This is a genomic window from Rhizobium herbae (genome assembly GCF_017873135.1).
Taxonomy (GTDB): Bacteria; Pseudomonadota; Alphaproteobacteria; order Rhizobiales; family Rhizobiaceae; genus Pararhizobium; species Pararhizobium herbae.
Window position 1 is genome coordinate 286821 of sequence record NZ_JAGGJV010000007.1, and the last position, 55691, is coordinate 342511.

At 62.4% G+C, this 55691-nt stretch carries 55 protein-coding genes and 1 pseudogene (2 of these 56 cut by a window edge); 33 read left to right on the forward strand and 23 right to left on the reverse strand.

The window, feature by feature from the left end; all coding sequences use genetic code 11:
* A protein-coding gene (locus tag J2Z75_RS20160; RefSeq protein ID WP_209854556.1) for a phosphogluconate dehydrogenase C-terminal domain-containing protein crosses the window boundary here: on the reverse strand, window positions 1–365 show its beginning. 463 nt of this gene lie to the left of the window's left edge; 365 of the gene's 828 nt are visible here — the first part of the coding sequence; its start codon is at window positions 363–365; the stop codon falls past the left edge of the window.
* A gap of 187 nt (window positions 366–552) precedes the next feature.
* On the opposite strand from J2Z75_RS20160, the gene J2Z75_RS20165 reads away from it, so the two are divergent.
* The 3 genes from J2Z75_RS20165 (at window position 553) to J2Z75_RS20175 (ending at window position 1598) form a co-directional block, all read left to right on the forward strand.
* Window positions 553–777: a type II toxin-antitoxin system prevent-host-death family antitoxin gene (locus J2Z75_RS20165; protein WP_209854557.1), complete on the forward strand. Its 225-nt coding sequence runs from the start codon at window positions 553–555 to the stop codon at window positions 775–777.
* A gap of 115 nt (window positions 778–892) precedes the next feature.
* Window positions 893–1342: a GNAT family N-acetyltransferase gene (locus J2Z75_RS20170; protein ID WP_209854558.1), complete on the forward strand. Its 450-nt coding sequence runs from the start codon at window positions 893–895 to the stop codon at window positions 1340–1342.
* The gene (locus J2Z75_RS20175) at window positions 1314–1598 is read left to right on the forward strand and encodes a hypothetical protein (RefSeq protein WP_209854559.1); all 285 of its coding nucleotides are present in this window, start codon (window positions 1314–1316) and stop codon (window positions 1596–1598) included. Before J2Z75_RS20170 ends, J2Z75_RS20175 begins: the two co-directional genes overlap by 29 nt.
* On the opposite strand, the gene J2Z75_RS20180 is transcribed toward J2Z75_RS20175, so the two are convergent.
* A complete protein-coding gene (locus J2Z75_RS20180; protein ID WP_209854560.1) occupies window positions 1576–2919 on the reverse strand; it encodes a four-carbon acid sugar kinase family protein in 1344 nt (447 codons plus the stop codon). The two genes, J2Z75_RS20175 and J2Z75_RS20180, sit on opposite strands and share 23 nt — an antisense overlap.
* A 5-nt stretch (window positions 2920–2924) precedes the next feature.
* Complete coding sequence (gene oiaX / locus J2Z75_RS20185; protein ID WP_209854561.1) at window positions 2925–4178, reverse strand: 3-oxo-isoapionate-4-phosphate decarboxylase OiaX; 1254 nt, start codon at window positions 4176–4178, stop codon at window positions 2925–2927.
* A 208-nt stretch (window positions 4179–4386) separates the two neighbouring features.
* On the opposite strand from oiaX, the gene J2Z75_RS20190 reads away from it, so the two are divergent.
* Window positions 4387–5094, forward strand: coding sequence for a transcriptional regulator NanR (locus tag J2Z75_RS20190; RefSeq protein ID WP_209854644.1), 708 nt, complete (start codon window positions 4387–4389; stop codon window positions 5092–5094).
* Between the two features lie 17 nt (window positions 5095–5111).
* Here the strand turns inward: J2Z75_RS20190 and J2Z75_RS20195 are convergent, their stop codons facing one another.
* From J2Z75_RS20195 to J2Z75_RS20210, 4 genes are all read right to left on the reverse strand, one after another.
* The gene (locus J2Z75_RS20195) at window positions 5112–5564 is read right to left on the reverse strand and encodes a cupin domain-containing protein (protein WP_209854562.1); all 453 of its coding nucleotides are present in this window, start codon (window positions 5562–5564) and stop codon (window positions 5112–5114) included.
* Between the two features lie 75 nt (window positions 5565–5639).
* Window positions 5640–7019 carry an FAD-binding oxidoreductase gene (locus J2Z75_RS20200; RefSeq protein WP_209854563.1) on the reverse strand — a complete coding sequence of 460 codons (1380 nt, stop codon included), beginning with the start codon at window positions 7017–7019 and terminating at the stop codon, window positions 5640–5642.
* A gap of 16 nt (window positions 7020–7035) precedes the next feature.
* A complete protein-coding gene (locus J2Z75_RS20205) occupies window positions 7036–8193 on the reverse strand; it encodes an alpha-hydroxy acid oxidase (RefSeq protein WP_209854564.1) in 1158 nt (385 codons plus the stop codon).
* Between the two features lie 112 nt (window positions 8194–8305).
* Complete coding sequence (locus tag J2Z75_RS20210) at window positions 8306–9052, reverse strand: CPBP family intramembrane glutamic endopeptidase (protein ID WP_209854565.1); 747 nt, start codon at window positions 9050–9052, stop codon at window positions 8306–8308.
* A gap of 176 nt (window positions 9053–9228) precedes the next feature.
* Here J2Z75_RS20210 and J2Z75_RS20215 point away from each other — a divergent pair, with 176 nt between their 5' ends.
* Complete coding sequence (locus J2Z75_RS20215; protein WP_209854566.1) at window positions 9229–9663, forward strand: copper resistance protein; 435 nt, start codon at window positions 9229–9231, stop codon at window positions 9661–9663.
* Between the two features lie 77 nt (window positions 9664–9740).
* Here J2Z75_RS20215 and J2Z75_RS20220 read toward each other — a convergent pair whose 3' ends face one another.
* Together J2Z75_RS20220 and J2Z75_RS20225 are read right to left on the reverse strand one after the other, a co-directional pair.
* Window positions 9741–10658 carry a dimethylarginine dimethylaminohydrolase family protein gene (locus tag J2Z75_RS20220; RefSeq protein ID WP_234937460.1) on the reverse strand — a complete coding sequence of 306 codons (918 nt, stop codon included), beginning with the start codon at window positions 10656–10658 and terminating at the stop codon, window positions 9741–9743.
* Between the two features lie 2 nt (window positions 10659–10660).
* Window positions 10661–12247: a zinc-binding metallopeptidase family protein gene (locus tag J2Z75_RS20225; RefSeq protein WP_407692789.1), complete on the reverse strand. Its 1587-nt coding sequence runs from the start codon at window positions 12245–12247 to the stop codon at window positions 10661–10663.
* Between the two features lie 159 nt (window positions 12248–12406).
* Here J2Z75_RS20225 and J2Z75_RS20230 point away from each other — a divergent pair, with 159 nt between their 5' ends.
* The 6 genes from J2Z75_RS20230 to J2Z75_RS20255 all read left to right on the forward strand — a co-directional run bounded on the left by J2Z75_RS20230 (window position 12407) and on the right by J2Z75_RS20255 (window position 19168).
* Window positions 12407–13303 (forward strand): LysR substrate-binding domain-containing protein, encoded by an 897-nt coding sequence (locus tag J2Z75_RS20230; RefSeq protein ID WP_209854567.1) that lies wholly within the window; start codon window positions 12407–12409, stop codon window positions 13301–13303.
* Between the two features lie 118 nt (window positions 13304–13421).
* Complete coding sequence (locus tag J2Z75_RS20235) at window positions 13422–14495, forward strand: ABC transporter ATP-binding protein (protein WP_209854568.1); 1074 nt, start codon at window positions 13422–13424, stop codon at window positions 14493–14495.
* Between the two features lie 56 nt (window positions 14496–14551).
* A complete protein-coding gene (locus tag J2Z75_RS20240; RefSeq protein WP_209854569.1) occupies window positions 14552–15640 on the forward strand; it encodes an ABC transporter substrate-binding protein in 1089 nt (362 codons plus the stop codon).
* A gap of 199 nt (window positions 15641–15839) precedes the next feature.
* Complete coding sequence (locus J2Z75_RS20245; protein WP_209854570.1) at window positions 15840–16667, forward strand: ABC transporter permease; 828 nt, start codon at window positions 15840–15842, stop codon at window positions 16665–16667.
* Window positions 16668–16677: 10 nt separating this feature from the next.
* Complete coding sequence (locus J2Z75_RS20250) at window positions 16678–17478, forward strand: ABC transporter permease (protein ID WP_407692790.1); 801 nt, start codon at window positions 16678–16680, stop codon at window positions 17476–17478.
* Window positions 17479–17554: 76 nt separating this feature from the next.
* Entirely contained in the window at window positions 17555–19168 is a 1614-nt protein-coding gene (locus J2Z75_RS20255; RefSeq protein ID WP_209854572.1) for a 5-guanidino-2-oxopentanoate decarboxylase, read from the forward strand.
* A gap of 11 nt (window positions 19169–19179) precedes the next feature.
* On the opposite strand, the gene J2Z75_RS20260 is transcribed toward J2Z75_RS20255, so the two are convergent.
* Window positions 19180–20388 (reverse strand): MFS transporter, encoded by a 1209-nt coding sequence (locus tag J2Z75_RS20260; RefSeq protein ID WP_209854573.1) that lies wholly within the window; start codon window positions 20386–20388, stop codon window positions 19180–19182.
* 118 nt (window positions 20389–20506) lie between these two features.
* Between J2Z75_RS20260 and J2Z75_RS20265 the strand changes: the two genes are divergently transcribed.
* The 3 genes from J2Z75_RS20265 to J2Z75_RS20275 all read left to right on the forward strand — a co-directional run bounded on the left by J2Z75_RS20265 (window position 20507) and on the right by J2Z75_RS20275 (window position 21783).
* Window positions 20507–21073: a TetR/AcrR family transcriptional regulator gene (locus J2Z75_RS20265; protein ID WP_209854574.1), complete on the forward strand. Its 567-nt coding sequence runs from the start codon at window positions 20507–20509 to the stop codon at window positions 21071–21073.
* Between the two features lie 75 nt (window positions 21074–21148).
* Window positions 21149–21382 (forward strand): AbrB/MazE/SpoVT family DNA-binding domain-containing protein, encoded by a 234-nt coding sequence (locus J2Z75_RS20270; protein ID WP_209854575.1) that lies wholly within the window; start codon window positions 21149–21151, stop codon window positions 21380–21382.
* Window positions 21379–21783 carry a type II toxin-antitoxin system VapC family toxin gene (locus tag J2Z75_RS20275; protein WP_209854576.1) on the forward strand — a complete coding sequence of 135 codons (405 nt, stop codon included), beginning with the start codon at window positions 21379–21381 and terminating at the stop codon, window positions 21781–21783. Before J2Z75_RS20270 ends, J2Z75_RS20275 begins: the two co-directional genes overlap by 4 nt.
* A gap of 54 nt (window positions 21784–21837) precedes the next feature.
* Here J2Z75_RS20275 and J2Z75_RS20280 read toward each other — a convergent pair whose 3' ends face one another.
* The 3 genes from J2Z75_RS20280 to J2Z75_RS20290 all read right to left on the reverse strand — a co-directional run bounded on the left by J2Z75_RS20280 (window position 21838) and on the right by J2Z75_RS20290 (window position 27452).
* Complete coding sequence (locus J2Z75_RS20280; RefSeq protein ID WP_209854577.1) at window positions 21838–25011, reverse strand: efflux RND transporter permease subunit; 3174 nt, start codon at window positions 25009–25011, stop codon at window positions 21838–21840.
* Complete coding sequence (locus J2Z75_RS20285; protein ID WP_209854578.1) at window positions 25008–26159, reverse strand: efflux RND transporter periplasmic adaptor subunit; 1152 nt, start codon at window positions 26157–26159, stop codon at window positions 25008–25010. The genes J2Z75_RS20280 and J2Z75_RS20285 overlap by 4 nt, the downstream gene beginning before the upstream one ends.
* Before the next feature lie 552 nt (window positions 26160–26711).
* Window positions 26712–27452, reverse strand: a complete 741-nt coding sequence (locus J2Z75_RS20290) for an SDR family oxidoreductase (RefSeq protein ID WP_209854579.1) — start codon at window positions 27450–27452, stop codon at window positions 26712–26714.
* Between the two features lie 121 nt (window positions 27453–27573).
* Between J2Z75_RS20290 and J2Z75_RS20295 the strand changes: the two genes are divergently transcribed.
* The gene (locus J2Z75_RS20295; RefSeq protein ID WP_209854580.1) at window positions 27574–28473 is read left to right on the forward strand and encodes a LysR family transcriptional regulator; all 900 of its coding nucleotides are present in this window, start codon (window positions 27574–27576) and stop codon (window positions 28471–28473) included.
* A 180-nt stretch (window positions 28474–28653) separates the two neighbouring features.
* Complete coding sequence (locus J2Z75_RS20300) at window positions 28654–29871, forward strand: adenylate/guanylate cyclase domain-containing protein (RefSeq protein WP_209854581.1); 1218 nt, start codon at window positions 28654–28656, stop codon at window positions 29869–29871.
* Between the two features lie 12 nt (window positions 29872–29883).
* On the opposite strand, the gene J2Z75_RS20305 is transcribed toward J2Z75_RS20300, so the two are convergent.
* The 6 genes from J2Z75_RS20305 to J2Z75_RS20330 form a co-directional block, all read right to left on the reverse strand.
* On the reverse strand, window positions 29884–30954 hold the full coding sequence (locus J2Z75_RS20305; protein WP_209854582.1) for an ABC transporter ATP-binding protein: 1071 nt from the start codon (window positions 30952–30954) through the stop codon (window positions 29884–29886).
* Window positions 30955–30958: 4 nt separating this feature from the next.
* Window positions 30959–31792, reverse strand: coding sequence for a carbohydrate ABC transporter permease (locus J2Z75_RS20310; RefSeq protein ID WP_209854583.1), 834 nt, complete (start codon window positions 31790–31792; stop codon window positions 30959–30961).
* A 4-nt stretch (window positions 31793–31796) separates the two neighbouring features.
* A complete protein-coding gene (locus J2Z75_RS20315) occupies window positions 31797–32735 on the reverse strand; it encodes a carbohydrate ABC transporter permease (RefSeq protein WP_209854584.1) in 939 nt (312 codons plus the stop codon).
* A gap of 230 nt (window positions 32736–32965) precedes the next feature.
* Window positions 32966–34225: an ABC transporter substrate-binding protein gene (locus tag J2Z75_RS20320; RefSeq protein ID WP_209854585.1), complete on the reverse strand. Its 1260-nt coding sequence runs from the start codon at window positions 34223–34225 to the stop codon at window positions 32966–32968.
* Between the two features lie 41 nt (window positions 34226–34266).
* A complete protein-coding gene (locus J2Z75_RS20325; RefSeq protein ID WP_209854586.1) occupies window positions 34267–35439 on the reverse strand; it encodes a PLP-dependent transferase in 1173 nt (390 codons plus the stop codon).
* Window positions 35436–36155, reverse strand: a complete 720-nt coding sequence (locus J2Z75_RS20330) for a FadR/GntR family transcriptional regulator (protein WP_209854587.1) — start codon at window positions 36153–36155, stop codon at window positions 35436–35438. Before J2Z75_RS20330 ends, J2Z75_RS20325 begins: the two co-directional genes overlap by 4 nt.
* Window positions 36156–36385: 230 nt before the next feature.
* Here J2Z75_RS20330 and J2Z75_RS20335 point away from each other — a divergent pair, with 230 nt between their 5' ends.
* Both J2Z75_RS20335 and J2Z75_RS20340 read left to right on the forward strand, forming a co-directional pair.
* Complete coding sequence (locus J2Z75_RS20335) at window positions 36386–36823, forward strand: universal stress protein (RefSeq protein ID WP_209854588.1); 438 nt, start codon at window positions 36386–36388, stop codon at window positions 36821–36823.
* Between the two features lie 93 nt (window positions 36824–36916).
* A complete protein-coding gene (locus J2Z75_RS20340; protein ID WP_209854589.1) occupies window positions 36917–37570 on the forward strand; it encodes a phosphoribosyltransferase in 654 nt (217 codons plus the stop codon).
* Window positions 37571–37640: 70 nt separating this feature from the next.
* Here the strand turns inward: J2Z75_RS20340 and J2Z75_RS20345 are convergent, their stop codons facing one another.
* Window positions 37641–38384 carry a substrate-binding domain-containing protein gene (locus tag J2Z75_RS20345; protein WP_234937461.1) on the reverse strand — a complete coding sequence of 248 codons (744 nt, stop codon included), beginning with the start codon at window positions 38382–38384 and terminating at the stop codon, window positions 37641–37643.
* 44 nt (window positions 38385–38428) lie between these two features.
* Window positions 38429–38641: pseudogene (locus J2Z75_RS29720) on the reverse strand (helix-turn-helix domain-containing protein); the annotation flags it as partial.
* Window positions 38642–38734: 93 nt separating this feature from the next.
* On the opposite strand from J2Z75_RS29720, the gene J2Z75_RS20350 reads away from it, so the two are divergent.
* The 6 genes from J2Z75_RS20350 (at window position 38735) to J2Z75_RS20375 (ending at window position 45506) form a co-directional block, all read left to right on the forward strand.
* Window positions 38735–40372, forward strand: a complete 1638-nt coding sequence (locus J2Z75_RS20350; RefSeq protein ID WP_209854591.1) for a N,N-dimethylformamidase beta subunit family domain-containing protein — start codon at window positions 38735–38737, stop codon at window positions 40370–40372.
* Between the two features lie 21 nt (window positions 40373–40393).
* The gene (locus J2Z75_RS20355) at window positions 40394–41758 is read left to right on the forward strand and encodes an aminotransferase family protein (protein ID WP_209854592.1); all 1365 of its coding nucleotides are present in this window, start codon (window positions 40394–40396) and stop codon (window positions 41756–41758) included.
* 7 nt (window positions 41759–41765) lie between these two features.
* The gene (locus J2Z75_RS20360) at window positions 41766–42698 is read left to right on the forward strand and encodes a BKACE family enzyme (RefSeq protein ID WP_209854647.1); all 933 of its coding nucleotides are present in this window, start codon (window positions 41766–41768) and stop codon (window positions 42696–42698) included.
* A complete protein-coding gene (locus tag J2Z75_RS20365) occupies window positions 42698–43210 on the forward strand; it encodes a GNAT family N-acetyltransferase (RefSeq protein WP_209854593.1) in 513 nt (170 codons plus the stop codon). Before J2Z75_RS20360 ends, J2Z75_RS20365 begins: the two co-directional genes overlap by 1 nt.
* Window positions 43211–43219: 9 nt before the next feature.
* The gene (locus tag J2Z75_RS20370; RefSeq protein WP_209854648.1) at window positions 43220–44239 is read left to right on the forward strand and encodes a histone deacetylase family protein; all 1020 of its coding nucleotides are present in this window, start codon (window positions 43220–43222) and stop codon (window positions 44237–44239) included.
* A gap of 208 nt (window positions 44240–44447) precedes the next feature.
* Entirely contained in the window at window positions 44448–45506 is a 1059-nt protein-coding gene (locus J2Z75_RS20375; RefSeq protein ID WP_209854594.1) for a diguanylate cyclase domain-containing protein, read from the forward strand.
* 27 nt (window positions 45507–45533) lie between these two features.
* Here the strand turns inward: J2Z75_RS20375 and J2Z75_RS20380 are convergent, their stop codons facing one another.
* Window positions 45534–46466, reverse strand: a complete 933-nt coding sequence (locus J2Z75_RS20380; protein WP_209854595.1) for a DMT family transporter — start codon at window positions 46464–46466, stop codon at window positions 45534–45536.
* A 252-nt stretch (window positions 46467–46718) separates the two neighbouring features.
* Between J2Z75_RS20380 and J2Z75_RS20385 the strand changes: the two genes are divergently transcribed.
* Genes J2Z75_RS20385 through J2Z75_RS20395 form a run of 3 tightly spaced genes read left to right on the forward strand, consistent with a single transcriptional unit; the run spans window position 46719 to window position 50196 of the window.
* The gene (locus J2Z75_RS20385; RefSeq protein ID WP_407692793.1) at window positions 46719–47867 is read left to right on the forward strand and encodes a PspA/IM30 family protein; all 1149 of its coding nucleotides are present in this window, start codon (window positions 46719–46721) and stop codon (window positions 47865–47867) included.
* Window positions 47868–47872: 5 nt separating this feature from the next.
* Entirely contained in the window at window positions 47873–48520 is a 648-nt protein-coding gene (locus J2Z75_RS20390) for an OB-fold-containig protein (RefSeq protein ID WP_209854596.1), read from the forward strand.
* Window positions 48517–50196, forward strand: coding sequence for a flotillin family protein (locus J2Z75_RS20395; RefSeq protein WP_209854597.1), 1680 nt, complete (start codon window positions 48517–48519; stop codon window positions 50194–50196). Before J2Z75_RS20390 ends, J2Z75_RS20395 begins: the two co-directional genes overlap by 4 nt.
* A 127-nt stretch (window positions 50197–50323) precedes the next feature.
* Here J2Z75_RS20395 and J2Z75_RS20400 read toward each other — a convergent pair whose 3' ends face one another.
* Window positions 50324–51400: a D-TA family PLP-dependent enzyme gene (locus J2Z75_RS20400; protein ID WP_209854598.1), complete on the reverse strand. Its 1077-nt coding sequence runs from the start codon at window positions 51398–51400 to the stop codon at window positions 50324–50326.
* 190 nt (window positions 51401–51590) lie between these two features.
* Here J2Z75_RS20400 and J2Z75_RS20405 point away from each other — a divergent pair, with 190 nt between their 5' ends.
* From J2Z75_RS20405 to J2Z75_RS20430, 6 genes are all read left to right on the forward strand, one after another.
* A complete protein-coding gene (locus J2Z75_RS20405) occupies window positions 51591–52439 on the forward strand; it encodes a transporter substrate-binding domain-containing protein (protein WP_209854599.1) in 849 nt (282 codons plus the stop codon).
* Window positions 52440–52517: 78 nt separating this feature from the next.
* On the forward strand, window positions 52518–53180 hold the full coding sequence (locus J2Z75_RS20410; protein WP_209854600.1) for an amino acid ABC transporter permease: 663 nt from the start codon (window positions 52518–52520) through the stop codon (window positions 53178–53180).
* A 7-nt stretch (window positions 53181–53187) separates the two neighbouring features.
* Entirely contained in the window at window positions 53188–53850 is a 663-nt protein-coding gene (locus J2Z75_RS20415; RefSeq protein ID WP_209854650.1) for an amino acid ABC transporter permease, read from the forward strand.
* Between the two features lie 11 nt (window positions 53851–53861).
* Window positions 53862–54632, forward strand: a complete 771-nt coding sequence (locus J2Z75_RS20420) for an amino acid ABC transporter ATP-binding protein (protein ID WP_209854601.1) — start codon at window positions 53862–53864, stop codon at window positions 54630–54632.
* Between the two features lie 21 nt (window positions 54633–54653).
* Window positions 54654–55043 (forward strand): RidA family protein, encoded by a 390-nt coding sequence (locus tag J2Z75_RS20425; RefSeq protein WP_209854602.1) that lies wholly within the window; start codon window positions 54654–54656, stop codon window positions 55041–55043.
* 57 nt (window positions 55044–55100) lie between these two features.
* On the forward strand, window positions 55101–55691 hold the 5' portion of the coding sequence (locus J2Z75_RS20430) for an IclR family transcriptional regulator (RefSeq protein WP_209854603.1). The gene runs 210 nt beyond the window's last position; only the first 591 of its 801 coding nucleotides appear in the window; its start codon is at window positions 55101–55103; its stop codon lies off the right edge, out of view.

Here is a 55691-nt window from a genome sequence, read left to right on the forward strand (position 1 = left end):
TCGTTGAAGATCGGCGGATGGCAGGGATGGGTGACGAAATAGGTGAGGTCGGCACGAACGGGCAGATGACCGGCGAAAGGTGCGGCGGCATCGAGAGCCACGACCATGGTGCCTGCTGCGAGCTTGTCGACGATGCTGGCCGCGACCTTGCCGATGGCGGTATCCGGCACGGCGAGTACGACGACGTCAACGCCGGAGAGCGCCGTATCGACGTCGATGCAGGTGAGGCCGAGATCATTCTGAAGCCGCGCCTTGCCGGCGTCGCTCACTTCCACATGACGCACGTCGAAGCGCGAGCCCTTGAGGTTCTTGGCAAGCCGGTAGCCCATTTTGCCGCCGGCACCGAAGAGTGCGATTGAAGTCATGTTTCCTCACTGCGCGTTTGTTTTGCGAACGATCTATAGACAACTGGTATGATGAGTCAATCAGTATGTCATATTGTGAGCTGATTTTTTGACGGCGGGCAGCGGTTGTCCAATATTGACGTGCAGTGCTTTCAAATGTACGTATAATACGTATCTTACGTATATCGCGCGGAAGAAGAGATTTCCCATGAAACAATTCAGCTTTTCCGATCTCAATCGCGGATCCGGCGAGATACTGGATGCGGCCATGCGCGAGCCGGTATCACTGACCAAGCGCGGCAAGGAAAAACTTGTGATCATTCCGGCCGAGGATTATCACCGGCTTGTCGGCAGACAGCGCGCCTATCGGATCGAAGAGGCTCCTGACGACATCCATGCGGAACTGATGAGCGGTGTCGACGGCTTGCTGTGACGTTGCAAAAGTCGGGAAAACAAGTTTCGCTTTAATCGGGATTTTCGCGACAGTCGCCCTGGCCTTGAGCTAGAGCCTCAATGGTTTAATGTCCTTTATCACATGGGGGGTGCTCGTGCAGGCAACGATCCAGCTCGTCAGAGATCCGGGTTCACATGAACGGTCCGCCATTGCCGCGTCGCTGATTGAGTTCAACGCATCTCGTATCGGGCGTCCGACCGAAGATAAACTGCTGGTCTTAACTGTCACTGAGCCCGAAACGGGAAATATCATTGGTGGGCTTTGGGGCAGCACGATTCATGACCACCTGTATGTCGATCTACTGGTAGTGCCGGAAGCGCTTCGCCATGGTGGTATTGGCCGTCGTCTCATGGCGCTCGCTGAGCAAGAGGCGATAGATCGCGGCTGCCGAGGCGCGTGGCTCACGACTCATAGCTTCCAGGCGCGCGGGTTTTACGAACGGCTTGGGTATGAAGCCTTCGGGATCATGGATGATTTTCCACCGGGACACAGCTTCATTTTTCTGCGGAAGCGATTTGAAACGCCCGGAGACTTGGCGTCATGAACCAGCTGCCGTCATCGCCGCGCAGCACGCCCCTGCGATTGTTGCCGCCGCTGGTGACCATCTCTCGTATCGCTTCTTCGAATTCTTCACCGCCAATATTCGCAATCCCAATACCCGCAGGGCCTATGGGCGTTGGCCCACACTGCCCGAGGCCTGCGGCATCATCGCACTGATTGAGAGCTTGATCTCATCCCGCCGATTAGAGAAGCGCCGCTTGTGCGACGCTGACGGCTCTACCCCTGCAAACCATCCCTGATCTGCGCGAAATAGCCGTCCGAGCCGACCTGTCCGCCTTTGAGCGCGATCTGCAGGCCGTTGGTGGCGGCGTAGGTTCCGTGCGCGGTGCAGAGCGGAGAGCCGGGCGTCTGCGGCAGCGGCAGCAGCGTTGTCAGCGCCTGGACGTGAAGTTCCCGCAGCGCATGGCTGGAGGTGTCGCCGCCGGCGATGACGGCGCGGGTGAGGTTCTGTTCCTCGACAAGGCGGCGCAGGATGGTGCCGAGCAGGCGGCCGAGCCGGTGGCGGCTGCCGGGGATTTTGTCGATGTCGCCGCCGCGGTCGGCGGAGGGGCCGAGCGCCGTGTTGAGGACGACGCTATTGCCCTGCTTGAGGCTGTCGAGGCCCGTATGGACCGCTTTTTCCAGCGCGGCGGTGCTGTTTTCGCCGAGCAGTTCCAGCGGATCGAGATCGATGCCGGCAAAACCGTTCTGCGTCGCATGGCGGATCTGCCGTTCGGTGGTGGGCGAGACGCTGCCGGAGACGACGGCGATGCGGTCGGCCTTGCCCGGCAGGGGGAAGGTCTTCTTTCCCTCCGTCAGCCCGGCGGAATTCCAGGCGGTGAGCAGCGCATATTCGACACCGGACGAACCGGCAACGAACCAGCCGTTTTCGGGCTTCAGCCGCCAGAGCTGATGGCCGGCCCGGACCTGGCTTTCCGGGCTGTCGACATCGAACAGCACCATGCCGTCCACATCGGCGCAGAGGGCATCGATCCTGCGATCGGCGTCGACGGCTGAAAGCATGGAGAGATCGGCAAGCCGGGTCTCCAGCACCGTCTGCGCCTTCATGTGCAGGCGCAGGTCGGCCTCGGCCATCGGCGTGACCGGATGGCGGCTCATCACCGGGTGACGGTCGATGCGGTAGACCTCGCCCTGGTAGGCGGCGAAGAGATGGCCGAAGGCGGTGTAACGCTTCAGCTGCGGGGCGCCGACCAGAACGGGGACATAGGGCTGATCGAACAGCGCCTTGCCGATTTCGACGGCCTTGCCGATATTGCCGACCGTCGGGCTGGAATCGAAGGTCGAGCAGACCTTGTAGTGGCAGATTTTGGCGTTCAGGCCCTTCAACCAGCGGAAGGCAGGCATCAGATGCTCGTCCATCCAGTCCGGCGTCTCGCTGCGGCTGGTGCCGGCAAGGCCGATGGCGCGGCAGTGGCCGAAACGCGTCAGCAGGGCCTCATCCGGCACGTCCATGAACAGCACGGTTTCGACGCCGTTGGAGGCGAGCGCTTCCATGACATCGGTGGAACCGGTCAGGTCGTCGCCGTAATAGGAGAGAAGAAGATTGTCTCGCGCGGTCATGAACGTCACTCGCTGGCACTGCCGAATTTCTTGATGGAGGCGGCAAGCTCGGGATGGTCCCTGGCATAGGTTTCGAGCGGGATATCGGCAACCGCCGCTTGCCAGGCCTGCTGCACGGCGCGCACGCCGGCCGCCGGGCCGCCGGGGTGGCTGACGATGCCACCGCCGCAGAGATAGAGCAGATCGGTGGTGCGGCCGGTGCGGCGATAGGTTTCCGGCGCCTGCCCGCCCCACTGGCCGGAACCGGCGACGGGAAGCGCACAGTCGGCCTGGTCGAACAGCGGCGTGGTGACGGCCTTGAAGCTTTCGACAAAGCTGTCGTCCGGCTCCCAGTATTTGACGCCGATGCCGTTGATCTGGAACTGATCGACGCCCAGAAGCCGCCAGAACTGCTGCCAGACCTTGAAATCGAAGCCGATGCCGGGATGACGGGTGAGTACGTCCCAGCCGTTGCGATGGGCATGCAGGACGAGGCCGGAGCGTTTGCGCAGGAACGCCATGCCGCCCATGCCGATCGAATTGATGTTGACGACAGCGCAGTTGCCGCCGGCCTCAAGCACGAGATCGTGGTTGCGCATCATCTCGTCGGGATCGGTCGCCGAGATGCCGAAGGCATACATCACCTTCTTGCCGGTCTTCTGCTCGTGATCGAGGATCCTCGGCATGATGGCGGCGACGCGCTCCTTGAGCGGCGAATAGGCCGGGCTCATCAGCTTCTCGTCGTCCTTGATGAAATCGACGCCGGACCCGATCAGCTCGCCGACCAGCTCGGCGGTTTCATGCGGACGCAGGCCCAGCGCCGGCTTGACGATGGTGCCGATGATCGGCCGGTCATGAACGCCGGTGAGCCGGCGGCTGCCGGGCAGGCCGAATTGCGGGCCGGGATAGGCGCCGCGAAACGCCGGCGGCAGCTTGAGATCGACGACGCGCAGGCCGGTCATGCCGCGAATGGAAAAGATGCCGCCGACCGCGATGGTCATCAGGGCGGAGAGATCGGTACCGATGGCATCGAGCGGAAAGGCGATATCGGCATCGGCGCGGCGGATCGGGCCATGGCCGGCCGGCGCTTCGGGCCAGCTCGGGCGTTCCGCATCGGCAAGCGGCCGGATGGCGAGTACACGGGCGGCAACGCGGGCCTTGAGTTCCGGCGTTTCGCCGGGGACGGGCACGAAGGTGCCGGTCGACTGGTCGCTGGCGATCTTTTCCGCCATCGCTTCGACGCTGCCGGTCGTTTCGATTCTGTAGGTGACGACGATCATGAATGAAATTCCTCCCGCATCGCCGGTTCGATCCGAGTTCCGGCTGGTACGTTTTCGCCAACTGGTATAATGAGTATATCAATTTCGCAAGAGGGCGCTTGCATCAGCAACGATGAATGTGGACTGTGCCCGGCGGAAGCTTGCACGTCCATTTCCTTCACAGGCGGAGCGGTGCATAACGATGGCGACGATGAACCAGCGAGAAACCATGGGCCAGCAGACCGAACAGATCGTCCGCCGCAAATTGTCCGACGAGGTTTTCGCGCGGCTGAAGGCGATGATCACGTCGGGCGAATTGCAGCCCGGCGACGAGATGCCGTCCGAGCGGGAGCTGATGGAGCGCTTCGGCGTGGGGCGACCGGCGATCCGCGAGGCGATGCAGGCTTTGGCCGGCATGGGGCTGGTGGTGATCTCGCATGGCGAGCGGGCCAAGGTTCTGGAACTGACGGCACAATCGATCTTCAAGCAGATGGACATGACGGCGAAGATCATGCTGGCCAAATCGTCGGACACGCTGGAGCACCTGAAAAGCGCCCGCATCTTCTTCGAGCGCGGCATGGCCCGCGAGGCGGCGCTGAAGGGTGAGGCCAACGATATCGCAAGCTTGCGCGAGGTCCTTGAGCGGCAGCGCGCATCGCTCGGCAACGCGGAAGCCTTCATCGCCGCGGACATGGAATTTCACACGCGGATCGCCCGGATTTCGCGCAACCCGATCTACGTCGCCGTCAGCGAGGCGATGCTCGCCTGGCTGAAGGAATACCATACCGAAATGCTGATCTGGACCGGCAAGGAAAAGTTCACGCTGGCCGAACATGAAGAGATCATCACCTGTCTGGCGGCGCGCGATCCCGATGCCGCCGAACAGGCGGTGCTGAAACATCTGGAGCGCTCGCGGGCGCTGTACGCGGCGAAGTAGGCCCACCGCGCTCAACCTCAATAGGGCGTCCCATCCTTGTGCACGAACCGGCCGTCGGCGTTGGCACTCATCATATCGATATCGGAACATGTGGTGAGATCGTCCGAGTGGCGCGAGCCCATTTCCAGGTAAACCGCCGTCACCTCCGACCTGTTGATCATGTGATGGCCATTGCCGGTGCCCTTTGGAAACGCTGCGCAGTCACCGGCCCGCAACACCGTCTCGCCGTCGTCTTCAACCAGGACGACTTCGCCTTTGAGGATATAGACCATTTCGTCCTCGTGGCTATGCCAGTGGCGCTGGCTCGACCAGCCCCCTGATGGTAGTGCCATCAGGTTGACGCCGAAATCCTGAAGCCCACCGGCATCGCCGAGACGCTTGCGCGTGCGTGTCGCGCAGGGCGCATCATGGGGCGGCGGATAGCCTGAGCCCTTGATGGCGGGCACGCTGCCGATATCGATCTTGGGCATGTCGCTTCTCCCTCGTTCGGTATCCGCAGTTTAACCGAACGCGGCGCGCAAGTCCTGCGCCGCGGCCGACAAACATTACGACCTTAGCGGGATCACCTTCCCCGGGTTCATGATGCCGTTCGGGTCGAGCGCCGTCTTGATCCGGCGCATGACGCCGATCTCGGCCTGGCTGCGGGAATGGTCGAGGAAATCGCGTTTCAGCGTGCCGATGCCGTGTTCGGCGGAGATCGAACCCTTGTATTTTCGGACGAGATCGTAGGCGATGGCGTCGATCTCGTGCAGGTCGTGTTCGCTTGGGCTTTCGATCCAGACGGCCACATGCAAGTTGCTGTCGCCGACATGGCCGAAGAATGACACATGGGCGGCCGGGAAGCGGGCAAACAGGGCTTTCTCGCAATCCCCGGCGAAATCATCGAGCTGGCCGATCGGCAGGCTGACATCGAGATTGATCAGCCCGGGCAGCAGCTGGTCCATCAGGTGGCCTTCGCGGACCGACCAGAAGGCGCGGGCTTCCTTTTCCGACTGGGCAATCAGAGCGTCGGTGACGAGGCCGTCTTCGAAGGTCTTGCCAAGGAAGGTTTCGAAACGCTCCTTGTCCTCGTCGCTGCCGTTGGCATCCTGTTCGATGATGACGATGAACGGGGTGGCCTTGTCGAAGAAGGTCAGGTTCAGCGCTTCGGCGTTGAAGCGGAAATAGTTTTCCCACATGGCCTCGAAGGCTGACAGGCCGGCGAGTTCGCGCTGGGCGGATTTGAGCAGCGAGACGACATGGGTGTAGCTATCGATGGCGCAGAGTGCCGTCAGCCGGGCGGCGGGCAGCGGGCGCAGGCGCAGCACGCACCGGGTGATGATGCCGAGCGTGCCTTCCGAGCCGATGAACAGCTGGCGCAGGTCGTAGCCGGTATTGTTCTTGACCATCCTGTTGAGCGAGGACAGCACGGTGCCATCGGCCAGCACGGCTTCGAGACCCAGCACGTTGTCGCGGGTGACGCCGTGGCGGATGACGCGGATACCGCCGGCATTGGTGGAGAGATTGCCACCGATCTGGCAGGAGCCACGCGCACCGAGATCGATCGGCAGCAGGAAGCCGGCGGTTTCGGCCACGAGTTGCGCGACTTCCAGCGGCGTGCCGGCAAGCACCGTCATGGTGCCGGCGGCCGTGTCGACGTCCTCGACACCGGACATGCGCTCCAGCGATATGGCGATGTCGCCACCCCGCGCATTGGCGCCGCCGGCAAGGCCGGTGAGGCCGCCCTGCGGCACGACGGGCTGGCGATGGCGGTCGCAGATGGCAAGAGCAAGCGAAACCTGTTCGGTATTCGATGGGCGCAGGACGGCGAGCGGCAGGGATTTGCCGGTGGTGCTGGCATCGCTGCGGTAGCGTTCGCCGATGGCTTCGCCGGTCAGCACGGTTTCGGTGCCCAGCGCTTCAATCAGATCGTCAATGACGGTCATGGGGATGCTCTCCTGATCAGGCGGCAACGGGCGCGTGGAGGAAGGACGGCAGGTCGGCGAGCGTCCTGCAACCGAGCTGGGCCATGGCGCCGGACAGTTCGGCCTTGAGGATATCAATCAGGTGACCGCCGCCGGCAGCGCCGATGGCGGCGCTGGCGAAGATGAAGGGGCGGCCGATGAGGACGAAATCGGCACCGAGCGCCAGCATGCGGGCAACGTCCAGACCGGAGCGGATGCCGCCATCGGCTGCGATCAGCACATCGGGGCCAAGAGCGCGGCGGATACCGGGCAGGACCGAAACGGCGGTGGGGGCGGCATCGAGCTGGCGGCCGCCATGGTTGGAGACGATCAGTCCGTCGGCACCGAGCGCCAGATAGGCTTGCGCTTCCGTCACATCGAGCACGCCCTTGATCAGCAGTTTGCCCTTCCAGGCATCGCGGATGCGGCGGACGCGGTCTGCGCCGATAGGACCGGTCATGACGCGGCCGACGAATTCGGCCGATTGCTTCAGCGAGGCACCCTTCGGATAATAGGGCGACAGGTTCTCGAAATCGGGAATGCCGTGGCGCAGCACATGGCTTGCCCAGTGCGGGTGGGTGGCGATCTGGACCATCGTCTTCAGATCGAGGATTGGCGGCACGGACATGCCGTTGCGGATATCGCGCTCGCGGCGGGTGGGAGCGGGGATATCGACCGTCAGCACCAGCGTCTGGTAGCCGGACCGGGCCGCACGGGCAATCATGTCGGATTCCATGACCAGATCATTGGGCGGATAGAACTGGAACCAGCCATTGTCGCCGGCGATCGGCCCGATGGCTTCCATGGCGCGGTTGGCGAAGGTCGAGAGTACATGCGGGATGTTGTGGGCCTTGGCCGCTTGCGCCAGCGGCACCTCGCAGCCGGGCCAGAGCAGGCCGGCAAGGCCGAGCGGGGCGACGCCGAAGGGCGCTTCGAAGCGCTTGCCGAACAGGGTGATGCTCATATCCGGGGAGGGAGCTTCCGACAGATAGCGTGGCATCAGCTCGATCGTATCGAGGCTAGCGACATTGCGCCGGACGCCGCTTTCGCGTCCGAGACCGCCGATCAGGTAATCATGCACGAACCCCGGCATGCGCCGCGCTGCGGCCGCTTCCATGTCGGGGATGCAGGGGAAACGTCTGTGCAGGGGGATCATGCTGGCCGGATGCTCCTTGATTCGATGCGGACCTTAGCGGGTCTGGAGGGATGGCGGAAAGGCCCTCGTCCCGGCCATTGCACCGTCGGCCGCCGTCTCCACAGGCTTGCGGTCATGCCACGTCTCCGCTTGAGGGTTCGGCGCGGGACTTGCGGAGAAGATAGAGGCCATAGAGCGGCAGGACCGATGCCAGAGCGTAGAGTTCCGCAGCGCTCCAGAGCTGGCCGGCGGGACCGACATCCAGCGTGAAGATGCAGAAATCCCAGGCGGCGTGCAAGGCGATCACGGGATAGAGCGAGCCTGTTCTGATCCGGATGGCAATGAACAAAATGCCAAGGCCAAAGGTGAAGATCGCCTGCGGGATCGCTGCGGAAAAGCCTGTCGAAAAACCGTTGAGCAGATGAACCGCACCGAACAGCGGGCTGGAAATCCAAACGGTCGACCGGATCGAGCAGCATGACCGCAATGCCTTGAACAGGATGCCGCGGAACATCAGTTCTTCGGACATACCGATCAGGAGAGTGTTGATAAAAATGGAGGCAATGACCCCGGGGGCGGGGAGACCGAACAGCACCATGACGCAGCAGAAAAACGCGATGTAGACCAGCGGCAACCAAAGCAAGGACAGCGACCGCACGGAGACCGGCGCATTGAACCCGAGGTCGCTCCAGCGGCAGATGAACGCAACGCCCGTGAGGAAGACGATCGCGGCGACGAAGGCCGTATGCACGCCATGGGTGAGCGGATCGGCAGTGGAACCATTGAAACCGGCACTGATCGCTCCGCCGACAATGGTGATCGCGGTCCATATCGTCAGGACCATCAGGGACAGGCCCAATCGATTGTTGAATATGCCCATCGGGTTACCAACTCCTCGCGTCTCTTTCCGGCAGGCTGTCGAGTACGCTCCAGCCCTGGCTCCTATCAGCAAAGTCACCCTCAGTGGAAGAGAACGGGGCATGTTCAGCCTGTTGTCAGCTGTATCGTCGAGAGAGGCGGGCGGCATCTGTCGCCACGCAACGAAGGACTTTTCAAATGGTTAGAATTCCACGCGCCATCCTGGCCACCGTCGCAGCAACCGCTTTGACGTTCACGGCTTTCCCCTCCTGGGCCGACACGACGATCAAGGTACTCGAAAGTGGCGAAGGCGGCGGCGCCATGTCGCTCAAACTGGATCCGCCGACGGCCAGCCCCGGCCCGATTACCTTTGCCGTCCACAACGACGCCATGTCGGAAGAGCACGAGATGGTTGTGGTCAAGCTCAAATCGGCAGATCAGAAGATTCCTTTGATCAAGGCCAAGCACCGGATCGATGAATCCAAGCTGAAGAGCATGGGCGAAGTCGCCGATCTGAAACCCGGCGCCGATGGAGAACTGAAAACCAATCTGAAGGCCGGAACCTATCTGGTGTTCTGCAACCTCAAGGGCCACTACGAGGCCGGCATGCAGACCATGCTGACGGTCAAGTAAGACGACGAAAACGAAGCGCCATCCGGCACTTTCTCCCGTCGATGCGGAGAAGGTGCCGGATGGGCAATTGAAGTATTCTACGCCGCTTCCCGCACCAGCGCCTGCGCCATGCAATGGATGCCGCCGCCGGTCTTGGAGATTTCGCTCATGTCGATGGCGGCGACTTCGAAGCCGCGGGCGCGGAGGTTTTCGATCAGGGTTTTGGAGGATGTCGGCGCGATGACGCGGTCCTTGCCGAGCGACATGAAGTTGCAGCCGAGCGCCATCGTGTCCTGGAAGGGCACGTCGATAATCTCGTGGCCCTTGGCCTTCAGCCAGTCGACGATGCCCGGTTCGGTGCAGGCAAGGCATACAGCCGTCAATTTCGGGGCGATCGGCACGACCATCAGGTCGATATGGACGTAATATTCGTCGATGAAGGCAAGACGGGTTTCCCAGCCTTCCTTTTTGAACCAGTCCTCGACCTGGCGGGCGCCTTCCTCCTGCGTGCGGGCGCCGCCGCAGCCGATCAGCACGACGCCGTCCTCGATGACGTTGAAATCACCGCCCTCGAAGGTTCCGGCCGTCACCATGTCGTAGATGGGGATGCCGAGCTTTTCATAGGTGCGGATGGCGGCATAGTTTTCGCCGCGCCGCCACCAGTTGGCCATGGCGGTGATGATGGCGCCATAGGGCGTCATGACACTGCTGTCGCGCGAATAGACCTGCATCGGCAGTTCCGGCGTCGGTTCGTGCCAGTGGATCTTCACGCCGAAATGCTCGTAGGCCGACACCAGTTCCTTGTGCTGCGACTGCGCCACCTGGATATTGCAGGGCGCCTCGCGCAAGTGCTTGCGCGACAGCGAACTGGTGGAGAGGTGCCTGAGATACGCCGGCGAGCCGAGCAGCACGTCGGTCAGCGGATCGGTCTCGTTCTTGAAGCCCCAGCGGGTGAGGGGGGCTGTGCCGCCCTTGGGATTGCGACGCTGAAGCGAAAAGGGCTCGTTGAACTGCATGATCATGCCTCCGGGGTTGAGGGTTTGGGAATCCACCAGTCCCGGCCACGGGCGGTGGTCACATATTCGGGCCAGCGGAAATCAATGGGCGGTGGGTAGTCGCAAAGCGGCGGTATCCATCTGGAGCCGCCGATGCCGCCGCCAGTGCGCTCGAGGAATTCGGTTTTGGCGGCGGTGCGAACCGTTTCGTCTTCCAAAAGCCGGATGGCAGACAGGGCAAGGGTCTTTGCTGCGCAGAGCACGGTCGGGTCGATGGTGGCGGGGATGCCGCCGAGCGCGTTCGAAACCCAGACGGGATAGGTATAGCCGGCCGGCGCCTTCAGGGCAGGACGGGCGATATAAAAGCGGGCGGTCGGGGCGTGCCAGCTCATGTCGGTATAGTCGTCCGAGGTGGAGTTGAGCTGCGAGGGAGCAAGATCGCGGCGCAGGATGGCATCCGCGTCCTGTGGCGAAATCAGCTTTTCCATCTCGTCGATGAAGGGTTCATCCATCGCTTCCACGCCGAGATTGGCCTGGATCTCGCGGGCGACAGTTTTCGCGGCCTTATCCCAGCGGGGCGGGCCGACGGTCTGAAGCGCGTCCCAGACGAGATTTGCCATCGCATGGTTGGCAAGGCCGGGGCGGGATTTCGACACCCAATGACGCCCGTACCGGCAGCCGGTCATGGCCGCCGCAGCTGCCGCGTTGCGGTCGAGAACCGAAGTGACCTGTTCGGCCATGGCAATGGTCGGCACGCGGATCATGTACTGGATTTCGGCAAGGCCGGCGGGAAGATTGTCGGCGGTCGCCTGTCCGGCGGTCAGGATCGCCTCGCTGATCGACCAGCCGCCCTGATGGGTGAGCATCGAGTCCCGCAAGGCTTTTGAGGCCATATACATGGTCATCAGCGCATCGTTGGCGCCGGGGGCACGAACCGCCGAATGGGACTGCGGGATCGGCGCATCGTCGCTGCGGCCCCAGGCTTCCGGCTGATCGCAGACGAAGCGGTAGATCATCGAATAGGCGGCGCCACAGTGGGTGTCCCAGCGCACCGTGTTGCACATCGGCAGCATGTAGAACGGGTGAAAGGAGAACATGCCGTCGAGGCCGTCGTAATAACCTTGTGCCGCGTGGATGGGCTTGGAGCCGCGGACCTTTTCGGCGGGTTCGCCGGTGAAGCGCAGCGTGCCCCCGATATTGTGCCGCTGCATCGCAGCCCTGGTGGCGAGCAGGCCGCCGAGCGAACCGACGCCCAGCGCCGAATGCGGATCGGTGTGACCGCCGGCCTCGAAGCTCAGGCCATCGCGGGGCTCTCTTTTCGTTGTTGCCGCCTGGCAATTGCCGGGAACGGCGTCGTATTCCGCATACATGCCGATCGTTGGGCCGGGGCCGTTGCTCCATTCGGCGCAGAAGGCGGTCGGCATGCCGGCCGAGCCTTCCTCGACGGAAAAGCCCTGTTTGCGCAAGAGATCGACGTACCAGGCGGCGGATTCGTATTCGCGCCAGGCGGTTTCGCCATACGAAAAGATCTGCGCCGTCCAGTCCGACAGGTCGGCCCGGAGGGTGTCGACATAGGTCAGGGCGGAGGTCTGGGCGGCGGATATCGGCACGCGGGCTTCGTTTCGCTGGAGAAATCGGCTGAGCTGCTGTGGTCAGTTAAACGCCGATCCGTTTTTCGAAAAAGTGAAATGTTTTCCCGTCTTCGACAAATTAAGTTCGCCAATGCTCAAAATCCGGTCTAGCTTTGAGAGACGATCAGGAGAGGGCCGATGCAGAGAATTCCATCCACCCAGGCTTTGCGCGCGCTGGAAAGTTTCGCGCGCCATGGCACGGTCTGGAAGGCGGCCGACGAGCTGAACCTGACGCGCAGCGCCATCAGCCATCAGCTGCGCCTGCTGGAGCGGGAACTCGGCTTCCAGATCTTCAACCGCGTCGGCACGCGCATCGAACTGACCGAGCAGGGGCTGGGCTACGCGGCCGATATCCGCCAGGCGCTGAACGCCATTGCCGGCTCCGCCTCGCGCCATGCCAGCCGCGGCGTCAGCGGTTCGATCACGGTCAGCTGTCCGCCGGGCTTTGCCTCCAACTGGCTGTGCAACTACATCTCGCATTTCCGCGATGCCTATCCGGATGTGCGGATTTCGATCGTTACGCCACGCCGGCTCGACGATATCAGCAATCCCGATGTCGATGTGTTCATCGCGTTCGGCACGGGAAACTGGCCGTCGATGCAGGTGGAGCTGATCGTCGAGGTCGAGTTTGCGCCGCTGTGCAGCCCGGTTCTGCTCAACAAGATCGGCGGGCTGAACGATCCCAGCGACATCAAGAAGATGTGCCTGCTGCACCTTACCGACTACGAGGACTGGGAGACCTGGCTGGCGCTGGCCGGTGTCGACCAGAGCTACGCCTCGACCGGCATCATCTTCTCCGACATGAACCTGGTTTTCGCCGCGACCCTCTCCGGACAAGGCGTTGCCGTCGGCGACCGCTTCACCTGCCGCCACGCGATGAACAGCGGCCAGCTGGTGCAGCCGTTCGATATCAGCATCAATTCCAGCCGCTCCTACTATCTGGTGACGTCGGAGGCCAAGGCCGACAATCAGGCCGTCGTCGCCTTCAGCTCGTGGCTGCGCTCCGAGATGCTTAAAAATGACGCAGACACCTGAGTTTTCGCCCATGGAACGGGCGACGCTTGGCAAATTTTATTTGTCCAAGCGGGGAAAAGATTTCGTTTGTTCTGCTGCTAAAACACTCCTACGATTTCGGCGTTGAAAAGGAGCGTCGATGCAGAGCGGACACGAGGCGGCCGAAATCACAGCGGAAGGAATCGGCAAGGCCTATGGTGATTTCCATGCCCTGCGCGATATCTCGCTGACGATCGGTTCCGGTGAATTCCTGACGCTTCTGGGGCCATCGGGCTCCGGCAAAAGTACCTTCCTGATGATCCTTGCCGGCTTCGAGACGCCGACCTCCGGGCTGCTGCGCAAGAATGGCGCCGATATCACAACGGTCCCGGCCGAGAAGCGGGCCTTCGGCATGGTCTTCCAGGGCTATGCGCTGTTTCCGCACATGACCGTCGAACAGAACATTGCCTTTCCGCTCAAGGTTCAGGGACGTCCGGACGCCGACATCAAGCGGAGCGTCGATACCATCATCGACCGCGTCGGCTTGCGCGGGCACGAGAAGAAACGGCCGTCGGGACTGTCGGGCGGCCAGCAGCAGCGTGTCGCCTTGGCGCGGGCGCTTGTATTCGAACCCTCGGTCCTCCTGCTCGACGAGCCGTTTTCGGCGCTCGACAAGAACCTGCGCTCCTCGATGCAGGAAGAGGTCCGGCGGCTGCACCAGGAGACGGGCACCACCTTCGTTTTCGTCACCCACGACCAGTCCGAGGCCTTAGCGCTGTCCACCCGCATCGGCATCTTCAATCACGGGCAGTTGCAGCAACTCGGCACGCCGAAGGACGTCTACGAGCGGCCGGCCAACCGGTTTGTCGCCGAATTCCTGGGCGACGTGAATTTCCTGTCGCTCTCTGGCGTCAAGGCGACGGCTGACGGGGCCGAGGGCCTGTTCGAAGGCCATCCGATGCGGATCTGCGCGCCGGGCCAACCGGTGAGCGAACATTTCGCCATCCGGCCGGAGCATATGGTGATGTTCGAGCAGGCGCCGGCCGAGGGCAACATGCTGAAGGCGGAGATCGGCGAGATCACCTATCTCGGCGCCGAAACGCGCTTTGGGCTGAAGACGCCGGGAGGAATCGACCTCGTCCTGCAGATGCCGACGCGTGAGGTGAAGAGCGCCTTCCAGCCGGGGCGGCAGGTCTGGGCCGGCTGGCCGGCCAATCAGGGTTTCTTTCTGTAAGTGCCTAAACGAGCGACGCCGATAAAGGCGCGCCGAAAAAACCAGAGGAGAACGTCATGACCGATACATTCGAAAAGGCCGGGCAGATCGCGATCTCGCGCCGGCGGTTTACCCAGATGGCAGCATTCATGCTGTCGGCAAGCCCGATCGCGCTGGGCGCGACGCGCGGCTGGGCAGCGGAAGGCGAACTGGTCTTCGTCAACTGGGGCGGCGACGCAGGCCCCGCCTATGACAAGGCTTATGGCGCACCGTTCAAGGAAGAAGCCGGCATCACGGTCAAGCAGGACGGCTCCGGCCCGACGGAAGGCGCTGTCGCGGCGCAGTTCGAAAGCGGCAAGCCGGCCTGGGATATCGTCGATATCGATCCTTTCTCGGCGCAGGCGCTCGGCAAGAAGGGCATGATGGAGCCGATCGACTATGCGGTCGTCGACAAGGCGAAGATGCGCGAAGGCTTCGGCTGGGAATTTGCCGCCTCGACCTACTTCTTCTCCTATATCATCGCCTACGACGCCTCGAAATTCGGCGACAAGGTGCCGACGGGCATGGCCGACTTCTTCGACGTCGAGAAATTCCCCGGCAAGCGCTCGCTCTACAAATGGGGTGCGGGCATGTGGGAAGCAGCGCTTCTCGCCGATGGCGTCGAGCCGGCCAAGCTCTATCCGCTCGACCTCGAGCGCGCCCACAAGAAGATCGCCGCCTTCAAGGACAATGTGGTTTCCTATTGGGGCGGCGGCGCGGAAAGCCAGTCGGTGCTTCTGAACGGCGAGGCCTCGATGGCGCTGATCTGGTCGACCCGCGCCGGCCTGATCGAGAAGGACTCCGGCGGCTCGATCAAGTTCATCTGGGACCAGGGCCTGATTTCGCCCGGCGCCATGGGCGTGATCAAGGGCAATCCCGGCGGCAAGGACGCGGCAATGAAGTTCATCGCCTCGGCGCAGGACCCGAAGAAGCAGATCATCATGTTCGAGATGCTCGGCCAGGGGCCGGCAAACCCGGCCGCCGATGCGCTGCTGCCGCCGGAACAGGCCAAGCTCAACCCCGTCGATCCGGCCAACATGAGCAAGCAGATCGCGCTCGACATGGCCTGGTACGAGACCAACTACGGCCCGGCGCTGGACGAGTATACAAAGATCATTTCGGCGTAAGTCGTTCTTCCTCTTCTCCCCAGCGGGGAGAAGTGCCGAGTGAAACGAGGCGATGAGGGGGATCTCTCCACGATTTCGGAGCAAGCCGTCCCCTTCATCCGGCCCTGCGGGCCACCTTCTCCCCGCTGGGGAGAAGAGGGAGGTTGCCGCCCTATCCCGCAAACGAACGGAAACGCGAGAACCAGAAAGGAGAGCCGCCATGACATTCGACAAACTGAAACCGGCTCTGCTGCTCGGGCCGCTGGTGCTGTTTCTCGGACTTGCCTATCTCATTCCCTTCCTCGGCGTCATGCAGTGGAGCGTCACCCTGCCGGAGCCGGGGTTTTCGCAATATGGCAAGGCGGTTTCCGATCCGCTGATCCAGTCGGTGTTCATCCGCACCTTTCGCATCTGCCTGATCGTCACGGTCTGCGCGGTCACTGCTGCCTATGCGATTGCCTATGTCTGGGTGCGCGGCACGCCGGTTCAGCGGCTGGTGACGGAGCTCTGCATCCTCATTCCATTCTGGATTTCGGTGTTGACCCGCGCCTTCGGCTGGGTGGCGCTGCTGTCCAATCGCGGGCTGATCAATACCTGGCTGCAATCGGCCGGCATCATTTCCGAACCGCTGACCATGGTGCGCAACGAGTTCGGCGTCGTGCTCGGCATGATGCATTTTCTCATTCCCTTCGCGGTGTTTCCCATCGCTTCGGCCATGCGCAGCCTGGATGAGCGGGTGTTTCTGGCCGCACGCGGCATGGGCGCATCACGGCTGCGGATCTTCTGGTCGATCTTCGTGCCGATGACGACGCCGGGCATTCTCGGCGCGGCGCTGATGGTCTTCGTCTTCGCGCTCGGCTTCTTCATAACACCTGCCATCCTCGGCGGCGGTCGCAGCGTCATGATCGCGGAACTCATCTATCTACGCATTTTCCAGAGCCCGGACTGGGGGCTGGGGGCTGCCGTCAGCGTCATCCTGATGATCTTCGTGGCCCTTCTGCTGGTGCTGATGCTGCGCTTCGTGCGGCCCAACAAGATGCTGGGCTGAGCCGATGTCGATGAAGCCCACACCGATTGCCGTTTTCCTTGCGTTCGCGGTGGCACTGTTCCTGCTTCTGCCGCTGATCGCCGTGGTGCCGGTGTCGTTCACCCCGGCGCGCTTCCTGTCGATGCCGACCGATGTCTGGTCGCTGCGGCATTATCAGGCTTTGCTCGACAATCCCGCCTGGCTGCAAAGCGTCTGGCTCAGCCTGCGCATCGGCATCCTGAGTTCCCTGATCGCGACGCTTTTGGCGCTGGCCTTCAGCCTCGGCATCTGGATGTTCCGGCCGTGGTTCGGCAGCCTGCTGTTCGGCTTTGTGCTTTTGCCGATGGTGGCGCCGCCGGTGGTGTCGGCGATCACGCTCTATTTCTTCCTGACGACGCTGTCCAAGGTCAACGATATCGTCGCCTACGACACCTGGGTCGGGGTCGCCATTGCCCATGCGGTGATGATTGCGCCGTTCGCGGTGGTGATGGTGACCGTGGCACTGGCGCAGGTGGACCGGCGGATCGATCTCGCCGCGCGCGGTTTCGGTGCCTCCGTCAGCCAGCGGATCTTCAAGGTCATCCTGCCCAACATCAAGTTTGGCGTGTTCACCGCCTTCTTCCTGTCCTTCGTGCTGTCCTGGGAGGAAATCGGCGTGACGCTGTTCATCACCAGCGTCGATGCGGTGACCCTGCCGCGGATGATGTGGATGGGGCTGCGCGACAATATCGATCCGGCGATTGCGGCGATCTCGGTGATCCTGATCGGCATCGTCATTACGGTGATCCTCGTGAAGACCGCCGTGACCTTCACGCTTTCCCGAAAGACCTGAGACGAAGCGCTGTGGATTTTTCCACGCCTTATAATTGTACAGTCGTATAACAATAAAAGAGACGAGGAACACCCACATGATCAGCACCGGCATGTATCTGACGAAACTGCTCGTCTCCTATGGCGTCGACACGGTCTTCGGCATTCCGGGCGTCCACACCGTCGAGCTCTATCGCGGGCTGGCCGGCAGCCCGATCCGGCATGTGACGCCACGGCACGAGCAGGGGGCGGGCTTCATGGCCGATGGTTATGCGCGGGCGACCGGCAAGCCGGGCGTCTGCTTCATCATCACTGGGCCGGGCATGACCAATATCGTCACGGCGATGGGGCAAGCCTATGGCGACAGCATTCCGATGCTGGTGATCTCGACCGTCAATGCCCATGGCCGGATGGGCTCGGGCGAAGGCTGGCTGCATGAACTACCGAACCAGCAGGCGCTGGTGAGCGGTGTCTCGGCCTTCAGCTGCACGGTCAACCGGCCGGAGGAACTGGCGCCGGCGCTGGCGCGCGCCTTCGCCGTCTTCGACAGCGCCCGGCCGCGACCGGTGCATATCGAGCTGCCGATCAACGTGATGCTGGCCTCGGCCGAGCATCTGGCGGTTCCCGAAAAGCCTGTCCGTCTGACACGTCCGGCCGGAGACGCAGAGGCGCTGAAGGCGGCGGCCGCACTGCTCGATGGGGCGAAGACGCCCGTCATCCTTGCGGGCGGGGGCGCGATCCGCGCGGCTGCGCAGATCCGGGCGCTGGCGGAAAGGCTCGATGCGCCGGTGGCGATGACGACAAACGGACGCGGAATCCTGCCACCGGGCCATACGCTGGCCGTCAATCTTTCGGCAAGCATGCCGGCGACCCGGTCGCTGATAGAGCTGGCCGACGTGGTGCTCGGCATCGGCACGGAGCTCGGGCCGACCGATTACGACATGTACGAGGACGGGTTCTTCTCCATTCCCGGCGCCTTCATCCGCGTCGATATCGACCCGGCGCAGCTGATGCGGACGCGCGCGCCTGAGATCGGCATTGTCGGAGACGCGGCGAAATGCGCGGCCGCTTTGCTGGATCTGGTGTCGGCGCGTGTGCAGGACGGTGCTGCGCGGGCGGCGCAGGTCGAAACGCTCGTGCACCACGATGTTCCATCCGCCATGCTGGACGATCTCATCATTCTCGAAACGATCCGCGATACGCTGCCGGACGTGCTGATCGCCGGGGATTCGACCCAGCTGGTCTATGCCGGCAACACAGCTTACGAAGCGGCATATCCAGGCTCCTATTTCAACTCGGCGACCGGCTATGGGACGCTTGGCTACGGCCTGCCGGCGGGCATCGGCGCCAAGGTCGGCCGGCCGGATCGTCCGGTCGTGGTTCTTGCCGGGGATGGCGGTCTGCAGTTTTCGCTGGCCGAGCTTGCCTCGGCGATGGAGGCGAAGGCACCTGTCATCCTGATGCTGCACGACAATGGCGGTTATGGCGAGATCAAGTCCTATATGGTCGCCAAGAACATCCCGCCGCTCGGCGTCGACCTGCACACGCCGGATTTCATCGCCATCGGCCGTGCCTATGGCTGGCATGCGGAGCGGCTGGAAAGCTATGACGCCTTGAAGCCGGCGCTGGAGGCGGCACTGGCACGCGGCGTGCCGACGATGCTGGTCTTCGGCGACGCGGTCCGCGCGCAGGCGGCGGGCGGGAAGCGTTAGCCGGGTCGCGGTCACTCGGCCGGTTGCGGCCGTGCCAGCGACATGGCCGCATAGCCGCCAGCAGTCAAAAGGATGATCACAAACACATAGATATCCGCCGTCGCCGCCAGCCCGACCGCGCGCGACAGGAAACCGGCCAGGATGGCGGGAATGCTGAAGGCGAGATAGCTCTGGACATAATAGGCCGACAGCAGGCCGGCGCGTTCCTCCGGCTTGGCGAGCGGCATGATCGTGCTGACGGCACCAAGGAAACAGGAGCCGAAGCCGAACCCGGCAATGATCGTGCCGGAAAACAGCAGCGCGACCAGACCGGAATGGACGCCGGCAACGACGACGAGCAGGCCGGCCATCATGGAAAAAGCGCCAAGCGTCAGGTTGGCGCGGGCCGGCTTCTGCCGCCGGAGGAAGACCGCGAGCGCGCCGCTGACGGTGAGGGCTGCGACGGTCAGGCCGCCGGTCACCGGCGAATGGTTGCCGGTGGCAGCGCCGACGAGCGACGGCATCAGCGAGAGATAGAAGCCGCCGAGCGACCAGATCGAGATATTGATCGGCGTGATGGCCATCAGCGATGCGCGGACCTGTGGCGGAACGCCGACATGTGGACGCAGCGACGCCAGCGCTCCGGGCTTGGATTCAGCGGTTTCGGCAACGCTCCAGACGAAGACCGCCTGCAACAGCAGGGCGGCGAAGACGACGATGTAGACGAGGCGCATCGGGTCCGGCGCGAACTGCACGAGCGCGCCGGCGCCGAGCGCTCCGACAGCCATGCCGAGAAGCGGCGAAATGCTGTTGACGATCGGCCCCGTCGTCTTGTTGGCATCGACCAGCGCAGCACCAATGGCGCCGCTGGCAGCACCGGTGGCGATGCCCTGAACGATCCGGGCGGCGATGAGCCAGGAAGGGCTGTCGGCAGCCATGAACAGCAGCATGGCCGCTGCCTGCAGCAGGATAGAGACGAAGATGACCGGGCGTCTGCCGATATGATCGGACAACGAGCCGACGATCAGCAGCGTCGTCAAGAGGCTGAAGGCATAGACGCTGAAGATGAAGGTGAGCAGGATCGGCGAGAAGTGCCAGCTCTCCTGATAGAGATGATAAAGCGGCGTCGGCGCCGCGGAGGCGGCGAGGAATGTGATCAGGGTCGTTGCGTGAAAGCTCAAGGCCCAGCGCCGCCTGGCGGGGGAAAGTCCGCCGGAAAGATATTCACTTTTGCTCGACATGGCGCTATGGTCCCTAAAAGCTAAAATATTGCGTTAGCTCTTGTAGCGCGAAACGCACTTAAAAGCAAATTATTTGCTTTAGTGATCGTGTGCCTGGCAGAAAGCGAAGATGGCGTCGATGAACATTCGGGAAAATATCAGGCCGGGCGGGCGCAGTGCCCGCGTCCAGGCTTCGGTGCACAAGGCGGTGCGCGACCTCCTGTCCAAGATGGACCGCAACGAGGTGACGATCCCGCTGATTGCGACCGAGGCTGGCGTCACGCCCTCGACGATCTACCGGCGCTGGGGCGACCTGCAGGAGCTGCTCGCCGACGTGGCTGTCGAACGCCTGCGTCCCGATGCGCCGCCGAAGGATACCGGCTCGGCGCGCTCGGACCTCGAACACTGGGCCGAGCAATATGCCGACGAAATGGCCTCCGGGCCGGGCCGGGCGATGATCCGGGACGTGCTATCAAGCGTCGGGGCGGACACGCGGAATGCCGGCAAATGCTGCGGCTATACCCGCGAACAGGTGCAGGCAATTGCAGAGCGGGCGCGTGATCGCGGTGAGGAATTTCCGGATGTGGAAACGGTGATCGATGAGGTCGTGGCCCCGATCATGTATCGCATCCTTTTCGATGACGCACCGCCGACCTCCGCGAAGGTCCTGTCACTGGTCGAGCGCTTGTTTCCGCAACGGCGTTAGCGGCTGTTCGGCGCACCTTGAACTCGGTCGCCCGATGTAATACCTTCATCAAAACATTCCTTACCGAGGTGCGAAATGAGCGCGACTGTGACGACGAAGGGTCAGGTGACCATCCCGAAGCCGGTGCGGGACTTTCTCGGCATCGTGCCGGGAACACGGGTGGATTTCCAGCGCGCCGCCGACGGCAGCGTGGTGTTGACGCGCGCCGACGACAAACGGCCTGCCAGCCGCTTCAGCAAGCTGCGCGGCCATGCCGGAAAGGGATTGAGTACCGATGCGATCATGGCCCTGACGCGCGGTGACGAGTGACGCTGGTCGATACCAACGTTCTGCTCGACGTGGTGACGGACGACCCGACGTGGGCGGACTGGTCGATCGAACAACTCGAAGCCGCTGCACTGCGCGGCCCGCTGCTGATCAATGATGTCGTCTATGCCGAGCTTGCAGTGCGCTACGAGCGGATCGAGCGGCTGGAGACGTTTCTGTCCGACGCCGGGCTCGACATGGCAGCCATGCCACGTTCGGCGCTCTTTCTCGCCGGAAAAGTGTTCCAGAAGTACCGCAGGGCAGGCGGCTCGCGCACCGGCGTCCTGCCGGATTTCTTCATCGGCGCCCATGCCGCCATCGACCGTGTGGACCTGTTGACCAGGGACACGGCGCGCTACCGGACCTATTTTCCGACCGTGAAGCTGATCACGCCGGATCGGTAGAGCGACGCTGACTGTCGGCGGTTGCCGGGCAGGTGCTGCCCGGCCTTTTGCCACTCAGATCATGCCGGATTCCGGCGGGATGGGCTTTTCCTTCGGCTTGTAGCCGACGGACCTGAGCGCGACGTAGAAGACCGGGGTCAGGAACAGGCCGAGAATGGTGACGCCGAGCATGCCGGAGAAGACGGCCGTGCCGAGCGACTGGCGCATTTCGGCGCCCGGGCCTGTGGCGATCATCAACGGCACGACGCCGAGGATGAAGGCGAAGGCGGTCATCAGGATCGGGCGAAGGCGAAGACGGCTGGCCTCGATTGCGGCATTGACCGGGTTCATCCCGTCGTCCTGGGCCTGGCGCGCGAACTCGACGATCAGGATGGCGTTCTTGGCTGCAAGTCCGATGAGGACGATCAATCCGATCTGGGTGAGGATGTTGTTGTCCTGGCCCCTCAGATGCACGCCGACCAGAGCGGCCAGTACGGCCATCGGCACGACGAGGATGATCGCCAAGGGCAGGATCCAGCTTTCATACTGGGCCGACAGCGCCAGGAACACGAAGATCACCGAGAGAGCGAAGATGAAGATCGCCGTATTGCCGGTATTGCGCTCCTGGAAGGCGAGGTCCGTCCATTCGAACGAGGTGCCGGGCGGCAGGATCTGGCCCGCGAGAGCCTCCATCTTGTCGAGCGCCGTGCCGGTCGAGACGCCGGGGGCAGGATTGCCCTGGATCGGGACCGAGACGTACATGTTGTAGCGCTGGACGAGCGAGGGGCCGGTGGTGTCGCGGATATCGACCAGCGTTCCGAGCGGCACCAGCGCGCCGGTGGCGGAGCGGACCTTCAGGGCGAGAATATCCTCCCGCTCCAGCCGGTACTGCTGGTCTGCCTGGGCCCGCACCTGATAGACGCGGCCGAAGGCGTTGAAGTCGTTGACATAGGAGGTGCCGAGGTTGATCGACAGCGTTTCGAAGATGTTGGGGATCGGCACGCTCAGCGCGCGTGCCTTGTCGCGGTCGATCGCCAGGAAATATTGCGGGCTGGAAGCCGAGAAGGTGGTGAAGACGCCCGTCAGGCCTTCCGTCTGGTTGGCGGCACCCATCATCTGGTAGGCGAGACCGAGAGCGCGGCGCATGTCCGAGCTTTCGCGATCGACGATCTGCATCTTGAAGCCGCCGGAATTGCCGATGCCGCGGATCGACGGCGGCGGCACGGCGATGATGAAGGCTTCCTGGATCACCTGCATCGAGCCGTAGAGCTGGCCGATGATCTGGTTTGCGCTCTGCCCGTGCTTCAGGCGTTCCTCGAAGCTTTCGAACGGCGTGAAGATGACGCCGGAATTCGAGGCATTGGTGAAAGTCGCGCCGTTGAACCCGGCAAAGGCGACGGCGTCCTTGACGCCCGGCACCTTGCGCAGGATCTCGGTTGCCTTCTGGACCACGGCATCGGTGCGGGCCAGCGAGGCGCCGTCGGGCAATTGCACCACGACGATCGCATAACCCTGGTCCATGGTCGGCACGAAGCCGCGCGGCACGATCTGCGCCATGTACCAGGTGGATGCGAGCAATCCGAAAAAGACGACCAGGGTGGCGCCGAGCGCCACCTTTGTCGAGACGAGGTGGCGCACGGCCCAGGAATAGCCATGGGTCATCCGGTCGAAACCGTTGTTGAAACCGTTGGCAAGGCCCCTGGCGACGCGCGTCAACGGGTTGCGGGTTTCGTGGTGTTCCTGGTGCGGGCGCAGGATCAGGGCTGCGAGCGCCGGCGAGAGGGTCAGCGAATTCAGCGCCGAAATCGCCGTTGCCACGGAGATGGTGACGGCGAACTGCAGGTAGAACTGCCCGGAGATGCCGGGAATGAAGGCCGTCGGCACGAAGACCGCGATCAGCACCAGCGAGATGGCGATGACCGCTGTCCCGACCTCGTCCATGGTCACATGTGCCGCCTGTTTGGGCGTCATTCCCTTGGCCAGATTTCGCTCGACATTTTCCACCACGACGATGGCGTCATCGACGACGATGCCGATCGCCAGCACCAGCCCGAACAGCGTCAGCATGTTAAGCGAGAAGCCGAAGGCGAGCAGCAACGCGAAGGTACCGATCAGCGACACCGGGATGGCAACGATAGGGATCAGCGCGGTGCGCCAGGACTGCAGGAAGACCAAAACGACGATGGCGACCAGGATCGCTGCTTCGAGAATGGTCTTGTAGACCTCGTTGATCGATTCGGAGATGAATTCCGTCGGGTTGTAGACGATGGTGTATTCGAGGCCGGGCGGGAAATCCTTCTTCAGGGTTTCCATCGTCGCCTTGATCTGCTCGGAGGCCTCCAGCGCATTGGTGCCGGGCCGCGAGAAAATGCCCATGGCGACGGCCGGCTTGCCGTTCAGATAGCTGTTGGTCACGTAGTCCTTGGCACCGAGCTCGATGCGGGCCACGTCCTGCAACTGGACGAGGCGGCCGCTGGCCGTCGCCTTGACGATGACGTAGCGGAACTGGCGCGCGTCGCTGAACCGCCCTTCCGTCGTGACCGTATACTGAAACGCATTGTTGCCCGCGTTCGGCGGCCCGCCGATCGAACCGCCGGAAACCTGGACGTTCTGGTCGCGCAGCGACTGGACGACATCGCCCGACGTCATGCCGTAGGAGGCGAGTTTTTCGGGATCGAGCCAGATGCGCAGCGCATATTCGCGTTCGCCGAACAGGATGACGTCGCCGACCCCCTCAAGCCGCACCAGAAGGTCGCGGGCGCGGGTGCGGGCATAGTTGGAGACGTAGAGCTGGTCGTAGCGGTCGTTCGGCGAGATGAGATGCACGACCATCATCAGGTCGGGCGAGCTTTTTGCCGTGGTGATGCCGATGCGGCGGACCTCTTCAGGAAGGCGCGGTTCGGCGATCGAGACGCGGTTCTGGACGAGGACCTGCGCCTTGTCGAGATCGGTTCCGAGCTTGAAGGTGACGGTCAGCGCCATCGAGCCGTCGGCGGTGGAATAGGAGGACATATAGAGCATGTCCTCGACGCCGTTGATTTCCTGTTCGAGAGGGGTCGAGACCGTATTGGCAATGGTCTCGGCGTCGGCGCCCGGATAGGCGGTGCGAATGACGATGGTCGGCGGGGCGATCTCCGGATACTGGGCAACCGGAAGCTGGAAATAGGCGATGCCGCCGACGATCAGGAGGACGATCGACAGCACCGATGCGAAGATCGGCCTGTCCACGAAGAAATGGGCAAATCTCATTGGCCGTTCTCCGCCGTTGCGGCTTCTGGCGGCAGGACAACGAGCTTCGGATCGACGATCACGCCGGGCCGCAGCCGCGTCAGGCCGTTGACGACGAGCATTTCGTCACCCGTCAGGCCTTCGCGAATTACGCGGTAACCGTAGAGCCTCGGTCCCAGACGGACCGGCTTGGTCGAAAAGCTGCCGTCCTCGGCAACGACATAGACGACGCGCTGGTCCTGGTCGGAGCCGATCGCCTCGTCGGGAACGAGAATGCCCTTGTAGGTGTTGGAGGCGCTGACCTCGACGCGGCCGAAGAGACCCGGCTGCAAGACAAAATTCGGATTGTCGAAGCGGGCGCGCACGCGCATCGTGCCGGTTTCCTGGTCGACGCGGTTTTCGGCGAAATCAAGTTTGCCTTTGAAGGGTTTCTCCGTGCTGTCGGCGATGGTCACGAAGACGTCGAGCGATCCGCCCCCCTCCTGCAGGTTGCTGCCGTGTTCGCGGGCCACGCGAGCGTAGTTCAGCAGGCGGCGTTCATCGACGTCGAAATAGAAATCGATCGGGTCAAGCGAGACGATCGTCGTCAGCGCGGTCTGGTCGGCCTGCACCAGATTGCCGACCGAGATCAGGCGCCGGTCGATACGGCCGCTGAGCGGGGCCAGGATCGTGGTGTATTCCATGTCGAGCTTCGCACGGGCAAGGCTTGCCTCGGCACCGCGCAGATTGGCCTGCCCGGATTGCAGTTCACGGCGGCGGTCGTCCAGGGTGGATACGGAAAGCGTACCCTTCTGCACCAGCGTTTCCGTGCGCGCGAATTCCGACTCGGCAAAGGTCAGCGTGGATTTCGCGACTTCGAGAGACGACGTGGCGACGTCGAGCGCGGTCTTGAAGGGGCGCTGATCGATGACGAAGAGCGGGTCGCCCTTCTTGACCATGGCACCGTCCTTGAAATTGACCTGGTCGAGATAACCGCCGACGCGAGACCGAAGCGTGACCTCATCGACGGCTTCAAAGCGGCCGATGAACTCGTCGCTGTCGACGACATCGCGGACAACCGGCTTCGCCACGGTGACGGCGGCTTTCGGTTGTTCCTGCGCGGAGGCAGGGGTTGCAGGCAGAGCTGTGGAGAAAAGCAGTATTGCCGGAACAAGCCAGTGTCGTACCATGTGTAGGCCCCCTGAAGCGCATGATGCAGACAAGTCCCGCACCGCTGCGCGGGTCAGTTCGTGGAGTTTATCTGTGGTCGAACCTTGCCGGATTTCAAGTGGTCTATGGCAGATGGGACATGGGTTTGACCAAGCTGCTGGCAGTCAAAAATCTGTAAGTATTTCAATCGTTCGGATGTTTCGCCTGTCGATCGCGACCCGGCTTTTGAAGCTTCACCCCTATCGAACCGGCAATGCTCTTTTCAGGGTCAGCTTACAGTATTCGGATATGGTGTCACCACGGAAAAGACGTCGTCCGGCAGGCGCGGATCATTTAAGGTTTTGCTTCTGTTCGCAGTGGCGAAATCATGCCGGGAAGCGAGGCCTTCCGTCCGGGGAAAGGGCCTTTGGTCCGATAGCCCGGCGGGAAGCCCGAAAAAGGCCTGGATTTCGGAGACCATTGTCCTGCTCCTTCTGAGAGATCTGGTGGGGTTGAGGCTGTCGAGATGCATTGAAATTCGATTGCCGGGCCATGCGGCGGAGATTGTGCTACGCCCTTCCAGGTGGCGAGGCTCAGACCATGCCGCCATTGGCGCGCAGGACCTGGCCGTTGATCCAGGAGCCGTCCGGGCCGGCGAGGAAGGCGACCGAGGAGGCGATGTCTCCCGGGGTGCCGAGGCGTTCCAGCGGGTTCATCTTCGCCATGCGGGCAATCAGTTCTTCCGACTTGCCGTTGAGGAAGAGGTCGGTCGCCGTCGGGCCGGGAGCGACCGCATTGACGGTGATCGAGCGGCCGCGCAGTTCCTTCGAAAGGATTGCGGTCAGCGTTTCGACGGCTGCCTTGGTGGCAGCGTAGACGCCGTAATTTTCAAGCTTGAGGCCGACGACGCTGGTCGAGAAGTTCACGATACGGCCGCCATCGCGCAGGCGCTTTGCCGCTTCCCGCAAGGTGTTGAACGTGCCCTTGAGGTTGATGGCGATCTGGCGGTCGAACAGGGCATCCGAACTTTCGGCGAGCGGCGAAAGCGTCATGATGCCGGCATTGTTGATGAGCACGTCGACACCGCCAAAGGCGGCTTGCGCAGCATCGAACATGCGGCGGACGGCTTCCACGTCACTGACATCGGCTTTTACGGTCAGCGCACGGCCGCCCTTGTCTTCGATCTTCCGGGCCAGTGCCTCGGCCGGAGCAGCGTCGCCGGAATAGTTGATGACGACGGTGAAGCCATCCCCGGCGAGGCGTTCTGCAATGGCTGCGCCAATGCCGCGGGAGGCGCCGGTGACGATTGCGACCTTGTTGCTGTTGTCGGACATTTTCGTTCTCCTTGGTGACCTGCGCCGCAGCGCGTTTCGATGAGGAGAAGATGCCGCTTTTCATCCAGCGAATAATCGGCCATTCTTCCGCATCACTATTCGAAAATGGCGAACAATCCCCATGGACAGATTTGAGGCGATGCGCGTGTTTTCGCGCGTGGTGGAGCGTCGCAGTTTTACGCTGGCGGCCGAGGACACCGGGCTCCCGCGCTCCACCGTCACCGACGCGGTCAAGCAGCTGGAGGCGCGGCTTGGTGTTCGCCTGCTCCAACGGACGACGCGGCATGTCAGTCCGACGCTCGACGGCGAGGCCTATTACCGGCGGTGCCTGACCATCCTGTCGGATATCGAGGACGCGGAAGGGGCCTTTGCCGGCGCCAAGCCGAAAGGTTTGCTGCGCGTCGATGTGCACGGCAAGCTGGCGCGGCATTTCGTTCTGCCGGGACTGCCGGCTTTTCTGAAGGAATATCCGGATATCCAGCTCTATATGAGCGAGGGCGACAGGCTGGTCGACCTGATCAGGGAGGGGATCGACTGCGTGCTGCGCGTCGGCGACCTGCAGGACAGCGACATGATCGCACGGCGCGTGGCCCTGCTGGAGGAGGTGACCTGTGTTTCGCCCGAATACATCGCCCGCTTCGGCATGCCGCAAAGCCTCGACGATCTCACTAGGCACCAGATGATCGGTTTCTGGTCGACGGCCATCGGCGGGTTGCTGCCGCTGGAATTCACGGTGTCGGGGGCGATCCGCAATATCTCCCTGCCGGCGGTGGTTTCGGTCAATGGCGCCGATACGCTGGCGGCGGCGGCGCGGCTGGGGCTCGGCATCATGCAGGCGCCGCGCTATTCGCTGGAGGAGGATTTGAAGAGCGGCAAGCTCATCGCCATCCTGCCGGACAATCCGCCCACCCGCACGCCGGTTTCACTACTCTATCCGCGCAGCCGCCAGCTGTCGCCACGCGTGCGGGTCTTCATCGACTGGCTGTCCCGCGAATTCGTGGCCCGGCAGGACTCCCTATAAAAATTAGCGGATCGGACCTTGTCTTTGTGCTGTGGCGGCCCCACATGGCCACAACTTCAGGGGCATCCTCCCGCATCTCACCTCCCTGCAATACCTTCATCGGCAAAACCTTCAAATCGATTCCGGATCGACGGGTTATGCGCTAAACGTTGAATGTTCGCAGACATCAGGAAAATCGACATGAACGCCAACGATATCAGCGAGATTTCCGCATGGCTGACGACGCAGGGCCTCAAGGGCACCGACGAAATGGATATCGTCAACGGCTTCTGTCAGCGCGCCCGCGCTGCGGGGCTGCGGCTCGATCGTGGTCTCGCGCTGATTGATACGTTGCACCCGGTCTATGAAGGGCGAGCGTTTCAGTGGGACAGCAAGGAACCGGTCAGGGCGGCGTTCGAATATGGGCCGACGAACGAGGGCGTTTCGGCGGAGAACTGGGAGCGCTCGGCGTTCTTCCATCTGCGCGAGAACAACGAAACCGAAATCCGCCGCCGGCTTGGCTTCGGCGATCCGGCGGATTTCTTCGCGCTCGATACGATGCTGGCTGCCGGCCATAAAGATTATGTCGCGATGATCCATCGCTTCGCGCAGGACAGCCATATCGGCGATATGGACTGTTTCTATTCGCACTGGACGACAATGGACGAGGGTGGGTTTCGCGACGACGACCTGGCGGCGCTTCGACAGCTGGTGCCGGTTCTGGCGCTGGCGATCAAGTCGGGATCACTGACCCGCATCTCGCGCACCATCGCCGAGGTCTATCTGGGCGAGGACGCCGCCAAACAGGTGCTGGAAGGCCGCATCTCGCGCGGCAAGGCCGAGCGGATTTCCGCGGTACTCTGGTTTTCCGATCTGCAGAACTACACCCGCATCTCCGACAACCTGCCGCCGGACGAGATCATTCCGTTCCTCAACGATTATGCCGATGCGGTTATCTCCTCCATCCATGAGGCCGGCGGCAATGTCTTGAAGCTGATCGGCGACGGCACGCTGGCGATCTTCAAGGCGGAAGAGCGCGAAGACGCCTGCGCCCGGGCACTTCTGGCCGAGCAGAACCTGCGGGAGAAGTTGAAGGGTTTGAACCAACAGCGCCTGCTCGAGGGCCGTCCGGTCACCGAGGTCTATCTCGGCCTGCATATCGGCGATGTCTTCTACGGCAATATCGGCTCCAGCGACCGGCTGGACTTCACCGTCATCGGCCCCGCCGTCAACGAGGTCAGCCGCATCGCCTCGATGTGCCGCTTCGTCGATCGCAGCGTCATCATGTCGTCCCAGTTCGTCGCCGCCGCACCGCCACCGCGCAATTCGGAGGTCGTATCCATCGGCCGCTACGCGCTGCGCGGTGTCAAGCGGGCGCAGGAACTGTTCACGCTGATGCCACTGGAAAAAGTAGAGTAGCGGCCGGTTGCGTCAGACCTTCCGGCCTTCCTCGTTGAAGAAATGCAGGTTCGGCACCGGCAATTTGACAGCCACCTCGCCATGCATGCCGAGAAAGCGGCGGTCGAGGGTGAAGGCCTTGAAGGCGACGGGGCCGAGCTTCAGGTGGACGATGATGCCGAAGCCGGTGGGCTCGACGAGATCGACGGTCGCCATCATCGTATCCGGGCCTTCGGCGCCGAGGATGACGTGCTCCGGCCGGATGCCGAGCGTGGCGCGGCTGCCGTCCGCGAGCTTGGCCGTTCCGCCGAGCGGCAGGACGATGCCGCCGGTGAGCGCAAAGTTCGCCGTATCGCCCGTCGCCAGGTAGCGGCCCTCGAAAAAGTTCATGCCCGGCGAGCCGATGAAGCCTGCAACAAAGAGGTTGGCGGGGTTGTCGTAGAGTTCGAGCGGGCTGCCGACCTGCTGGATGATGCCGCCATGCATGGCGACGATGCGGTCGGCGAGCGTCATCGCCTCGATCTGGTCGTGGGTGACATAGATCGAGGTAGCGCCGAGATCCTGGTGCAGCTTCTTGATTTCAGCGCGCATCTGTTCGCGCAGGCGGGCGTCGAGGTTCGACAGCGGCTCGTCGAAGAGAAAAGCTTTCGGCTCGCGCACGATGGCACGGCCCATGGCAACGCGCTGGCGCTGGCCGCCCGAGAGCGCCTTCGGACGCCGTTCCATCAGCGGATCGAGGCCGAGTTTGGTGGCCGCACTGGCAACGACCGAGGCGATCTTTTCTTTCGCGGTCTTCCGCAAGCGCAGGCTGTAGCTCATGTTCTTCGCCACGCTCATATGCGGGTAGAGCGCGTAGGACTGGAACACCATGGCGATATCGCGGTCCTTCGGGGCAAGGTCGTTGACGCGCTTGCCGTCGATGCGGATCTCGCCGTCGGTGACGGCCTCGAGACCGGCGATCATGCGCAGCAGGGTGGACTTGCCGCAGCCCGACGGGCCGACGAGCACGACGAATTCGCCGTCCTTGATCTCCAGATCGATGCCGTGCAGCACCGGATGAATGCCGTAGGACTTGTGGATAGCGGCGATATCGATGGATGCCATGGGATCAGCCTTTCACGGCGCCGGCCGTCAGGCCCTGCACGAGGTAGCGTTGGATCAACAGGAAGAACAGGCAGGCCGGGATGAGCGCCATGACGCCCGCCGCCATCATCTGTCCGAAGTCGACCGAGAATTTCGACACGAAGGAAAGCAGCCCGACCGGGAAGGTCGCGGCATCGTTTCCGGAAATCAGCATCAGCGAGAACAGCAGTTCGCTCCACGCGGCGGTGAAGACGAAGCCGAGCGTCGCGGCGATGCCTGGCAGCGTCAGCGGCAGGATGATCTGGCGGAAGGCGACGAACTGCGTGGCGCCGTCGATCATCGCGGCCTCTTCGAGATCCTTCGGAATGCCGTCGAAGAAGGACTGCATCAGGAAAGTGGCGAAGGGCACGTTGAAGGCGGTGTAGACGATGACGAGGCCGGTGAGGCTGTTGGTGAGGCCGAGCGGCGACAGGATCTTGAAGATCGGCGCGACCAGCATGACCAGCGGGAACATCTGGGTGAGCAGCATCAATGTCACGATCCAGTATTTGCCGCGAAAGTCGAAGCGCGACATGGCATAGCCGGCCAGCGAGGCAAGCACGGTGACGATAATGGCGGTCGAGCCGGAGACGATCAGGCTGTTCTTGAAGAAGACCGGGAAATCGCTGTGTTTCAGCACGAACTCGAAATGCTCGAAGCTGGTGCGCGACGGCCACATCTTGATGCCCTCGGAATAGAGGAGCTTGTTGGGCGTCACGGAAACCTTGAGCAGCCAGTAGAGCGGAAACAGCGCGAAGGCGACATAGGCGAGGATGGCCAGGCGGTGAGCGACGACGGAGGCGATGCGTTTTGCGGTCATGATCTCAATCCTTGCTCAGGAGCCACTGCCGCAGCACGACGATCAGCATGGAATAGGTGATCAGCAGCACGAGCAGCACCAGCGCGATGGCCGAGGCATAGCCGAAGTCCAGCCGCTTGAAGGCCTGGGTGAAAATGTAGCTGGCGACGATCTGGCTGCGGTCGGCCGGGCCGCCATTGGTCATGACGATGATCAGGTCGGCGAAGTTGGAAATCCAGACGGTGCGCAGCAGAACGGTGATGGCGATGGTGGGCGCAAGGAAGGGCAGGGTAATGGAAATGAACCGCTGCACCGGACCGGCGCCATCGATGCTGGCGGCCTCGTAGAGATCGCGCGGGATTGCCTGCAGGGCTGCCAGCAGGGTGATGGCGAAGAAGGGAATGCCCCACCAGACATTGGCGATGATCGGCCCCCACATGGAAAGCTGCGGGTCGGAAAGGATGTTGTAGGGTTCGCTCATCAGGCCGAGCGCAAACAGCCAGTGGGGAATGGGACCGACGACGGGATTGAACAGCCAGGCCCAGTTGAGACCGGCAAGGAAGCTCGGCACCGCCCAGGGGAGGAAGACCAGCGCCTGGACGATGGCGCGGCCGTAGAAGGGCTTGTCGAGCAGCAGCGCGAGGATGAGGCCGAAGACGAACTGCAGGAGGACCGACCAGCCGGTCCACCACAGCGTGTTCTTGAGTGCCCGATAGAAATTCTGGTCCTGCGACAGCGTCTTGAAATGATCGAGCCCGATGAAGCCGCCGGAAAAGGGGTTGAGCAGCTGGATATCGCGGAAGGCATAGGAGATGCCGAGTACCAGCGGCACCAGCATGACGGTGACGATCAGGATCAGCGCCGGGGCGCTGTAGAGATAGGGCGCGGAGGCGTCGGCAAGGCGCTTTTTCAGCGGCCGCTGGTCCCTGCGCGAGCCGCCGTTGCGGGCTGCAAGTGAAGCCATCGTCAAATATTTCCGTTTCGCAATCGTTCGCCAGTCAGTGGATGCCGAAACAGCGTTTCGCAACGCTGTGGCTCGGAAAACCCCCTCTGGCCTGTCGGCCATCTCCCCCACAAGGGGGGAGAAGACCCGTGGCGACCATCTCGGCTCAAGCGTCTGATGGTGCGGCAGGTGGAGCCCCTCCCCCTTGTGGAGAGGGGTTGGGGAGGGGTCTTTTCAAACGTAGGTCCGACCTATTTGCTCGCGAGAAACTTCTGTTGAGCCTTGGTCATGTATTCAGCCCATTGCTTGGCCATTTCCTCCGGCGTGATATCGCCGAGCATGGCTTCCTGGCTGGTCTTGATCGCCATCGAATCCTTGAAGAAGGCGAATTCTTCGAGATAAGTCGGCATCACGGTCGGGATGGCGTCCTTGTCGGCCAGTTCCTCGAACCAGCCCTTGAACTGCTCGCTGGCGTAGAACGGATCCTTCTCGGCGGCCTTCAGAGCCGGCAGGGCGCCGATCTTCTTGTTCCACTCGATATTGCCTTCCGGGCCTTCGAGCGTTGCGATCAGCTTCCAGGACAGGTCCTTGTTGGCGCTGGCCGACATCATCGACCAGCCGGCATAACCGATGGTCGGGAAGGTCTTGCCGGACGGGCCTTTCGGCATGGTGGTGACGCCGTAATCGGCGGCGTCCATGCGTTCGCTGATGGCGATCAGCGCATCCGGATCCTGGTCGAGCATGGCGCAGGTTCCGGTGTAGAAGCCGGCGACGATCTCGTTGAAGCCCCAGTTGACACTGTCCTTCGGCGCATAACCGTTCTTGTAGAGGTCGGTCAGCCAGGTGAAGCCCTTGACCCAGCCCTCTTCCGAGAACTTGGACGTGCCGTCGGCATTGAAGTAGGTGTTATCGCCCGCCATGGTGGCGCCGAACATCATCCAGCCGTTGAGACCGCCCGGACCGCCGCGCATGCAATAGGCATATTTGCCCGGAAGCTTCTTGATCTTTTCGGCTGCGGCAACGAAGTCGTCCATCGTCTTCGGCGGGCCATCGACGCCGGCTTCGGCGAAGATTTTCTTGTTGTAGAACATGGCGCGCAGATAGAAGCCGTAGGGCAGCATATAGGCCGTGTCCTTGACGTCGCGGCCAAGTTCGAGTGCCCGGTCCGTCAGGCCCGAGGTGTGCTCCCATTCCTTGAGATAGGGTTCGAGGCTTTCGAGCATGCCGTTGTTGGCATAGAGCGACAGCCAGGTGTCGGGCATTTCCATGACGTCCGGAATTTCACCGGCGGAGACCATGGTGGCGAACTTCTGGAAGGCTTCGCCCCAGGGCAGCGAGATGATCTCGACGGTCGTGCCGGGGTTTGCCGCCTCGAACTTGGCGACGATCGATTTCAGCGTTTCGGTGCGTTCCGGGCTGGTGATGACTTCCACCAGCTTCAGCTTGGTATCGGCAAGGGCGGAGCCTGCCATCAGAGTGGCGAACAAAGTCGCCGCAATCAGTTTCCTCATTTTCATTTCCCCTTTTTTGTTGGGTGTTGCTTGCTGTCGTGTCAGCCTACTGATGCGGCAGTGATTGCCGCTTCGATATCGCTCCAGAGGGCCTCCGTTCCCTCCAGGCCGACATGGAGCCGTACCGACCGCGGACTGATGCCGAAGGCGACCGCGGAATTGGGTTGTGCTTTTTGCGAAAGGACGACTTCACCCGGCACGATCAGGCTTTCATGTCCGCCCCAACTCACGCCCAGCTTGAACAGCTTGAGGTGATCGGAAAATGTGCGGACATTGATGCCTTCCCTGAAGATGAAGGAGAACAGCCCGGACGTGCCCTTCAGACCGGGCGCCAGCTGATTGGCGAGGCCGGGATAGCAGACGGCCTCGACCGCCTCGTGCGCCTGCAGCCGCCTGGCGATGGCCACGGCCGATTGCTCATGCGCCTTCATCCGGATCGGCAGCGTGCGCATGCCACGGATCAAAAGCCACGCATCGAAGGGGGACAGCTTGCCGCCGAGATAAGGATAGGCCTCGCCACGGATGCGGCCAATCAGTTCCTTGGAGCCGGCGACGACACCGGCGACGACATCACTGTGGCCGCCGAGATATTTGGAGGCCGAGTGGATGACCAGATCGACGCCGAGCGCAATCGGCTGCTGGAAGATCGGGCTTGCCCAGCTGTTGTCGATGGTGGTGATGATGCCGTGGCTCTTGGCAAGGGCCGCGAGGGCCGCGACGTCGTGCGTCTCCATGACCCAGCTCGTCGGGCTTTCGAGATAGAGAAGTTTTGCGCCGGGCAGGGCCTTTGCCACTGCTTCCTCGTCGCGGCCGTCGACATAGGTGACCTCGATGTTCATGCGCTTGAAGAACGTGCCGAACAGGCGGAAGGCATCCGGGTAGAGATGCCTGACGGCAACGATGCGGTCGCTTGGCTGAACAAAGGACAGAACCGTCGAGGAAATCGCCGACATGCCGCTGGCAAAGCCGATCGCATCTTCGGCGCCTTCAAGCTTGGCCAGCATCTCCTCGAACATGCGCACGGTCGGGTTCAGCCCGCGCGTATAGATCGGCCGGATCTTTTCGCCGCGATAGGAGGCGACCATGTCGTCATAGTCGGTGAAGGTGAACAGCGACGTCTGCACGATCGGCGGCACGACGGCGTCATAGGCGTTGCTCATGTCATGGGCGACGATGAGGGAGGCGTCTTCGAACGGATCGAACCCGTTGCTCATTTGGACATTTCCTTGATGTCTTCCTCGACGATCGCGAGGATTTTCAGTGTCTCGGTGCGTGCTGCTTCCGGATCGCCGTCGGCGATGGCGTTGAAGAGCGTGCGGTGGAAGGGGAAGGACCGGCGGGCGAAATCCGGCCGGTCGAAGGGCTTTTCCCAGAACCGCTCGAAGGCTTCGCGCATCTGTTCGAGGAGCTGCTTGAACAGCGGATTGTGGGTGGCGTCGTAGATGGCGAGGTGAAAGGCCAGGTCTTCCGGGCCGGATGTGCCCTTGGAAAGATGCACCCGTTCCATTTCGTCAAGCTTCGCCTCGATCGTCTTCAGGTCGTCCGGCGTGCGCATGCGGGCAGCGACCATGCCGGCCTCCGCCTCGATGCCCCGGCGCACCTCCAGCGTCTTCAAAAGCACATCGCGCAAATGCGTGGTTTCCAGCGACAGAGGCATGTGGATGGTGGCGCCGGAAATGGGCTTCAGCAGGTAGGTGCCGCTGCCCTTGCGGGCCTCGACGACGCCGAGTGCCTGGAAGTGGCGGATGACCTCGCGGATGGTCGAGCGGCCGACGGCAAGGGCCGTCATCAGCTCGCGTTCGGCCGGAAGCCGGTCGCCGGGAACGAGATTGGAGCGCTGGATATAATCGGCAAGAGCCGCCGTCACCTGCTGGGCGCGGTCGGCCGGGGGCAGGGGCATGAGGGCCGCTCTTGCATCCGTGTGCTTCATCGTCGGCTTTCCGGCTGGCGTCAAAATTGGTCTGACATCTGAGCAATAATGCAAATCGAACACGATGCGTCAAGGGCCATTGAGGGGGTCAGTTCCCTGAAGTGGAATGATGTCGGTGGATGGAAACCGGGCGGACGCGTCAGACAAAAGTCCCAGAAGCGGTTTGATCGGGATCAATGTCATCGAACTCCAACCGCTTATTCTGGGCGGCACCAGAAGGAGGAGGTCTCATGTTTCAACATATTCTCATTCCGATCGACGGCTCGAAGCTGTCCGCGACGGCGCTTGACCTTGGCATCGAACTCGCGCGTGACGCGAAGGCGCGGGTGACGGTTCTGACCGTGGTGGAGCCGTTCCACTTGTTCACGGCGGATAGCGAACAGCTTGCAAGCACCCGCGACGAATACGAAGAACACGCGCGCAGCGTTGCCGTCAGCCATCTTGCCGAGGCTGAGCGGAGGGCACGCGGTTACGGCGTCGGCTGCGACACCGTGCAGATCAGCAGCGACGAACCTTACCGGGCGATTATCGATACCGCCAAGAACAAGGGCTGCGACCTGATCGCCATGGCGTCCCATGGGAGGCGCGGTATCGACGCGCTGCTGCTGGGAAGCGTGACGACCAAGGTCCTCACCCACTCCAGGATTCCTGTGCTCGTCTATCGTTGAAATGGCGGCCCTGCGCTGGATGAGATAAGCTGTCCGAACGCAATTCCCGCATTGGCGCCGAGTGTTCGCGCGCTCGAAACTGACAGGTGCGAGATGTCATTTGCAAACCGCAGGGATGCAGGCAGGCGGCTCGCGGCGGCATTGGCCGGCTATCGCGACAAACACCCGGTTGTGGTCGCGCTCCCGCGTGGCGGCGTGATCGTCGCTGTCGAAATTGCCAGCGCGCTCGCCGCCGCCCTCGACCTTCTCGTCGTTCGAAAGATCGGCGTGCCGTTCCAGCCGGAACTGGCGATGGGGGCAATCGTGGACGGGTCGGAGCCGACCATTGTTCGCAACGAAAGCGTCATTCGCCAAGCCCGCATTCAAGACAGGGAATTTTCCGCCATATGCCAGTCGGAGCAGGCGGAGATCGACCGGCGCAGGCGGCTCTATCTCGGCGGCCGGAGCAACATTCCTCTTGGCGGGCGCGTGGTCATCGTCGTCGATGACGGCATCGCAACCGGATCCACTGTCAAGGCGGCGCTCAAGGCCATTCGAAAACAGCGGCCGCAGGAACTCGTGCTGGCGGTTCCGGTGGCTCCTCCCGAGACCCTGGAAGAGTTGGGCAGAGATGTCGACGCGCTTGTCTGCCTCGAATCGCCATTCGTCTTTTACTCCGTCGGCCATTTTTACGATGACTTTCGTCAGGTGAGCGACGCCGAAGTCATCGCTGCGCTGGAGACCGCCGATCAGAACGGGCCGGCATAGTCCTTGGTGCTGCGCAGTTTGACGGAGATGCAATCCAGCATTCGATGCATTCATGGGAGGAATGTGGCGGTCACATCATCTCAGGTGTCGGGCCGGTCAGGCCCTGCGGATAGGTGCGCTCGCCGAGCGGCGCTGACTCTATGGCGGAGCGCAGGCGGTCTGCCAGCAAGGTCTCCGCGCGGCTGCCTCGTGCCAAACGTCTGGTGACCAGATAGACATCTGCGGCCGGAGGGTTCTCGTAAGGCGGCAATTGCCAGAGTTGCCGCGCCTCGATGTCGGCTGTGACCACATGGATGGGCAGGGGACCGAAACCGAAGCCGACCTTGATCAGGCGTTTGACCTCTTCGAGATTGCTGAAGAGGCCGAGCACCGGCCCGTTGAAATTTTCCCTTTGCCGGAGACGGGCGATCGGTGCCAGTGGTCCACCTAGATGATCCGTCTTGAAGGAGACGTAGTCCAGCCCGGCAAGGTCCGTGAGTTCGATGCCCCGTTTGCCGAACAGTGGATGGCCGGGCGCGCAGAAAAAGCCGAAATGCTCGCGATAGAGCACCGTATAGTCGAGTTCCGGGTGCTTTTCCTGCGCCAGGCAGATGCCGAGGCAGGCTTCGCCGGTGAGAACGGCATCGACCACCGTCTGGCTGGCGGAGACGGTCGTCGAGAAGGTGATGCGCGGAAAGGTCTTGTGAAAATCGGCGAGGAAACGGTCGAGGAACGGGCATTCGATATGGCTGGCGAAGGCCATTTCGACATGGCCGGTGACCAGATCCGGATCGTCCCTGATGAGGTCTGGAAGGCCGGTGACGATGTTGAGCATGGTCCGGCATTGCGCATAGAGCCGCTCGCCGGGGCCGTCAGGCGGAAGTGATTGGAGGAGCGGTCGATCAGCCGGCAGGCCATGTGTGCTTCGAGGCGGCGCAGCGCATTGCTGATGGTCGGCTGCTTCAGCAGCAGCCGGTTGCCGGCGGCCGTCAGGCTTTTCTCTTCGACGATCACCGTGAAGGTACGCAGGAGATTCCAATCGACTTCCCAGACGAAGCGGCGTCTCGGCCGGGGCATAGCTACCTCATTCATTTTGTGAATGCTGCGCCTTCACCTAATATATTTGTACGGCCAAGTCCATTGTGGTTTGATCGCCGCCACTGCCGGATCAAGCGGGGCGTTGACGTGACGAAAAAAGGCCGGGTTTTCCCCGATTTCGGGCTCAGCGCCGATGAGCGGCGCGAGGCTGTGCGTGGTCACTACTACGAATATCCGGGTATGGACGGCGCACGCGGCGAGATCTGGTGCTACACGCGCGCCTACACCTATGCCCGCGGCGCCATGGTAGACCTGCATATCAGCTCGACGGCGTCCAGCTGCCGGTTGGAGATCGTTCGCGACGGCGACGTGCAGACGAGTGTCTATGGAACGGATGATATCGCCACCGCCTGGCAGGAAACGCCCGATCAGGTCTCGGTCACCGGCTGCGGCTGGGAGCCGACCTTCACGTTCCAGATCCACGACAGCTGGCCGTCCGGCGCCTATCGCATCACCTTGACGGCGGAGGGCCGCGACGGCAAGCCGATCCGGTGCCACCATCTGATCATCGTGCTTCCGAACGCAGGCTCAAAACCCGGCCGTATCCTTCAGGTCGCGGCCACCGGCACCTGGACCGCCTACAACACCTGGGGCGGGTCGAACCATTACCAGGGCATCACCGGCCCGAACCGCGACCAGTTCGCAACCACTGTCAGCATCGAGCGGCCGCTCTGCCGCGGCTTCGTCGTGCTTCCGGACGATGCGCCGCGCGTGCCGCTGGAGGTGAACCTGCCGCCGGGCACCGTGCCGCGTTATCCGCACATGGAATGGGCTTTCGCCAACGGCTATTCGAAGAAATACGCCTCGTCGGGCTGGGCGAGCTATGACAGCCAGTTCTTCCGCTGGGCGGAGCAACAGGGCTACGGCGTCGATCTCGCCAGTCAGCACGAACTGCATTTCAATCCCGGCATTCTCGACGATTATGACTGCGTCGTCTTCGTCGGTCATGACGAATACTGGACCTGGGAGATGCGCGACGCCGTCGACGCCTATGTCGACAGGGGCGGCCGTGTAGCGCGGTTTGCCGGAAACTTCATGTGGCAGACGCGGCTGGAGGACGAAGGCCAGCGGCAGGTCTGCTACAAGTACATCGCCCGAAAGGAAGACCCGGTTTATCAAAGCGGTGACGTCACCCGCGCCACCAATTCCTGGGAAGCGCCGGAGATCGGCCGCCCCGGGGCGCTGACCTTCGGGCTCAACGCCACCAGCGGCGTCTATGCCGGCTGGGGCGGTTGTGCGCCGCGCGGCGTGCGCGGTTTTCCGGTCTACCGGCCGGGCCACTGGGCCTTTGCCGGAACGGGCCTGTTCTACGGCGACCTGCTGGGAGCAGACAGCCATATCTACGGCTACGAGGTCGATGGCCTTTCCTACGACATCCGCCACGGACTGCCCTATCCATCGGCCGACAGCGGCGCGCCGGAAGGGCTGGAAATCCTGGCGCTCGGCATGGCGAGCCAGGTCGAGGAGAGCGACATTCTGGCGCCGGAAGACCAGTTCTTCGGCGACGAGGATGGGCGCTTCATCGCCGAGACGCTGTACGGCGACGCCAGCGACGAGAACATGGAAAAGGTTCGCTACAGCAACGGCATGATCGTCAACTTCAAGCGCGGCAAGGGCGAGGTTTTCCACGCCGGCACCTGCGAATGGGTGGCGGGCCTGTTGCGCAAGGACGCCATGGTCGAACGCGTCACCGCCAATGTGCTTAACCGCTATCTCAACCGATAATCTCATCCAGAGCGAAACATCATGAACATCCAAGCCACCGAGCGGCCCGCATCCCATCTCTTCTACGTGACACGCCTGCGCCGGCCACTGGTCGACCGCGCCGAGGGCATCTATTTCTGGACTGAGGACGGGCGGCGCTTCATCGATGGCTCCAGCGGGCCAATGGTCAGCAATATCGGCCATGGCAACCGGCACGTCATCGAGGCGATGAAGCGACAGATGGACAAGGTGAGCTTTGCCTATCGCCTGCATTTCGAGAACGAACCGGCCGAAGAACTGGCCCGGCGGCTGGCGGGAAAGATGCCGGGCGATCTCGATCGCATCTTCTTCGTCTCCGGCGGCTCGGAGGCGGTGGAATCGGCAATCAAGCTGGCCCGTCAATGGGCGGTTGCCACCAGTCAGCCGAAGCGCTGGAAGGTGATCTCTCGTTTTCCGTCCTATCACGGCGGCACGATGGGCGCGCTCGGCGTCACCGGCGACCTGGCGCTGACGGAAACCTTTGCGCCGCAGATCCAGCCGATGCCGGCAATCCCGGCGCCGACGGCCTATCGTGACCGCGACAACCTGACGATGGAACAGCGCGGCGTGCGCTATGCCGACATGCTGGAGGAGAAAATACTTGCAGAAGGCCCTGAAAGCGTCGTCGCCTTCATCATGGAGCCGATCGGCGGGGCGGCGACGGCAGCACTCGTGCCGCCGGACAGCTATTTCCCGCGCATCCGCGAGATCTGCGACAAATACGGCATTCTCCTGATCCATGACGAGGTGATGAGCGGGGCGGCGCGCACCGGACGGTATCTCGGCGGCGATCATTGGAACTGCAAGCCCGATATCATCACCCTGTCGAAGGGTATCGGCTCGGGTTATGCGGCGCTCGGCGCCATGGCAGCGTCGGCGAAACTGGTGAAGCCGGTGCTCGACATGGGTGGCTTCCAGCACGGCTATACTTATGCCGGCAATCCGCTCGCCTGTTCCGCCGGCCTTGCCGTGCTGGAAGAAATGGAGCGGCTCGGCTGCGAGGCGAACGCCGCTGCCATGGGCGATCTGCTGAAATCCGCGCTGGAAGGACTGTCCAAGCGGTTCCCGTTCATCGCCGGGGTGCGTGGCAAGGGGCTGCTCATCGGCTGCGATCTCGTCGCCGATCCAGTAACGTTCGAGCCCTTTCCAAAAACGCAGGCGACCAACCAGCGCCTGCTCGATATCGCCTATGACAAGGGGTTGATCCTGTACTCCCGGCGCATTCGCGGCGATGGTGCGGAACTGGACAACCTGATCCTCGCACCGCCGCTGATCATTTCGGCTGCGGAAATCGGTGAAATGGTCTCCATTCTGGGCGACAGCTTCGAACAACTGGCGCACGAACTCGATCTGCCGGTCAATGGCTGAAGGTGAGATCATGAAGAACAAAGTCATCATCACCTGTGCCGTCACCGGCTCCGTCCACACGCCGTCGATGAGTCCTTACCTACCAGTGACCCCGGACCAGATCGCCGAACAGGCAATCGCCGCGGCGGAGGCCGGCGCCTCGATCCTGCATCTGCATGCGCGCAATCCAGCCGACGGACGGCCGACCGCCGATCCAAACGTCTTCATGCAGTTCCTGCCGCGCATCAGGCAGGCAACCGACGCCGTCATCAACATTTCCACCGGCGGCAGCTCGCTGATGACGCTGGACGAGCGGCTGGCCGCAGCGCTTCAGGCGCAGCCGGAAATGTGCTCGCTCAACATGGGCTCGATGAATTTCGGCATCTTCCCGCTCGCCAAGCCGGGCATGGAGTGGCAGCACGAATGGGAACCGCAACTGCTGGAGGCGACGCGCGGGACGATCTTCAAGAACACTTTTGCGGATATCGAAGATATCCTAAAGCGCCTAGGGGAGGGCTGCGGCACGCGCTTCGAGTTCGAATGCTACGATGTCGGCCATCTCTATTCGCTGAAGCATTTTTATGACCGCGGGCTGGTGAAAGGACCGCTGTTCATCCAGTTCGTGCTCGGCATCCTCGGCGGCATCGGCGCCGACCCGGACAATCTCGGTCATATGAAGCGCATCGCCGACAAGCTGTTCGGCGGCGACTACCGCTTCTCGGTGCTGGCTGCCGGCCGTCAGCAGATGCCGCTGATCACCATGGGCGCCGTGATGGGCGGCAATGTGCGTGTCGGGCTGGAGGACAGTCTCACTCTCGGGCGCGGAGAACTCGCCAAATCCAATGCCGATCAGGTCATCCGCATCCGCACCATTCTCGAAGCCCTGTCGCTGGAGATCGCGACGCCGGATGAGGCACGCACCATGCTGGCGCTCAAGGGCGGCGATCGGGTGGCCTTCTGATGGCGGATGTCTTGGACGAGCCCTTGAACATTCGCCTCGCGACATCAAAGGATGCGCAGCTCATCCATGCCGGTTTGCTGACCATCGCGCGGCATCTCGGCTCCGAAGGTAAAGTCACCTCGACGCCCGAAGACCTTCGCAAGCATGGATTTGGCGCGCAGCCCGCGTTTGCCGTGCTGATCGCGGAAATCGGCGGAGGGTTCGCAGGCATGTGCCTGTTCTTCCCGAGCTTTTCGACATGGCGGGGCCAGAAGGGCGCTTATGTCCAGGATATTGTCGTCGAAGAGCAGTTTCGTGGCGCAGGTGTCGGTGTTGCACTTCTGCGCAGGACAGCGGCACATGTCCGTGCCGAGGGCGGAACGTATCTGCGCCTGTCGGTCGATGCGAAAAATGTTTCGGCCCAGCACTTCTACGAGCGGATGGGGCTTGCGTGGTCCGAGGAAGAGCGGATTCATGCGGCCTATGGCGACGCCTTTGAAGCGCTTGCCGGTCTTCATGAAAGCGGGGTTTGAGGGATGAGCATGAAGACCTTCTATGCGGAAGAGCAGAAGAAACACGATCCGAAAATGTTCCTGTCGAGCGGCGCACCCCAGCCCAACCCGGAAAAGCCGGAACGGATCGAGCGGCTGCTTGCGGGCGCGAAGGCTGCCGGATGCGAGATCGTCCGACCGCGCGACCATGGCTTGAAGCCGATCGCCGCCATCCACACGCCGGAATATCTCGAGTTCCTGCAGAACATCTTCCTGCGCTGGCAACGGATCGAAGATGCTTCGCAGGAGGTGATCCCGAACATCCATCCGCTCGCCAGAACCGGGCGTTATCCGGCTTCCGCCGTCGGGCAGGCCGGCTACCACATGGCGGATACGGCCTGTCCGATTTCCGCTGACACCTGGGGCAGCGCCTGCTGGAGCGCCTGGAGCGCGGTCGAAGCGGCGGAGGCGGTGATGGCCGGCGCCCGCCACACCTACGCGCTCTGCCGTCCACCGGGTCACCATGCCTTTGCCGACGTCGCCGGCGGCTTCTGTTTCCTCAACAATTCGGCGATTGCCGCCCAGCATATGCTCCAGTCGTCCAAACGTGTCGCCATCCTCGATATCGACCTGCATCACGGCAACGGCACGCAAGGGATCTTCTACGGCCGCAACGATGTGCTGACGGTCTCGCTGCACGCCGATCCCGTGCGCTTCTATCCGTTTTTCTGGGGTCATGCCGACGAGCGTGGCGAAGGCCTTGGCCTCGGTTACAATTTCAACCTGCCGCTGCCGCGCAGGACGGCGGATGCCGGGTTTCTCGAAGCACTGGACGCCGCCAATCGCCGCATCGAGGCCTATGCGCCGGACGCGCTGGTCGTCGCACTTGGTCTCGATGCCTTCGAAGGCGACCCGTTCGGCGGCTTGTCCGTTTCGACACAAGGCTTTGCCCGGATTGCCGAAGCCATCGGCAGGCTCGGATTGCCGACCGTCATCATCCAGGAGGGCGGCTATCTCTGCGATGAACTCGGCGACAACCTGACGTCGTTTTTGACCGGCTTCGGCCACTGACGGCGGCTTGATTCAAGCGCCGCAGAAAGTTCCATAACAAATCTTATCGAACCCGGGTGTGTAGCCGCAAAGTTAAAATGTCCTGTTTCTGCAAAGTTAGAATGTCACACTCCCCCGTCGATCTGCCGGTCCGTAACCGTGCGCTGACTATTAACCCCAACGAAGGATTGTTCGGATAGCATCCCCGGCCAGGATCGGAGGAGCGACCGTGGCTGGACAGAAAGCAGCAGCAAGTTTGATGACGCCGGCGGAGATGGTGGCCGAGGCCAATATCGCTGACCAGATCCAGGACCTTCTACAGATGAGCGAGCGTCTGCATGGCGATCTCGCGGATGGCCGTGATGCCCTGAAGAGAGCGACGGAAGAGCGGGATCATCTGCTCGCCCTGATCAATCAGGTTCCCGACCAGCTGTTCGTGAAAGATCTCGACTCCCGGTTCCTTGTCGCGAACGAGGCGGTTGTCGCCGACAAGTCGTTCATAGCCACCGGAAAGCCGGTGACGGTTGAGGAACTGATCGGAAAAACCGATTTCGATCTGTTCGCGGCGCCGGTCGCCCAGGAATTCAGAAATATCGAACTGCAGATCATGCAGTCCGGCCAGCCGATGCTCAGCATGACGGAGCACAATGCCTACGCCGATGGCCGCCCCAAATGGGTTTCGATGACGAAGGCCCCGCTGCGCGACAGGAACGGCGTGATAACGGGCCTCGTCGGCGTGGCGCATGACGTGACGCTGCGCAAGGAGGCGGAGGACCGGGTCCGGTTCATGGCGCATCACGATGTGCTGACCGGCCTGCCAAACCGGGCGCTGCTCCTTGATCGCCTCGACCAGGCCATACTACAGGCCGGCGAAAGCGGACGAACGGTGGCGATCGTCTTTCTCGATCTCGACAATTTCAAATGGGTGAACGATACGCTGGGGCATCACGGGGGCGATACCCTGTTGTCCATCGTCAGTGCGAGGGTCGCCGTTTGCCTGCGCGCAACCGATACGGTTGCGCGTCTCGGCGGCGACGAGTTCGTCATCCTGCTGCCCGACCCGCCGCAGGCGATCGACCGCCTGATACATCTGGTCGAACGTGTGCGGAAATGCGTGGCAGAACCGGTCGAGATTGCCGGCCGGATCTTCAGTGTCACGACCAGCCTTGGCGTCGCGCGCTTCCCGCTGGACGGCCGGGGCCGGGACGAACTGCTGGCGAAGGCGGATGCGGCGATGTACCGGTCGAAGAGGATGGGGCGCAATATGTTCAGCCTTGCCGAGGCCTGAACTGCCCTTCTGCCGCTTTGCCTATCCCTATCCGATATCCGCCTTGTTCTCCTGCGCTGCGGGCGATGACAGGGCGAAAAGCCCTGCGATGACGATCAGGCAGGCGCCGGCGATGGTCGTGAGGTAGGGAATTTCGCCGAAGAACAGGAAGCCCCAGAGCGGCGCCCAGAGCATGCCGGTATATTCGAAGGAGGCGACGACACTTGCCTTGGCGATCCGGTAGGCGTGGGTGAGCAAGGTCATGGCGATGGCTGCAATCACCCCGCATGAGCCCATCAGCAGTGCGTCGGTCGGGGTTGGCCAGACCCAAGGGCGGATCAGGAATTCGATCGACTTGTGGTCTGCATCGTGAATGCCAGTCAGATGAAAGAAACTGGCGATCGTCAGGGCGCCGGCGAGATAGACGCCGTTCTGATAGAAGGCCATGACCGACGCTGTCGTTTCGGTGCCCATCCTGCGGGCCATCAGCATGGCCAGAGCATAGATTGCGGCCGATGACAGCGACAGGAGCGCCGCCGGTTCGAAGAGCCCTGCCCCCGGTTTCAGCATGATCACCACGCCGATGAAGCCGACGAACACGGCGGTGACGCGCCGCCATCCAACGGTTTCGGCGAGGATCAGCGGGGCCAGCGCCAGCATGAACAGCGGCACCGTGAAATACAGCGCCACCGCATCGGCCAGCGGCAGCGCCGGAAAGGCCATGTAATAGGTCGTGTAACCGATCAAAAGCAGACCCGCGCGCCAGATGAGCGGCCAGAATTCGCGCGTGAAAAGGGTACCGATGCCGCCCTCGAAATGAACGAGAAGCAAAAGGATGGGAACGGAAACAAGGCATCGGAACGAAACGACCTGTGTCAGCGCATACTCGCCCGACACTGCCTTGATGACGGCGTCCTGTAGCGAGAAGATGAGTATGCCGAGACAGAGAAAAAGGATTCCGAGCGTGGCGCGGTTTTGCACGTGGCTCCCCCTCGATTGTGCATGGGCATATTGGCTCAGGAACTGCCCCGCCGCCCCTCTCTTCGCGACATTGCAGTGGCGGCGGCCAAAGAATTGTCGGACTTGTCCACACGCCACACGAACTCCGGCGTCTCATTTTGAAACATGGTCCAGGCCCAGATCGATTGAGACTGCACTTGCACAATCTGAAGTTAACCAGACGCTCCCGGAATGCACAAATAAAGGGTGGCGCCTCTTGAAAGCACCAAAGTGGTGCTTTACGTTAAGGGCATGATGCAAGCGACCCATAAATCGATTTTGCGCTATCGCCTCGGGCCGGACGCGGAGGCCACGCTGGCGCTGGAGGAAACGTTTGCCGCCTATGCGGCCATGTTCGAAATCCTGGAGGAGCTGGCGGCGGAAGGCGGGGCAAATCTCGTGACCCTGCATGAACTGGCCTATGAAACCGTCCGCGAGCGCACCGGCCTGCCCGCTCGTCTGGTGACGCTCGGCCTGCGCGATTTCGCATCCAACCGGGGCCGCCCGCCCGGCCCCCGCCGGCTGCCGCTGGACGACAAGCTGTTCGCCATCAAGGGGCCGTCGGACTTGACGGTCGCCACGGTGCGCGGCCGGGTCGCCATACCCTACGATGTGGCAGGCTACTCGCGCGGCACATTGAATATTTTCGCCGCCCAGCTCGTTGCCGATCACGGCGTCTATGAAATCCATATCGGCGTTACGCCGCATTCCGATCGAACGGAGGAAAGCATAATGATGCACGAAGGCATTCTTTCACGCATGGGACGGCTCATCGCCGGTATTGCCAATGCCGCCGTCGACAAGGCGGAAGGCACCAACAAGATCGCAGTGGTCGAGCAGGCGTTGCGGGAAATCGATGCCGCCGCCGACGAGGCGCGGACCGATATCGGCAAGGCGCGCGCCGAGGAATACCGTATCCAAAGCAAACGCGAGGAAATCGCCGCCGACCTGCGCAAGCTCGACGAGAAAATCCGCCTGGCGGTCTCGGCCGACCGCGACGATCTCGCCAAGGCTGGCGTTGCGCGCCAGATCGATCTGGAATCGCAGATTGCAGCGCTCGACAAGGCGCTGACGGACGCAAAGGCCAATCTGGACGAAGGCCAGCAGGCCTTGCAGGCGGTACTCGCCACGCGCCGGGAGGCCGAAGCGCGGCTTGCCGACCTGAAACGTAGCCTCGCACAGTTTCCGGAAGAGACAGCCGCTGGGCGGGGGCGCAGCAATCCCGCGGATGGCGCGGCGCGCGCCGCAGCCGCGGTGTCGCGTGTCACCGGCGTTCCGGCTGGTTCCAATGCCATGAGCGCCGAACTGGACGAGCTCGACAGGCTTCATCGCGAGCAGGCGATCGAAGCACGGCTTGCACAGTTCAAGACGGCCAAGACCTGACGCCGATGCAGCTTTTCCTCGCGCCGGAATGCCTGCCTTTTGCCATCGCCGCCGTCATGCTTGCCGCATTGACAGGGATCGAGCTGCTCTGCCTGCTGATTGGTTTCTCGCTTGGAGAGGCGATCGACAAGGCTTTGCCGGATGATCACGGCGGCCTGTTCGGGCTGTTGTCCTGGGTGAATGTCGGCGGCGTTCCGATCCTGATCCTGATCATGCTGTTTCTCGGCTTCTTCGCCATGACCGGTTTCGTCATACAGAGCGTGGCGCAGGCCTTCTGGTCACCGTTGCCCGCCGTTGCAGCGGCCCTGCCCGCCTTTATCCTGTCCCTGCCTGCTGTTCGTGCGTCAAGCCGAACCGTGTCGCGCATCGTTCCGCGCGACGAGACCTATGCCGTCGATCTCACCGAATTCATCGGGCGCAGCGCCGAAGTGGCCGTCGGTCCGCTCGACCAGGGGCTGCCGGGGCGCGTGCGTGTCAAGGACAGGCACGGCAACTGGCACACGCTCAGGGCGCGGGCCGCCAAGAGCGAAGAGCCGATCGCTATCGGCGCCACCGTTTTGCTCGTCGATCAAGTTTCCAATGTCTACATCGCCATCCGCGCGCCGTCGGACATTCTCACCTCACCAAATCCCACTTCCACGGAGCATCCATGATCTACGATCTTCTCCTGCCGGCCGGCATCGGTATCGTCCTGATCCTCGGCATCGGTTTTGTTCTTGCGTCGCTCTACACACGGTCAAGCCGGGATGAGGCCTATGTCCGCACCGGCCTTGGGGGCCAGAAGGTGGTTCTGGACGGCGGTTCGATGATCCTGCCGATCTTCCACTCGATCGCGCGCGTCAACCTGAAGACCCTCCGTTTGGAGGTCCGGCGCGGTGAAGGCGATGCGCTGATCACCAAGGACCGCATGCGCGTCGATATCGGCGCCGAATTCTACGTCCGCGTCAAGCCGGATGCGTCGTCGATTGCGCTTGCGGCACAGACGCTGGGCAATCGGACCAATGACGCGGAACAGCTGCGCGTCCTCATCGAGGCGAAATTCGTCGACGGCCTGCGCTCGGTCGCGGCGACCATGACACTGGATGCGCTGCAGGAGCAGCGCATGGATTTCGTCAAGGCGGTGCAGGAGGCGGTTGGCGCAGATTTGCAGTCGAACGGTCTCGAACTGGAATCGGTCTCCCTGACCCGCCTCGATCAGACCGACATCAAGCACTTCAATGCCAACAACTTCTTCGATGCCCATGGTCTTGCCGCGCTGACACGCATCACCGAGGGGCGGAAAAAGGAACGCAACGAAATCGTCCGTGATACGGAGGTGGCGATTGCGCAGAAGGACCTCGAGGCACGCCAGCAAACGTTGGCGATCGACCGGACGAAACGCGAGGCGGAACTGAGCCAGGAACGCGATATCGCCAACAAATCCGCAGCAACGCGCGCCGAAACCGCGCAGCAGGAGCAGGCAGCAAAGCGAGCCGAAGAAGAGGCCCGCATCGCTTCCCAGCAGGCGATTGCCGAGCGGGAAGCACTGGCAAAACAAGCGCGCGAAAGCGCCAACATCGACGCCGCCCGCGCCGTGCAGCAGCGCGACACCGAGGCCAAGCGCGACCTGCAGATCGTCGCCCAGGAAAGCGCCATCGCGGTTGCCAACAAGAGCCGCGAAGAATCCGAAGCCAAGGCGCAGGCCGAAACGGCAAGGGCGCTTGCCATAGCGGCCGAGGAAAAGGTCCAAACGGCAAGAGCTGTCGAAATCGCCGAACGCGAGCGCCAGATTGCCGTCATCGACGCGCGTAAGACTGCTGAAACGGAAGCGACGGCCGTGACCGTCGGCGCCGAAGCCGAAAAGCAGGCGGCGACCGATCAGGCCGACGCGATCAAGACGCTGGCGACCGCCGAAGCAGATGCTGCCATCATCAAGGCCAAGGGTATCCTTGAGACCGGCAAGGCGGAAGCCGAGAGCGCAGCGTTGCTGAACGAAGCCCGCAACAAGCTGAGCTCGGCCATCATCGAGTTCGAGATCCTGCGCGAGCGCATCCGGATCATTCCGGAGGCTCTTGCCGAAGCGGTCAAGCCGATCGAGAAGATTTCCGATATCCGTATCTTCGACACCGGCGGCATGCTGGGCCGTGGCTCTGGCGGCGCGAACGGCGGAGGCGGTATCGGCATGGGCGAAGGTCTGGCCGGACAGCTGCTGGCCTATCAGGCCAACAAGCCGATCCTCGACCAGCTCCTCAAGGAGGCCGGCTTCGAGGGGGACAATGCGGTTTCCGCGCTGCTTGCCAACCTGCAAGGGGACAAGGGCAAGGCGCCCGAGGCTCCGGAAGAGGACTGAGGCCGAGGCCGGCGATCGAATATTCCTCTGCCATTCCGTCGCAGTGTGTGAATTGAAAAGAGACCCGCAGAGGGTCTCTTTTTTGCGCCATTGAACGCAGAGACTGACAACGTCCTCTACAGCGACGTCAAACGATCCGCCCGCGCGCGGCGACCGGCCAGACGGCTGAAATCTCGCCGTGTTCGACGATATTCACCGCATCAACCATGTTGGTGACGACGCAGGCGTGGTTGGGCACGATGCGGAGCTTGTCGCCGACCTTGAGATTGATCGCGTCCTCGCTGACAAGGCGGCCGTGTTCTTCCGACAGCTGGTCGATGGCGATGTCGTCGCGGCCGAGCACGTGGCCGTAGCCCGACAGGCCGAGCAGGTCGGAGGTCAGCGTCTTCGAGCCCGCATCGATGATGGCGCGGTTGGCGGCGGGGACCGAAACGACGGTTGCGAGCACGGTCAGCGCGCAGTCGTCCCAGCCGCAGACGCCGCGCGAGACCAGCGAGCGGTCGTTGTAGACATAGGTGCCTGGGCGGTATTCGGTGGTGACCGGCGCCTGGGCTGCGTCCATCATCGACGGCGTGCCGCCGGAGGTGATGACGGGAACGTCGATGCCGGCTGCCTCGATGAAGGCTTTCGCGCGGGTCATGAAGGATTCGACCGCGGCCGCGCCGCCGGCGGGCGGATAGGTCATCAGTCCGCCGAAGACGAGGCCAGGCGCCCTGGAGATCCGCTGCGCCAGCGCGGCGGCGGCATCCGGGGTCGGCACCCCGCAACGGTCGGCGCCGGTGTTGCATTCGACCAGGACGCTTAACGGGGCAGTTTCCGAGGCGAAGACGGCCGAGAGGCCGTCGATGACGGTTTCGTTGTCGGCAACGACGCTGAGCGTCACCTTTCGGGCAAGCGCCACGAGATGCTCGAGCTTCTCTGAGCCGAGGATATTGTAGGTGATCAGCACGTCGCGGATTTCCGGGCTGCCGGCGACCATCGCCTCGGCCTCGGACACCTTCTGGCAGGTAACGCCGACAGCCCCTGCCCTCAATTGCATCTCGGCCACCGCAGGCAGCTTATGCGTCTTGATATGCGGACGGACCTTCAATCCATGGGCGTCGGCATAGGCCTGGAACCGGTCGATGTTGCGGCGGGCGATGTCGAGATCGACCAGTACGGCCGGTGTGTTCACGGTCTGAAGCGTCGATGCGGCCTTGGTCATGGGATCCCTCGCGAAAAATTTCCGATGCAATTTCAGGCGGAAGAAAACACTGCACGCCCGTTGTGCAGATTCCTAGCCGGCCAACTCTTGACAATTTATGCATCCCGGCGCTGAATACGTCAATCCAGTAAAACAGACAGATGTCCATAATACTGGACAACGAAAAATGACCGTTCATCAGGGGAACATCATGACCATTTCACTCCGCACCAGCGCGCTTTGCCTGGCAACCGCTTTCATCCTTTCCGCCATGCCCGCAGCCGCGCAGCAGGCGACCAGCAAGCTCGACGAGGTTCTGGCCCGCGGCCATCTCGTTCTCGGCACCGGCAGCACCAACGCGCCGTGGCATTTCAAGAGCGCCGACGACAAGCTCCAGGGTTTCGACGTCGACATGGGCCGTATCGTCGCCAAGGCGCTGTTCGGCGATCCCGACAAGATCGAATACGTCAACCAGTCGTCCGATGCGCGCATCCCGAACATCACCACCGACAAGGTGGACCTCACCTGCCAGTTCATGACGGTGACCGGCGAACGCGCCCAGCAGATCGCCTTCACCATTCCCTACTACCGCGAAGGCGTCGGCCTGATGCTGAAGGCCGACGGCAAATATGCCGACTACGCGGCGCTCAAGGCAGCCGGTTCGTCCGTCACCATTTCGGTCCTGCAGAACGTCTATGCCGAGGCCATGGTGCATGCCGCCCTGCCCGAGGCGACCGTCGACCAGTATGAATCGGTCGATCTGATCTACCAGGCGCTCGAATCCGGCCGTGCCGATGCGGCTGCGACCGACCAATCGTCGCTTGCCTGGTACATGACGCAGAACGCCGGCCGCTACAAGGATGCCGGCTACGGCTGGAACCCGCAGACCTATGCCTGCGGCGTCAAGCGCGGCGATCAGGATTGGCTGAATTTCGTCAACACCGCCTTGCATGAGGCGATGACCGGCGTCGAGTTCGACTTCTATGCGAAGTCCTACAAGACCTGGTTCGGCAAGGATCTTGCACCGCCGCAGATCGGCTTCCCGGTCGAATACAAGTAAGCCGGATACACGCAAAACCGTCGGGGACGAAGGGTTTGACCTTCGTCCCTTTCCCACCCTCTCCGGCAGGATGCCGCCATGGGTTATACGCTCAATTTCGCCGCCGTCTGGCGCAGCTTCGACCAGCTTCTCGAAGGTCTACTGCTCAGTCTCGGACTGGCTTTCGTCTCCATCCTGATCGGCGCGGCGATCGGCCTTCTGGTTGCCTTCGCGCTGATTTCGAAAAGCGGCTGGATCAAGCGCCCTGCCGCTGCCTACGTGACTGTTATCCGCAATCTGCCGATCCTGGTGCTGGTGCTTTTCGCCTATTTCGCGCTGCCCCAGATGGGCGTGCGGCTGGGCAAGATCGAAAGCTTCATCGCTGTCCTGTCAATCTATTCCGGCGCCTATCTGGCCGAAGTGTTTCGCGCCGGGCTGCTGTCGATTCCAAAGGGCTTGACGGAGGCAGGGCTTGCGATCGGCCTGACGCCTCTGCAGATCCGGGTCTCGATCATCGCGCCGCTGATGTTCCGCAACGTCCTGCCATCACTCTCCTCGACCGTGATCTCGCTGTTCAAGGATACGTCGCTCGCTGCCGCCATCGCCGTACCGGAGCTGACTTTCGAGGCGCGCAAGATCAATGTGGAGAGCTTCCGGGTGATCGAAACCTGGATCGTCGCGTCCGGTCTCTATGTCGTCACCTGTTCGGTGCTGGCAGCGCTGATGCGCGTCGCCGAGCGCCGCCTGGCCGTTCCGAGGTGATGCCATGATGGATTTTTCCGCTTTTCTCGACCAGATCTGGATCGCCCGCTTCGCCATCCTCAAGGGGCTCGGCATCACGATTTCGATCTCCGCGCTCTCCATCGTCGTGGGTTCGCTGCTGGGCGTCCTCGTCGGCCTGTCGCTTGTCTACGGCAATCGCGCGCTGCGGTTCGTGGTGCGGGTCTACACCGATTTCATTCGCGGTACGCCGGTGCTGGTGCTGGTTCTTGCCAGCTATTACGTGCTCTCTACCATCGGCATCGAGCTCGGCCCCTTCCAGGCGGGTGTACTGGCGCTCGCGATCTTCTGCTCCTCGCATGTCGGCGAAATCGTGCGCGGCGGATTGCAGGCGATCCCGCAGGGCCAGACCGAGGCCGCCAAGGCGATCGGCCTGACGTTTCGCCAGACCTTTGCCTATGTACTCTGGCCGCAGGCACTCCGGCAGTTCCTGCCGGCCTGGGTCAATACGGCGGCCGAGATGGTCAAGGCATCGACGCTGCTGTCGGTCATCGGCGTCGCCGAACTGCTGCTGCGCACGCAGGAAATCATCTCTCGCAATTTCATGAGCCTGCAGTTCTATTTCTTCGCCGGCTTTCTCTACTTCGTCATCAACTACAGCATCGAGCGGTTCGGCAAATATGTCGAACGCAAGACCGCCGTTCCGGCTTGAGGCCTCCAGACATGAGCAAGGTACTTCTCGAAATTCAGGGCCTGCGCAAGCAGTACGGCATCGTCGAGGTGCTGAAAGGCGTCGACTGCACGATGCAGGAGGGCGAGGTGATCTCGATCATCGGCTCCTCCGGTTCCGGCAAGACGACGATGCTGCGCTGCATCAACATGCTGGAGGAATTCCAGGGCGGCCATATCCGGCTTGAGGGCGAGGAGATCGGCTATGAGCACAGCGGTTCCTCGCGCAGACGCAAAAGCGAAAAAGACATCGCCCGCCAGCGGGCGCTGACCGGCATGGCCTTCCAGCAGTTCAATCTCTTCCCGCATATGACGGCGGCGCAAAATGTCATGCTCGGTCTCGTCAAGGTGAAGAAGATGGCGCGCGACGCGGCGCGTACCGTTGCCGAAAAATGGCTCGACCGCGTCGGGCTTGCCTCCCGCGCCGATCATTATCCCGGCCAGCTTTCCGGCGGCCAGCAGCAGCGCGTGGCGATCGCCCGTGCCATCGCCATGTCCCCGCGGCTGATGCTGTTCGACGAGGTGACTTCGGCGCTCGATCCGGAACTGGTCGGCGAAGTGCTTCAGGTGATCAAGGGGCTCGCCGCCGATGGCATGAGCATGCTGCTCGTTACCCACGAGATGCGCTTTGCCTATGAAGTCTCCTCGCGGGTGATCTTCATGAACCAGGGCGTGATCTGCGAGGAAGGCGACCCGAAGGAGATGTTCGTCGCGCCCAAGACCGAGCGTCTCGCGGAATTCCTCAAGACATCGAGTTTCAACTAAAAACAAAAGAGAGAAGATCACATGACGATCAAGCGTTATGGCGCCGGCGAGACCGGCGCAGGCGGACAGCCCCTGCCCTTTGCCCGTGCCGTGGAAGCCAATGGCTGGCTGCATGTTTCCGGCCAGGTGCCGATGGAAAAGGGAGAGATCATCGGTGGCGGCATCATTGCCGAAAGCCGCAAGGCGATCGAAAACCTGATCGCCATCCTGCATGAGGCGGGTTATGGCATAGAGGACGTGGTGCGCGTCGGCGTCTGGCTCGACGATCCCCGCGATTTCTGGAGCTTCAACGGTGTCTATGCCGAATATTTCGGCGCCAACCCGCCGGCCCGCGCCTGCGTGCAGTCGCGGATGATGGTCGATTGCAAGGTGGAAGTCGATTGCGTTGCCTATCGGGCGGACAGGGCTTGAAATGCGCGGCGCGGCTTGCAAAGGTCGCGCGCTCACTCTTTGACGAGGACGAAATGAATGGCTGACGGCGCAGAAGACATCGTATCGCGGCGCACGCGGGGCCTCGATCGCGCCTTCGAGATTCTCGAATTCCTGCGCGTCAAGCGCCAGCCGATGCGGCCGAACGAGATCGCCGTCGAGATCGGCGCGCCGCGGTCGTCGATCTATGAGCTGATCAATCTGCTGCTCCGCCATGGCATGCTCGATTATCAGGGCGGCGATGGCCGGGTATTTCTCGGCCGCAAGCTCTATTTCCTTGGAACGGCCTATGCCGACCAGTTCGACCTGATGCGCGAATCCGAGGACATGCTGGTCCGGCTTGCGGAAGAGACCCGCGAAACGGCGCAGATGTGCCTTCTGGAGGGTAACAAATATACCGTCGCGATGATGCGCGAGGGTAGCCGCGCCTTCCGTATCTCGTCCAATATCGGCGAACTGGTGTCGATCCCGTGGACGGCATCCGGCCGCCTGCTCGTTTCGCACCTTACCGACGCGGAAATCCTCGACTTCATTCCGGCCGACGACTTCCTGCTGCCGAACGGCAAGCGCCTCGATCCCGCGAGTTTCATCGCCGAAGTCCGGCAGGCGACCATCGACGGCTATTTCACC

What these genes read in the sequence shown, in the direction of transcription:
- J2Z75_RS20165 (WP_209854557.1), top strand. Translation starts at nt 553, where the DNA reads ATGAAACAATTCAGCTTTTCCGATCTCAATCGCGGATCCGGCGAGATA.
- J2Z75_RS20180 (WP_209854560.1), bottom strand. Translation starts at nt 2,919, where the DNA reads ATGACCGCGCGAGACAATCTTCTTCTCTCCTATTACGGCGACGACCTG.
- oiaX (WP_209854561.1), bottom strand. Translation starts at nt 4,178, where the DNA reads ATGATCGTCGTCACCTACAGAATCGAAACGACCGGCAGCGTCGAAGCG.
- J2Z75_RS20190 (WP_209854644.1), top strand. Translation starts at nt 4,387, where the DNA reads ATGGGCCAGCAGACCGAACAGATCGTCCGCCGCAAATTGTCCGACGAG.
- J2Z75_RS20195 (WP_209854562.1), bottom strand. Translation starts at nt 5,564, where the DNA reads ATGCCCAAGATCGATATCGGCAGCGTGCCCGCCATCAAGGGCTCAGGC.
- J2Z75_RS20200 (WP_209854563.1), bottom strand. Translation starts at nt 7,019, where the DNA reads ATGACCGTCATTGACGATCTGATTGAAGCGCTGGGCACCGAAACCGTG.
- J2Z75_RS20205 (WP_209854564.1), bottom strand. Translation starts at nt 8,193, where the DNA reads ATGATCCCCCTGCACAGACGTTTCCCCTGCATCCCCGACATGGAAGCG.
- J2Z75_RS20210 (WP_209854565.1), bottom strand. Translation starts at nt 9,052, where the DNA reads ATGGGCATATTCAACAATCGATTGGGCCTGTCCCTGATGGTCCTGACG.
- J2Z75_RS20215 (WP_209854566.1), top strand. Translation starts at nt 9,229, where the DNA reads ATGGTTAGAATTCCACGCGCCATCCTGGCCACCGTCGCAGCAACCGCT.
- J2Z75_RS20220 (WP_234937460.1), bottom strand. Translation starts at nt 10,658, where the DNA reads ATGCAGTTCAACGAGCCCTTTTCGCTTCAGCGTCGCAATCCCAAGGGC.
- J2Z75_RS20230 (WP_209854567.1), top strand. Translation starts at nt 12,407, where the DNA reads ATGCAGAGAATTCCATCCACCCAGGCTTTGCGCGCGCTGGAAAGTTTC.
- J2Z75_RS20235 (WP_209854568.1), top strand. Translation starts at nt 13,422, where the DNA reads ATGCAGAGCGGACACGAGGCGGCCGAAATCACAGCGGAAGGAATCGGC.
- J2Z75_RS20240 (WP_209854569.1), top strand. Translation starts at nt 14,552, where the DNA reads ATGACCGATACATTCGAAAAGGCCGGGCAGATCGCGATCTCGCGCCGG.
- J2Z75_RS20245 (WP_209854570.1), top strand. Translation starts at nt 15,840, where the DNA reads ATGACATTCGACAAACTGAAACCGGCTCTGCTGCTCGGGCCGCTGGTG.
- J2Z75_RS20250 (WP_407692790.1), top strand. Translation starts at nt 16,678, where the DNA reads ATGAAGCCCACACCGATTGCCGTTTTCCTTGCGTTCGCGGTGGCACTG.
- J2Z75_RS20255 (WP_209854572.1), top strand. Translation starts at nt 17,555, where the DNA reads ATGATCAGCACCGGCATGTATCTGACGAAACTGCTCGTCTCCTATGGC.
- J2Z75_RS20260 (WP_209854573.1), bottom strand. Translation starts at nt 20,388, where the DNA reads ATGTCGAGCAAAAGTGAATATCTTTCCGGCGGACTTTCCCCCGCCAGG.
- J2Z75_RS20265 (WP_209854574.1), top strand. Translation starts at nt 20,507, where the DNA reads ATGAACATTCGGGAAAATATCAGGCCGGGCGGGCGCAGTGCCCGCGTC.
- J2Z75_RS20270 (WP_209854575.1), top strand. Translation starts at nt 21,149, where the DNA reads ATGAGCGCGACTGTGACGACGAAGGGTCAGGTGACCATCCCGAAGCCG.
- J2Z75_RS20280 (WP_209854577.1), bottom strand. Translation starts at nt 25,011, where the DNA reads ATGAGATTTGCCCATTTCTTCGTGGACAGGCCGATCTTCGCATCGGTG.
- J2Z75_RS20285 (WP_209854578.1), bottom strand. Translation starts at nt 26,159, where the DNA reads ATGGTACGACACTGGCTTGTTCCGGCAATACTGCTTTTCTCCACAGCT.
- J2Z75_RS20290 (WP_209854579.1), bottom strand. Translation starts at nt 27,452, where the DNA reads ATGTCCGACAACAGCAACAAGGTCGCAATCGTCACCGGCGCCTCCCGC.
- J2Z75_RS20295 (WP_209854580.1), top strand. Translation starts at nt 27,574, where the DNA reads ATGGACAGATTTGAGGCGATGCGCGTGTTTTCGCGCGTGGTGGAGCGT.
- J2Z75_RS20300 (WP_209854581.1), top strand. Translation starts at nt 28,654, where the DNA reads ATGAACGCCAACGATATCAGCGAGATTTCCGCATGGCTGACGACGCAG.
- J2Z75_RS20305 (WP_209854582.1), bottom strand. Translation starts at nt 30,954, where the DNA reads ATGGCATCCATCGATATCGCCGCTATCCACAAGTCCTACGGCATTCAT.
- J2Z75_RS20310 (WP_209854583.1), bottom strand. Translation starts at nt 31,792, where the DNA reads ATGACCGCAAAACGCATCGCCTCCGTCGTCGCTCACCGCCTGGCCATC.
- J2Z75_RS20315 (WP_209854584.1), bottom strand. Translation starts at nt 32,735, where the DNA reads ATGGCTTCACTTGCAGCCCGCAACGGCGGCTCGCGCAGGGACCAGCGG.
- J2Z75_RS20320 (WP_209854585.1), bottom strand. Translation starts at nt 34,225, where the DNA reads ATGAGGAAACTGATTGCGGCGACTTTGTTCGCCACTCTGATGGCAGGC.
- J2Z75_RS20325 (WP_209854586.1), bottom strand. Translation starts at nt 35,439, where the DNA reads ATGAGCAACGGGTTCGATCCGTTCGAAGACGCCTCCCTCATCGTCGCC.
- J2Z75_RS20330 (WP_209854587.1), bottom strand. Translation starts at nt 36,155, where the DNA reads ATGAAGCACACGGATGCAAGAGCGGCCCTCATGCCCCTGCCCCCGGCC.
- J2Z75_RS20335 (WP_209854588.1), top strand. Translation starts at nt 36,386, where the DNA reads ATGTTTCAACATATTCTCATTCCGATCGACGGCTCGAAGCTGTCCGCG.
- J2Z75_RS20340 (WP_209854589.1), top strand. Translation starts at nt 36,917, where the DNA reads ATGTCATTTGCAAACCGCAGGGATGCAGGCAGGCGGCTCGCGGCGGCA.
- J2Z75_RS20345 (WP_234937461.1), bottom strand. Translation starts at nt 38,384, where the DNA reads ATGCTCAACATCGTCACCGGCCTTCCAGACCTCATCAGGGACGATCCG.
- J2Z75_RS20355 (WP_209854592.1), top strand. Translation starts at nt 40,394, where the DNA reads ATGAACATCCAAGCCACCGAGCGGCCCGCATCCCATCTCTTCTACGTG.
- J2Z75_RS20365 (WP_209854593.1), top strand. Translation starts at nt 42,698, where the DNA reads ATGGCGGATGTCTTGGACGAGCCCTTGAACATTCGCCTCGCGACATCA.
- J2Z75_RS20370 (WP_209854648.1), top strand. Translation starts at nt 43,220, where the DNA reads ATGAAGACCTTCTATGCGGAAGAGCAGAAGAAACACGATCCGAAAATG.
- J2Z75_RS20390 (WP_209854596.1), top strand. Translation starts at nt 47,873, where the DNA reads ATGCAGCTTTTCCTCGCGCCGGAATGCCTGCCTTTTGCCATCGCCGCC.
- J2Z75_RS20395 (WP_209854597.1), top strand. Translation starts at nt 48,517, where the DNA reads ATGATCTACGATCTTCTCCTGCCGGCCGGCATCGGTATCGTCCTGATC.
- J2Z75_RS20400 (WP_209854598.1), bottom strand. Translation starts at nt 51,400, where the DNA reads ATGACCAAGGCCGCATCGACGCTTCAGACCGTGAACACACCGGCCGTA.
- J2Z75_RS20405 (WP_209854599.1), top strand. Translation starts at nt 51,591, where the DNA reads ATGACCATTTCACTCCGCACCAGCGCGCTTTGCCTGGCAACCGCTTTC.
- J2Z75_RS20410 (WP_209854600.1), top strand. Translation starts at nt 52,518, where the DNA reads ATGGGTTATACGCTCAATTTCGCCGCCGTCTGGCGCAGCTTCGACCAG.
- J2Z75_RS20415 (WP_209854650.1), top strand. Translation starts at nt 53,188, where the DNA reads ATGGATTTTTCCGCTTTTCTCGACCAGATCTGGATCGCCCGCTTCGCC.
- J2Z75_RS20420 (WP_209854601.1), top strand. Translation starts at nt 53,862, where the DNA reads ATGAGCAAGGTACTTCTCGAAATTCAGGGCCTGCGCAAGCAGTACGGC.
- J2Z75_RS20425 (WP_209854602.1), top strand. Translation starts at nt 54,654, where the DNA reads ATGACGATCAAGCGTTATGGCGCCGGCGAGACCGGCGCAGGCGGACAG.